At 44.2% G+C, this 57,671-nt stretch carries 40 protein-coding genes (1 of these 40 running past the window's edge); 16 read left to right on the top strand and 24 right to left on the bottom strand.

Annotation, left to right across the window (positions count from 1 at the left end; genetic code table 11):
- The 4 genes from GS399_RS18245 to GS399_RS18230 form a co-directional block, all read left to right on the top strand.
- Window positions 1-565: the 3' portion of a glycosyltransferase gene (locus GS399_RS18245; protein WP_160846100.1), read on the top strand. 560 nt of this gene lie to the left of the window's left edge; the window shows 565 of its 1,125 coding nt (coding positions 561-1,125); its start codon lies beyond the left edge, outside the window; it ends in the stop codon at window positions 563-565.
- 153 nt (window positions 566-718) lie between these two features.
- Complete coding sequence (locus GS399_RS18240) at window positions 719-1,669, top strand: NAD-dependent epimerase/dehydratase family protein (RefSeq protein ID WP_160846099.1); 951 nt, start codon at window positions 719-721, stop codon at window positions 1,667-1,669.
- Complete coding sequence (locus GS399_RS18235; protein WP_160846098.1) at window positions 1,663-2,310, top strand: PIG-L deacetylase family protein; 648 nt, start codon at window positions 1,663-1,665, stop codon at window positions 2,308-2,310. Before GS399_RS18240 ends, GS399_RS18235 begins: the two co-directional genes overlap by 7 nt.
- Window positions 2,311-2,313: 3 nt before the next feature.
- Entirely contained in the window at window positions 2,314-2,907 is a 594-nt protein-coding gene (locus GS399_RS18230; RefSeq protein ID WP_160846097.1) for a sugar transferase, read from the top strand.
- Between the two features lie 19 nt (window positions 2,908-2,926).
- Here the strand turns inward: GS399_RS18230 and GS399_RS18225 are convergent, their stop codons facing one another.
- The 14 genes from GS399_RS18225 to GS399_RS18160 all read right to left on the bottom strand — a co-directional run bounded on the left by GS399_RS18225 (window position 2,927) and on the right by GS399_RS18160 (window position 28,537).
- Window positions 2,927-5,158 carry a GH92 family glycosyl hydrolase gene (locus GS399_RS18225; RefSeq protein WP_160846096.1) on the bottom strand — a complete coding sequence of 744 codons (2,232 nt, stop codon included), beginning with the start codon at window positions 5,156-5,158 and terminating at the stop codon, window positions 2,927-2,929.
- Between the two features lie 19 nt (window positions 5,159-5,177).
- Window positions 5,178-7,664, bottom strand: coding sequence for a glycoside hydrolase family 95 protein (locus tag GS399_RS18220; RefSeq protein ID WP_160846095.1), 2,487 nt, complete (start codon window positions 7,662-7,664; stop codon window positions 5,178-5,180).
- Between the two features lie 37 nt (window positions 7,665-7,701).
- A complete protein-coding gene (locus GS399_RS18215) occupies window positions 7,702-8,967 on the bottom strand; it encodes a glycoside hydrolase family 99 protein (protein WP_202409508.1) in 1,266 nt (421 codons plus the stop codon).
- Between the two features lie 55 nt (window positions 8,968-9,022).
- Window positions 9,023-10,693: a hypothetical protein gene (locus GS399_RS18210; protein ID WP_160846094.1), complete on the bottom strand. Its 1,671-nt coding sequence runs from the start codon at window positions 10,691-10,693 to the stop codon at window positions 9,023-9,025.
- A gap of 33 nt (window positions 10,694-10,726) precedes the next feature.
- Window positions 10,727-12,055, bottom strand: coding sequence for a glycoside hydrolase family 99 protein (locus tag GS399_RS18205; RefSeq protein ID WP_160846093.1), 1,329 nt, complete (start codon window positions 12,053-12,055; stop codon window positions 10,727-10,729).
- Between the two features lie 56 nt (window positions 12,056-12,111).
- On the bottom strand, window positions 12,112-12,825 hold the full coding sequence (locus tag GS399_RS18200) for a DUF3823 domain-containing protein (protein WP_160846092.1): 714 nt from the start codon (window positions 12,823-12,825) through the stop codon (window positions 12,112-12,114).
- 19 nt (window positions 12,826-12,844) lie between these two features.
- The gene (locus tag GS399_RS18195) at window positions 12,845-14,686 is read right to left on the bottom strand and encodes a RagB/SusD family nutrient uptake outer membrane protein (RefSeq protein ID WP_160846091.1); all 1,842 of its coding nucleotides are present in this window, start codon (window positions 14,684-14,686) and stop codon (window positions 12,845-12,847) included.
- A gap of 10 nt (window positions 14,687-14,696) precedes the next feature.
- Window positions 14,697-17,933: a SusC/RagA family TonB-linked outer membrane protein gene (locus GS399_RS18190; RefSeq protein WP_160846090.1), complete on the bottom strand. Its 3,237-nt coding sequence runs from the start codon at window positions 17,931-17,933 to the stop codon at window positions 14,697-14,699.
- Window positions 17,934-18,284: 351 nt separating this feature from the next.
- Window positions 18,285-19,232: a family 43 glycosylhydrolase gene (locus tag GS399_RS18185; RefSeq protein ID WP_160846089.1), complete on the bottom strand. Its 948-nt coding sequence runs from the start codon at window positions 19,230-19,232 to the stop codon at window positions 18,285-18,287.
- A 114-nt stretch (window positions 19,233-19,346) separates the two neighbouring features.
- The gene (locus tag GS399_RS18180) at window positions 19,347-21,608 is read right to left on the bottom strand and encodes a glycoside hydrolase family 3 N-terminal domain-containing protein (RefSeq protein ID WP_160846088.1); all 2,262 of its coding nucleotides are present in this window, start codon (window positions 21,606-21,608) and stop codon (window positions 19,347-19,349) included.
- A gap of 252 nt (window positions 21,609-21,860) precedes the next feature.
- Window positions 21,861-24,449 (bottom strand): AfsR/SARP family transcriptional regulator, encoded by a 2,589-nt coding sequence (locus GS399_RS18175; protein ID WP_160846087.1) that lies wholly within the window; start codon window positions 24,447-24,449, stop codon window positions 21,861-21,863.
- A 212-nt stretch (window positions 24,450-24,661) separates the two neighbouring features.
- Window positions 24,662-26,743 (bottom strand): beta-galactosidase, encoded by a 2,082-nt coding sequence (locus GS399_RS18170; RefSeq protein ID WP_202409507.1) that lies wholly within the window; start codon window positions 26,741-26,743, stop codon window positions 24,662-24,664.
- A gap of 191 nt (window positions 26,744-26,934) precedes the next feature.
- Window positions 26,935-27,909 carry a c-type cytochrome gene (locus GS399_RS18165; protein WP_160846086.1) on the bottom strand — a complete coding sequence of 325 codons (975 nt, stop codon included), beginning with the start codon at window positions 27,907-27,909 and terminating at the stop codon, window positions 26,935-26,937.
- Window positions 27,910-28,240: 331 nt separating this feature from the next.
- Entirely contained in the window at window positions 28,241-28,537 is a 297-nt protein-coding gene (locus GS399_RS18160) for a Bor family protein (RefSeq protein WP_160846085.1), read from the bottom strand.
- A gap of 331 nt (window positions 28,538-28,868) precedes the next feature.
- Between GS399_RS18160 and GS399_RS18155 the strand changes: the two genes are divergently transcribed.
- The 3 genes from GS399_RS18155 to GS399_RS18145 all read left to right on the top strand — a co-directional run bounded on the left by GS399_RS18155 (window position 28,869) and on the right by GS399_RS18145 (window position 31,019).
- A complete protein-coding gene (locus GS399_RS18155; RefSeq protein ID WP_160846084.1) occupies window positions 28,869-29,708 on the top strand; it encodes a TapB family protein in 840 nt (279 codons plus the stop codon).
- 110 nt (window positions 29,709-29,818) lie between these two features.
- The gene (locus GS399_RS18150) at window positions 29,819-30,370 is read left to right on the top strand and encodes a cupin domain-containing protein (RefSeq protein WP_160846083.1); all 552 of its coding nucleotides are present in this window, start codon (window positions 29,819-29,821) and stop codon (window positions 30,368-30,370) included.
- A 22-nt stretch (window positions 30,371-30,392) separates the two neighbouring features.
- Entirely contained in the window at window positions 30,393-31,019 is a 627-nt protein-coding gene (locus GS399_RS18145) for a YceI family protein (protein WP_160846082.1), read from the top strand.
- Between the two features lie 28 nt (window positions 31,020-31,047).
- Here the strand turns inward: GS399_RS18145 and GS399_RS18140 are convergent, their stop codons facing one another.
- Window positions 31,048-31,770, bottom strand: coding sequence for a LytR/AlgR family response regulator transcription factor (locus GS399_RS18140; RefSeq protein WP_160846081.1), 723 nt, complete (start codon window positions 31,768-31,770; stop codon window positions 31,048-31,050).
- 1 nt (window position 31,771) lies between these two features.
- A complete protein-coding gene (locus GS399_RS18135) occupies window positions 31,772-32,863 on the bottom strand; it encodes a sensor histidine kinase (protein ID WP_160846080.1) in 1,092 nt (363 codons plus the stop codon).
- A gap of 219 nt (window positions 32,864-33,082) precedes the next feature.
- On the opposite strand from GS399_RS18135, the gene GS399_RS18130 reads away from it, so the two are divergent.
- Window positions 33,083-33,448, top strand: a complete 366-nt coding sequence (locus GS399_RS18130; RefSeq protein WP_160846079.1) for a hypothetical protein — start codon at window positions 33,083-33,085, stop codon at window positions 33,446-33,448.
- A 5-nt stretch (window positions 33,449-33,453) separates the two neighbouring features.
- On the top strand, window positions 33,454-34,332 hold the full coding sequence (locus GS399_RS18125; RefSeq protein WP_160846078.1) for a helix-turn-helix domain-containing protein: 879 nt from the start codon (window positions 33,454-33,456) through the stop codon (window positions 34,330-34,332).
- Between the two features lie 165 nt (window positions 34,333-34,497).
- Here the strand turns inward: GS399_RS18125 and GS399_RS18120 are convergent, their stop codons facing one another.
- Window positions 34,498-36,348: a tetratricopeptide repeat-containing sensor histidine kinase gene (locus tag GS399_RS18120; protein ID WP_160846077.1), complete on the bottom strand. Its 1,851-nt coding sequence runs from the start codon at window positions 36,346-36,348 to the stop codon at window positions 34,498-34,500.
- A gap of 241 nt (window positions 36,349-36,589) precedes the next feature.
- Here GS399_RS18120 and GS399_RS18115 point away from each other — a divergent pair, with 241 nt between their 5' ends.
- Together GS399_RS18115 and GS399_RS18110 are read left to right on the top strand one after the other, a co-directional pair.
- On the top strand, window positions 36,590-39,886 hold the full coding sequence (locus GS399_RS18115; protein WP_160846076.1) for a SusC/RagA family TonB-linked outer membrane protein: 3,297 nt from the start codon (window positions 36,590-36,592) through the stop codon (window positions 39,884-39,886).
- A 10-nt stretch (window positions 39,887-39,896) separates the two neighbouring features.
- Window positions 39,897-41,342 (top strand): SusD/RagB family nutrient-binding outer membrane lipoprotein, encoded by a 1,446-nt coding sequence (locus GS399_RS18110; protein ID WP_160846075.1) that lies wholly within the window; start codon window positions 39,897-39,899, stop codon window positions 41,340-41,342.
- A gap of 82 nt (window positions 41,343-41,424) precedes the next feature.
- Here GS399_RS18110 and GS399_RS21015 read toward each other — a convergent pair whose 3' ends face one another.
- The 5 genes from GS399_RS21015 to GS399_RS18090 all read right to left on the bottom strand — a co-directional run bounded on the left by GS399_RS21015 (window position 41,425) and on the right by GS399_RS18090 (window position 48,335).
- Window positions 41,425-41,553, bottom strand: coding sequence for a hypothetical protein (locus tag GS399_RS21015; RefSeq protein WP_255491722.1), 129 nt, complete (start codon window positions 41,551-41,553; stop codon window positions 41,425-41,427).
- 152 nt (window positions 41,554-41,705) lie between these two features.
- On the bottom strand, window positions 41,706-42,446 hold the full coding sequence (locus GS399_RS18105) for an NIPSNAP family protein (protein ID WP_160846074.1): 741 nt from the start codon (window positions 42,444-42,446) through the stop codon (window positions 41,706-41,708).
- A gap of 83 nt (window positions 42,447-42,529) precedes the next feature.
- The gene (locus tag GS399_RS18100; RefSeq protein ID WP_160846073.1) at window positions 42,530-43,297 is read right to left on the bottom strand and encodes a GLPGLI family protein; all 768 of its coding nucleotides are present in this window, start codon (window positions 43,295-43,297) and stop codon (window positions 42,530-42,532) included.
- Window position 43,298: 1 nt separating this feature from the next.
- Window positions 43,299-46,085 carry a TonB-dependent receptor family protein gene (locus tag GS399_RS18095; protein ID WP_160846072.1) on the bottom strand — a complete coding sequence of 929 codons (2,787 nt, stop codon included), beginning with the start codon at window positions 46,083-46,085 and terminating at the stop codon, window positions 43,299-43,301.
- Between the two features lie 321 nt (window positions 46,086-46,406).
- A complete protein-coding gene (locus GS399_RS18090) occupies window positions 46,407-48,335 on the bottom strand; it encodes a mucoidy inhibitor MuiA family protein (protein ID WP_160846071.1) in 1,929 nt (642 codons plus the stop codon).
- Window positions 48,336-48,572: 237 nt separating this feature from the next.
- Between GS399_RS18090 and GS399_RS18085 the strand changes: the two genes are divergently transcribed.
- From GS399_RS18085 to GS399_RS18065, 5 genes are all read left to right on the top strand, one after another.
- A complete protein-coding gene (locus tag GS399_RS18085) occupies window positions 48,573-51,362 on the top strand; it encodes a PAS domain-containing protein (RefSeq protein WP_160846070.1) in 2,790 nt (929 codons plus the stop codon).
- Window positions 51,363-51,496: 134 nt separating this feature from the next.
- Window positions 51,497-52,819 carry a MutS-related protein gene (locus GS399_RS18080; protein WP_160846069.1) on the top strand — a complete coding sequence of 441 codons (1,323 nt, stop codon included), beginning with the start codon at window positions 51,497-51,499 and terminating at the stop codon, window positions 52,817-52,819.
- A 219-nt stretch (window positions 52,820-53,038) separates the two neighbouring features.
- Window positions 53,039-53,878 (top strand): hypothetical protein, encoded by an 840-nt coding sequence (locus GS399_RS18075; RefSeq protein ID WP_160846068.1) that lies wholly within the window; start codon window positions 53,039-53,041, stop codon window positions 53,876-53,878.
- A gap of 112 nt (window positions 53,879-53,990) precedes the next feature.
- Window positions 53,991-55,076 carry a PCMD domain-containing protein gene (locus tag GS399_RS18070; RefSeq protein ID WP_160846067.1) on the top strand — a complete coding sequence of 362 codons (1,086 nt, stop codon included), beginning with the start codon at window positions 53,991-53,993 and terminating at the stop codon, window positions 55,074-55,076.
- A 10-nt stretch (window positions 55,077-55,086) separates the two neighbouring features.
- Entirely contained in the window at window positions 55,087-55,854 is a 768-nt protein-coding gene (locus GS399_RS18065; protein ID WP_160846066.1) for a porin family protein, read from the top strand.
- Between the two features lie 51 nt (window positions 55,855-55,905).
- Here GS399_RS18065 and GS399_RS18060 read toward each other — a convergent pair whose 3' ends face one another.
- Entirely contained in the window at window positions 55,906-56,499 is a 594-nt protein-coding gene (locus GS399_RS18060) for an NHL repeat-containing protein (protein WP_237487995.1), read from the bottom strand.
- A 13-nt stretch (window positions 56,500-56,512) separates the two neighbouring features.
- Window positions 56,513-57,226, bottom strand: a complete 714-nt coding sequence (locus GS399_RS18055) for a hypothetical protein (protein WP_237487994.1) — start codon at window positions 57,224-57,226, stop codon at window positions 56,513-56,515.
- Window positions 57,227-57,671 lie beyond the last annotated feature (445 nt).

The raw sequence follows: 57,671 nt of genomic DNA, 5'->3' as shown, positions 1-57,671 counted from the left end.
TTATCCTCCTGTGGATACCGATGTGTTTAAATTGGAAGAGAGTAAAGATGACTACTTCATCTCTGCATCAAGACTAGTGTATCATAAACGTGTTGATATCCTTGTAAAAGCTTTTACAGCTATGCCCAACAAACGCCTGATTGTAGCGGGTGATGGGCCCGAGCTTGCTTATTTAAAAAGCATTGCCGGCGCCAACGTTATTTTTTTAGGTCAGCAACCGCGGTCTTCACTTGTTAGCTATATGCAAAAGGCCAGGGCTTTTGTGTTTGCAGCGCAAGAAGATTTCGGCATTGCTCCCGTCGAGGCGATGGCATGCGGCACACCGGTGTTGGCCTTTGCAAAAGGCGGCATTCTCGAAACAGTTATCGAAAACAAAACAGGGCTTTTTTTTCCTGAGCAAACTCCGGATAGTATTATTGATTGTGTAAATCGATTTGACAGATTAAGCAATTTTTTTGTTTCAGGTGTCATCAGCGCCAGCGTTAACAGGTTCAGCCGGCAGCGGTTTGAGCAGGAATATCGGGACTTTGTAGCGGAAAAGACCGCCATTTTCTTTAAATCCTGAATTAAAATTTCCCGGCTTATACAATATATTATACAATGATAAAGGAACTGCATTTCGTATTAGTTACAACTTTATATTTGATTATACACCTTGCATGACGATACGAGGTAGAGACGAATTTCGCGTATTAACTCTCTTTTTACAGCAAAAAACATGAAATGTATTGTTATAGGAGCCTCGGGTTTCGTAGGAAGTGCCTGTGTTGACGAGCTACTCGGCCGAGGGGATGAAGTTATAGCCTTTGACAGGGGAATTAAGAGAAAAAACCCCGAAGCTGGGCATGAGCTTTCTGATAAATTAAAGTTCGTGCAAGGTAATATCCTAAACAAGGAAACGCTTACACCTTTATTTGAAGGCGCAGATGAAATATATCACCTGGCGGGGCAATTAGGCACTTCGGAACTGGAATCTTCCATGCGGGGTGCGATCGAAACCAATATACTGGGAGCGCTAAACGTTTTCGAAACAGCCATCGCGGTGAGGGTGCCTAAAGTATTTCTAGCTTCAAAACCAAGTGTATGGCTTAATACCTACACCATTACAAAACACACCGCCGAAAAAATTGGAAGCCTATTATCGAGATATCACCCTATTGAGATCAGTGTGCTGCGTTATCTGAACATTTACGGGCCAGGGCAGAAAATATACCCGGTACGAAAGGTGCTGCCGGCAATGGCAATCCAGGCTATGAGGGGACTGCCACTGCATGTATACGGCAACGGCAATCAAACAGTCGATATGATTTATGTGAAAGACGCTGCACGTATAACAGTTGACGTACTCAGAAAAAAATACAATCCTAATGCGATGGATTGCGGAACCGGCACCGAAATGACGGTTATGGAGGTAGCTGAATCTGTAAACGAATACTTTAACAATAAAGCAGGTATAAAGAACATGCCGATGCGAATTGGGGAAACACCTAACACGCGGCTGGTAGCCGATAACACCGCTTTATTTGAACATATCGGCCCAATAGAATTCACCCCATATCAACAAGCGCTTAAAGAATCGTTAGCATATTATGAGCATCTACCACCGCATGATATTGATGCTGCTCTAAACTTCTACGGCTTCAGCCAACCCTTTGATATGGCATGGTAATAAGCAACAAAAACATTCTGGTGATCATTGCGCATCCGGATGACGAAACTATCGGCTGCGGCGGCTTGCTGAGCAAGGCTGCAGCACAAAATGCGCATTGCAAAGTATTGTTACCTCTGCAGCGCGGTGATAAAAGGGGAATAGCTAATTGGGAAAGATTGATAGCACAGCTAAGGTCTGCGTGCGACATCCTTGGTGCAGAACTTATTATAAGCGAGCAAATGGTGCCCGATATAACTGCAGAATTATATGTCCACCAATTGTATGGCCTGATAAACAGCTATGTTGACTGGGCAGAAATTATACTAACCCACTGGCACGGCGATTCTCACCAGGCCCATCGTGCTATTTCGAGGGCCGTAGAGCTAGCCACCAGGCCTTTCAGAACTCATAAGACAGTGCTTTTTTTTGAGATCGCAACATCCACCGACCAGGCGTTCACGAACACGTTTTCACCTAACTGTTTTGTAGAACTATCCCCGTTGGATGTCGAAAACAAGAAGCGCGCAATGTTACAGTACGATACGGAAATGGACGCCGGCCGGACACCTGCAAATCTCGAAAATCAATTGCGGTTACGTGGCGCACAATCCGGCCAGGATTTTGCTGAAGCATATGTGATAGCACGACATTTCTTTTAACTCATGTTTACGAAAATCATAGCCAGCATATTGCTGCTTTGCAGCCTGCCGATTATTATTTTTTTTGCATTGATCATAAAGGCGAAATATCCCGGTCCCATCTTTTACAAACAGGTTAGAGAAGGCAGAAACGGCCAGCATTTTTTGATTTGGAAGCTGCGTACAATGGTATCGGATGCGAATGCCAGGTTAGCGAGTATAATTGAAAAGGATGAGCAGTTGGCGCAGGAGTGGAAGGATTTCGGCTGTTTAAAAAACGATCCACGGATCGCTGGTAAAGCTGGCAAGCTGGCACGCAGATTCAGTATTGACGAATTGCCGCAGCTTATCAACGTATTAACGGGAGATATGGCTTTTATTGGCCCAAGACCGATCGAGCTTGCTTTGGCTGAATCGCTTAGCGAGGGGCAGCGAATGCTCCGGAATAGCGTAAAACCCGGCATAACTGGTTTGTGGCAAGTAGGACCGCGAAGTAATGTAAACCTGGAGCAAATGATGGAGTTCGACATGATTTATATTTCGCGTCGCAACTTGCGTATGGACACATCTATCTTACTTAAAACAGTTGTTGCGGTTTTAAGGCAAACAGGCAACTGAGTTTTACTGCCAGGCACTGTTATTTTCCCCAGGTTTTATTAGGCTTCGGCCCCATTTCAAGTTCCAGCAAACCGCCCTGAATAAGCTCCTCATGTGTAAACCAGGGCTTATTTAATTGCCTGCCATTGAATTTTGCGTTCTGAATATATTTATTGACCGTCGAGCAATTATTGGCGATTAGCTTAAATTGCTTACTGTTTGGCAGATTGATTGTCACTTTTTCAAAAACAGGGCTCCCTATCGTATAAACCGGCAGTCCCGGCGTTACCGGGTAAAAACCCATCGACGAGAAAACAACAAATGCTGTCATACCACCGCCATCCTCATCGCCCGGGATTCCGAAAACGTTATCCTTAAACCAGGTATCCAGTAAAAACCGGATGCGCTTTTGGGTTTTCCAGGGCGCTCCAACATAATTATACAGATAAGGAATATGGAAACTCGGCTCGTTCCCCATCGAATATTGGCCGACTAACCCGGTCGCGTCAGGGAATTTTGCCCAGAATTCATATTTGCTGCGATCAAGGCCCTCACGGAAAAGTTGATCCAGCTTCGCTTCAAACGCATCTTTGCCACCCATCAATCCAATCAGGCCGTTAATATCGTGTTGAACCTGCCAGAGATAGGTCCAACCGTTATTTTCATCGTAATAATCGCGGCCGCCCATTCCACCGTCAAACTTCGGATCGATGCTGATCCAGTTACCTGCCGAGTCTTTTGGCAGGAACATCTTCGCATCATTATTCCAAAGATTTCCGTAGTTCAACGCCCTCGTTTCAAAACGCTTTACGTCGTCATTTTTTCCAAGCTCCTTTGCAAACTGCCCTACGGCCCAGTCATCGTAAGCACCACCTAACGTTACGGCGACAGCCTGGCGTTTCTCAAAGGAATGCACCTCCGGAACATTTTCCTTCTCGCCTTTTTTCAATGCAGGAAAATAACCTTTGCTGTGATAAAAATCATCCAGCGATGTTTTCGGGCCGTTTTCCCAGGGCAGCATCGTCGCCTGGTCGGCGTTTTTCAGCATTCCCTGGTAAGCTTTCTGGGTATCGAAATTCCTGATCCCTTTCCGGTAGTCGTCAAGGAACATGATCGTTGAGTGGAAGCCATTCATGCAGGGGTTATCACCAAACAGTACCGGGAAGGTCGGCATCCAGCCGCTTTGCTCATACATGTTAACATATGAATTCAGCATGTCTTCTTCCATCTTCGGGTTGATGATAGTTCGTAAGGGATGCAAGGCCAGGTAGGTGTCCCAAGTCCAGTCATCCACATAAAACGGCCGGGTGGTTTTATGAACTTTTTTGTCATAGCCGCTGTAATATTGGCCGTCTTCTGTGATATCAACCATTCGCTCATTACAGCGATACAGGGCCGTATAAAACGATCTCTTCTGAGCTGTTGTTCCACCTTCTACCTCGATCTTGCTGAATTCTTTTAACCAGGTTTGCTCTCCGGAAGATTTCAGGTCATCAAAGCTTTTTCCCTCAAGTTCTTTAAAATTTTTCCGTGCTTGTTCTGCGCTGACGTAGGAAATAGCATACCTGAATTCGACGTTCTGAACATCATCCTTAAAGCGAATCCAGGCTTTTACGTTTTTACCCTCAACTTTCTTTTCCGGAGACAATTGATTTTCAGTGCCGGTTCCTGCCAAACCGGTGCTATTAAACTTCCCGTACAAATAGACTTTAATGTCATCATGATACGTCTCCATTCCTTCAATCTCATTAAACGAAGTGAGTGCGAAAGAGCCATTTCCTGAATTGTATAAGCTGAACAACAGCGATTTAGATTTCCTCGTTGATGGGAATTTTATGCGATAGATGGCTGCTTTCCTTCCGGTTGTAAAATCGACGGTAATGTCATCATCGACGAGATAGGTTGAATAATACCAGGGACGGGTCACCTCCAGGTCATGATCGAATGTCTGTGGCTGCTTCCAGGCATCCGGGCCGGCCGTTTTAACAGATGGCTTCATGGCGAACACTTCGCCCAGCCTGTGTGAGACAACATTCAATGGGAAGCTCGAAATCTGATCGTTCATGTAACTGCCTCGTATTGGGAACATCCGGATCATCTGGTTGGGAAGCTGAACCGTAGGGCGTGTTGGTTCGAGCAGCTGACCAACATTTCCAATAGTCGGATCGATATACTGCAGGTTGCCGGTGCCCGCATTGTTTTGACTTAAAGCCACGCTTGTCGTGATACAAAGCGTGGTGGTTAAAATATTTTTTATAAATACCGCGTTCATCAATATTGAATTTTGAGTTTTATTCTGTTTTAAGTTCTGGAGTAATTTTAACCACCTGGCCGGTTTTAGTGGGGTATACCGCTGTCAGGGACCCCGAACGTAGATGCAGCGGTTTTCCAAGTGCAGATACTATTTGAGCTGATACTAATTTCCCGTCCTTCCATTCAACGTCCAAGGTAAATCCACCGCGAGCGCGAAGTCCTTTTACAAAGCCATTCTTCCAGGATGAAGGCAGTGCAGGAAGAAGTTGAATTTCAAAACTTCCGTCCGCAGTGGATAGCTGACTCTGAACGAACATCTCGGCAATTGCCACCGTCGCGCCGAAATTTCCATCAATTTGAAAAGGCGGATGATTATCGAAAAGGTTTGGGAGTGTTTTGGTGGCTAACAAAACCGACAGCAGCCGGTAAGCATGGTCTCCGTCCAGCAGGCGGTTCCACATGTTGATCTTCCAGGCCAGGCTCCACCCGGTGCCGTCATCGCCGCGGGCTTCCAATGTTTTGCGTGCTGCGGCAGCCAGTTCAGGTGTTCCGTACATGGTTATCTGGTTTCCGGGATACAGGCCGAAAAGATGCGAGGTATGCCGGTGATGCGGCTCAGCCTCTTTATAGTCCTCTGCCCATTCCATAATGCGACCGGTAGCCCGGCTGATACGAATTCGGGCCAGCCGGGATAACGTTTTCACACATTCATCCCTAAAATTATCGTCCACATGAAGCACTTTCGCAGCCGCGATGCAGTTGGTCAGCAGGTCATGAATAATTTCCAGGTCCATAGTCGCGCCATATGTAAAAACCGATTGCGTTCCGTCAGGTAAAATAAATGCATTTTCAGGCGAGTAGGAAGGATTGGTAACCAGCTTGCCGGCGTAAGCGGTACCGGCAGGCGCTTCGACGAGAAAGTCCATCATAAATTCAGCAGCACCTTTCATCAAGGGGTAACCGGTTTTTTGCAGGAACGCCTTATCTCCACTGAAATTATAATGTTCCCAGGCATGCTGTACCAGCCATGCCGCTCCCATAGGCCAGATCCCCTGCGGGCCGTCCGCCGGAGCGGTATAACCCCAGGCATCCGTTAAGTGATGAACAACCCATCCTCTTGCACCATATAAAGTTTTTGCCGTGACCGACCCCGGCTTAACTAACGCCTTTTCCAGTTCGAACAATGGCAAATGCATTTCCGGTAAGTTGGTGATCTCCGCCGGCCAATAGTTCATTTGTACATTAATATTTGTATGGAAATCGGCATTCCAGGGCGGGTTCATTTGCCAAGCCCATAAACCCTGCAGATTTGCCGGCATTCCGCCAGGCTGCGACGATGAGATCAGCAGGTATCTGCCAAACTGGAAGTAATCTTCCACCAGCTTAGGACTTGGGGTGCCTGCCCGTGCTGCCTGCGCCAGTTGCTGATCGGTGGGCAGCAAACTGTCGGTATCTGTCGGATCGCTGATCAAAAGATCCACGCGATCGAATAATTTCCGGTAAGCAGAGATATGCCGTGCTTTCAGATCTTGGTAAGAAATTTTGCCGGCTGATGTTATTGCTTTATTACAGAGAACTACCGGGTTGGGACCGGGCTTTTTGCCCCAGTCCGCCGATCCGGAAAAGCCGGGATAATCAGTGGCTGCTGCAATAAGCAAAGTAACCGAATCAGCATTTTTGATGCTCATAATTCCGTTGGAAACAGAAATTGTTCCTCCTTTATTGACGGCCTTCAGCCGGGCTGCAAAATGCAGACCAACCTGCTTTCCCGTCGAATCCCTGGCAGGCAATTGCCCATGGAGAATCAATGACGATTTATCAGCGGAATAATTCTCACAAACTGCATTTTCTTCGCGTTTAAACATCAGGTTCAAGCTTATTAACCCGGGTTTATCAGCTGTCAGATGAATAACAAGAACGCCGTCTGTTAAGGATGAAAATGCTTCTCGCCGGAATCCGGTGTTGCCGGAACGAAACTTTATCCTTGTTACAGCTTGTGAAAGATCGAGCGACCGTACATAATTTTCCGCCCTTGTTTGCGGTGTATCAAACCAAAGTTCGCCCAGCGACTGGTATGGCCTGACACCGGGAGGCCGGCCCAGCATATTCTTTTCAGCGAGTGCAACCGCTTCATTATTCCTATTTTCAAATAACAGTTTCCTTACTACCGGAAGTACTTTAAGCGCATTGGGATTATTGGGATTTAATGGCTGTCCATCCCACAAGGTGCTTTCATTCAGCTGGATCCGCTCGTCAGAAACGCCGCCGAACATCATGGCCCCGATTCTGCCGTTACCCAAAGGCAAGGCTTCTTCCCAGATCTTCGCGGGTTGACGATACCATAACAGGTGGTTTCCGTCAGGTTTCCTACCTGTTCCCGAAAATGTCGCACGGTCATCCCAGGATGCTGTGATCTTGCTATTCCTTTTTGTGGCAGGTTCAATGCGATCGGTGCCGGCCTGCGAAAATGTTTTTAGAGGCAGCGTAAACACGAAAGAAATTAAAAGAAGCAGGTTTTTGGCCATTAAATTCAAACTACGTACCGGAATTTTTCAGTCTATCTTATTTGGGTGATGTCGGCCTTTTATCGGTTAATGCAATTTGTCCTTTTAGCATTTTACCACCGTCGCCTGTTAAACGTAAGTAGTAATCTGACGAGCAAGCAGTTCCATCTTCATCTAAGGTAATAAAAGTTGATCCTGCCGGGATCATCGAAGTATTTTCCGCTGTTTTTGCTATCTGGTTGCCTTCGTTGTATTCGTCGAACATGGAGATATAAATACCCTGGACGCCAAGCCGGACCATATTATAAAACTGCCTCCACATAAAATCACCATGCGCCCGTTGTTTTTCCTGCAAGTCGCCCGGCAAAACACAAGGCTGGTAGTCAATACCGTTTTTCTTACAAAAATCCATATCCGGCTTGTTGGTTTGCACGTAAAATCCGTCTGATTGATTGGCGTTACCGATCCGGCCAACCATCCAGGGGGAAATCATATTCAACGATTTATAGACCTCGATAAAGCCGGAACGGGAATCGCTCGTTTGTGTGCGCCAGTTGGTGGGCACGCCGCCGATCACATAACATCCCTGATCTTTAAACCATTTTATAACGTCGATGCAGGCACTTGCCGACCATGGGTGATTATTATCGTTAAATCCAAATCCCCAGATACATACAACCGGTTTATTATTTTGCCTGGCATAAGCAGAAGACGAGGTATAGGCCTTCATTTTATTTGTCCAGTCGGTTTTTATTTCCGGCTGCATAGCTGTCCAGCCGCTTACGTCGTACATAATGTAAAATTTGCGGCCGTATTTTTCGGATGCGGCTTTAACTTTAGCAGTTATCGCATCACGAACCGGGCCTTCAATTCCGTTGGGATTAAAACGCTGTAAAGCGGCAACATCGATGTCGAACTGTTTCATCCAGGAAAACTGGATGTCAACCGTTTGATCGCTGAATGATGAGAAAAGTTTGGCGGGCTGGCCATTATTCAAATTAGCAAAACCTGTTTGATAGGTATTCGTGTAGTCTCTTACATCCGGCCATGATTTGATGCCGAGGTTATTTGGTGATGGTGTTTTCGACCAGTCCTGGGTCCAATGCCACCAGGCATCGATAGGCGAACCATCCCCTTTAGCGGCGAACCAACCCTGGTAGCCGACCGTGATTTTTCCGACTATATCTCCTGCCGGTGAGGGCCATTCCGGATTATCGTCGGCAGGCTTTGGAGGGTCAGGCTTTTCCTCGTTGCTCTTCTTTGAGCAGCTTGAAAATAAAATGATCAGGATTAATAGCGGTAATTTATTTGTCTTGAATTTCATATCCGGAGGTCGCAAAAAGCAGATGCCAGGATGATTCCCGGCATCTGTGTAAAAATTATTTTGAAAGGAATCGCAGATCGTCAACGCCAACGGCTACGTCATCATGAGCTTTGTCTTTCGTCCAGAAATAGATCCGGAAAAAGTTCAGCGCAGCCAGGTCAGGCTCGCCGTCCGCTGAAACTTCGGCGTCGCTAAAATTAAGCTTAACTTCATTCCATCCGTTTTTAAGCGTTGGGATCAGCTTGGCAACAGACCAGGCATATTCTTTTGAATCCGATTTCCCCGAGCTGGTCAGTTCGATCTGGCCATCTTCCTTCAATGTGCTCACGTCCGAAACATAAAACCAGAAGGCAAACTGACCATTCTCTTTTGTTAAACCGGGATTGATAGCGGCCGGCGCACGTTTGATAAAGTGCATGTAATCCTCGCCTTTCAGAATCGCCGACTTCAAATAACCAGTACCTTCCTTTTTGCCGCTTGTTTCAATACTTTTCGGTCCCACTACTTCCCAGTCTTTGTCAGAATCGGCGCTGTCAAAAGCTACCGAAATTGGCGCAGGCCCACCGCTGGTTACCGACAATTTGATACCATCGACTCCGACAGTTACATCCTCGTGGTTTTTGTCTTTAGTCCAGAAGTAAATGCGGAAAAAGTTAAATCCGGCCGCGAGATCCGGTCCGCCATCGGAAGAAAGCTCGGCATCGGAGAAGTTCAGCTTAATCTCGTTCCAGCCATTTTTCAGGGTTGGGATCAATTTCGCCACCGACCAGGCATATTCTTTTTTATCAGATTCGCCCGAGCTTGTCAGTTCGATCTGACCATCTTCCTTAAGATCCGCCACACTCGAAACATAAAACCAGAATGAAAGCTGTCCGTTCGCTTTTGTCAGCCCGGTAACAAGCGGTGTGGAAGCCTTTTTAATAAAATGCATGTAGTCCTCACCCTTTACAATGGTTGATTTCAGATAACCTGTCCCTTCCTTTTTTCCGGACGTTTCAACGCTTTTCGGGCCTACTATTTCCCATCCGGCATCAGAGTCCGCTCCGTCAAATAACCATTCCTGGGCCGGGCCGCCTGGAGTGCCGCTGGACGCTACAAAGCCCACAGCATCTACACCTACAGTCAGATCCGCGTGGTTCTTGTCGTTTGTCCAGAAGAAAATGCGGAAGAAATTAATTGCCGCAATATCAGCGCCACCGTCAGACGTAGACTCGCCATCCTTGAAGTTTAGTTTAACCTCGTTCCAGCCATTTTTTAGTGAAGGCAACAAAGAGGCGACCGGCCAGGCGAGTTCCTTTTTATCCGATTCGCCCGAGCTGCTGATTTCAACCTGCCCGTCAGCTTTTATATCTGCCACGTTTGATACATAAAACCAAAAGGTGAGCTGGCCATTTTCCTTTGTCAGGTTTGGATTTGTGGCTGAAGCCGGCTTTTTGATGAAATGCATATAATCTTCGCCCTGTTTGATGGTTGATTTCAGATAACCCTTACCTTCCTTCATCCCGGTCGTTTCGACACTTTTCGGCCCGACGATTTCCCAGCCCGTATCAGAATCCGCACTGTCGAACAGCACGAAAGTTGGATCTGGCTGATCAGGGTCATCCGGATCATCCGGCGGTACAAGGCCGGAAGTATCCCGCGAGAGATAGGTTTCTTTTTTGCAGCTGTTAAACAACAGTCCGCTTAAGAAGATGGATAATACCATCATTAGTTTTATAAATTTCATGTCCTTTATCTTTTAAGTTTATAATTGGTTTGTTTAAGGATTTCTGGCCGGTTTGGATAAGTTGAACCCCTGTTCACCATGAAACCATCTGGCTCCCTGGCCTGTGAGCCACAAATAATAATCGGAAGGGAGGTCGTTTTCAATTCCCATAAAACGCAGGCCGCCGGTTCCGTTAAGTGGGGTGTCAGCTTCTCTTGCAGTTTTAAAAATAGCCGTGCCCTCGTCGATTTCGTCAAACATCGCGACGTATAGGGAACCGGCGCCGGCATTTTTTGCGCCGGCAATCTGCTGCCAGAGGAAATCGCCCTTCAGCCTGGGGATCGCATTATAAATTACGGGGTCCTTGTGCATATTTCCCCACGAAAAACCAGGAAACACAAGCGGAACGTAGTCGACCTTATTGGTTTTGCACCATTGTATATCGTCGTAAACATTTTTGGAATTGTAAGCCTTCGAGTCAAACCTGCCGACCGCCCAGGGCATAATGATGTCAGCTTTTTTTATCAGCTCATGCAGTGCCGGCGATTTCTCCGTGTCATTTCCAAGGGTGCGCCAATAGTAAGGAACTCCCAGCATCACCGACACCCCAAAATCGTCGCCTTTAAGCTTGTCAACCAGCTTGTTTACGTCATCAATAGTATATTTCCGATTATCGTTAAACCCTACGCCCCATATTGTAACCAGCGGTTTGCCGTTATGGAACAGGTAGGTGGGATTTTCCTTGCTGTCAAAAAGTTTGAATGTATTAACCAGCTCTTTTAAGTCCTGCTGAATGTAATCAAGATCACTGCTTGTACAACCACTCAAATCGTACATGACGCTGATTGCCCGGCCATATTTTTTTGCCGCCTTAAGTGCGTTCCCAAGAACTTTGTTGAAGTGCCTTTTACCCGAAGGATTAGTCGGTTTTACCTCACCAACGAAACGCTGCATATGAACGCCGTCAATGCCGTAATCTTTCATCCATTTAAAATGAAGATCAACGCTTTCCTCGTTATACGGACTATAAAGGTAAGCGTCATTTCCGTTGGCAAATTTGAATGGCGACTTATACGTTTTGCTGTATTCGGTGATATCAGGCCAAAAATCCACGTTCGTATTTCCGGGATAAAAACCTCCTGGACCCTGGTAATGATACCAGCCGCGATTGGATCCGTCTCCTTCGGCTGCGAACCATCCCTGGTAACCGGCCATAACCAATTTGGAATACGATTTATACCTAAGGCCGGTTGTATCGTATTTGAGACCGGTTTTTTCTCCTGGTGGTTTACCAGGAGAGGGCACACCGGCACTATCTTTTTTTGAACAGGATAATAGTCCCAGCAAAAAGGTAACAGACAACAGTATTTTTAATGTGCTCATAATTATTCTGCTTAAAAGGTTCAGCCGGATGCAAGAACACCCGGCTAAGTCCTGTGTCAGGGAACCTTTACTTCGATGATTTCTGAAAAATTTGAGCTTTTGAAACTGTCGTTTAATCGAACGCCAACGCGTACATAAAACGTCCTGCCGGGCAACAGTCCGGGTATTTTCAGCGTCATGTTCTTATCAGCATCAGTCAGAGCAGCCCAATCTTTATTCAGAGTAACCTTCATCAAATCCGAATAATCATAAATAGAAGCTCCGGCGCCAACCAGTTCAGTCGTGTTAACGTAGGGCTGTACATCAATCACTCCCGGCATCCCGGCTGTAACCGGCGCATCGATATTAAAATTGAGTGTGAGCTCGTTGCCGTTCAGTGTCGAAGTAAGATTTTTTATAACGACGTAGGGCGTCAACTCGAAATCGTGCGAGCTTTTTCCGTTGATGTCCATTTCGACCGGTTCGTAAATCGGCCAGAAAGCACCACCGATTGGTGTGATCCGGTATTTCCCTTTAAATAACTTACTGTCTTTAAAGGTCCCGTCAAACTTGCTCGGAATATCCTGCGGCGACGGCGTATCGCTCCAACTGATCTGCTCAAGCCTTACGCGCACACTTCCGGTCGATGTTTGAAAATTACCCCCCGTTGTGGCGTCGACCAATTTTCCTTCAAATGAAGCGTTTGGGCCGTCGTAATTATCTATTTTGGTACAAGCTGATCCCGCCAGTAATGTTATTCCTAACAGGATTTTGCTAACTAATCTTTTCATTTCATTCAATTTTTACTGCTTAGTAATTTGGGTTGTTCGGGTACAGATTGGGATTTTTACCCAATTCGCCGCCTGGAATCGGTTCGTAATAAAACTTCTTGTCGAAGAAATAATTCCGTTCGAAAACCTCCGGCTCGTTAAGAAAGATGTACTTCTTTTCGTTGAGCACATAGTAAGGCATCAGGCCCCTGAACCGCGCATTATCAAGCAGCTGATCGGCTATACGCCATCTGCGGATATCCCACCAGTAATGATTCTCGAAAGCAAGCTCTTTACAGCGTTCATTACGTACATTATCAATCGTAACATCTGCCATACTCATCACTGTAGCACCAGCTCTACTTCGTAGTTGGTTAAGGCAAAACAGCGCATCATCGGCTTTCCCAAGCTCTGTAGCTGCTTCAGCCCTGTTAAGCAAAATTTCAGCGTAACGGAACTCGATCCAGCTTTGTGTACTTTGAAATAAGCCGCACTCATTCTGAGGTTTTTTATAATCAATATATTTCCTTACGTAAAATCCTGTACGCGACACTTCGTCAGAACTTCCTGGAGGACGAATACCCGTTTGCCCGATCACAGGCAATCCCTGGTATAAGGTATTGGGATCGGACGCTACGATGCGATTACGCTGATCCGGTTGCTTGGCAACTTCAGCAGCGGCTGTTCCTGAAAAGGTTGGGTAAATGCCGCGCTGCATATCAAACTGCCGGCCCCGCAGTGTCGCGCCGGGGAAATAAACAGTTGCCAATAGTCGAGGCTCAAGTCCTTGTTTCAGATCGGCCAGATTATCAAACCGCCGCGGTGTTCCATCGGCATTAGTTACCGGGAGCTGTACAAAACGCTGAACAAACTCCAGTGTCGGATATGCCCTTGACAACGCATCGGCAGTCATAAACCTTGGAGAAAACGTCGCATCCCAGCTATGCGCCGTGTTGCTTGTTATCGAATAATCCCTTACCAGGATATTTTCCGGGCTGTCGTGATCCAGGAACAAATCAGCGTAGTTCAGTTCCTTGTCCGGATTTTTCTGGTACAGGGAATAATGGCCATCGAGCAGTTTCGCGGCATCCCATGCCTGCTGGAAATAAGCGGCGGCCTTATCTGCCGGAATGCCCACATATCCCTGTGCCTTCGCGTCGCCATCGACAAAGTTTACCGATCCGTATTTTGCAATAGATCCGGCGTATAACATGGCTCTCGACTTAAGGGCTGCAGCGACGTATTTATTAGCCCGCGCCCTCAGACTTGTTTCGGGCATCATGGAATAGGCCTGATCCAGATCTTTGCCGATAAACTCCCAAACCTCATCCTCTTTGCTGCGATGAACCTGCAGTTCTTCTATACTTTGCTCCGGGTAATTTTGAACCGAGGTAATGATCGGAACGCCGCCATAGCGCTTCGCTAAAGCGAAATAGTAATAAGCACGAAGAAAATAGGCTTCGCCCAGAATTTCATTGACGCGGTTTCCAGTGAAATTTGCCGAATATTTAGGCAGGGTTTCAATTAAATAATTTACCGCGCGGATGTCGCTGTACGGCCAGTATGCACAGCCGCCGCCAATATCCATACCTCCGTAAGGGCCTACCATTTCGCCGGTTGCTGAACCTGCATTCCAGAAATGCTCCCACTCGTGGTGAAGGTTAAAGCCCCATCTGCCATCCCGCCCGGTTGGCCGGTAAGTGAAATCTTCTATCGGCAATTTCCGGTAAACATCCGCCAGATAAGAGTTCACGCCTCCTTCTCCGCCAAATATTACATCATCGGTAAGTATATTAGTTGGCTTTATATCGAGTTTCTGGCAGGAAGTTAACAAGCTCACTCCCACGCCAATTGCTATAATCAGTTTTCTGATACTTTTCATCTTCAATAGTTTAAAAGGAAATATTGGCGCCCAGGTTAAAGGTTCTGTTGAGCGGGTATTTATAACCCCCTAACGACTGGTCGAAGCCGGTGTCGGGAACATCGCCAGGGTGTTCAGGATCGTAATTCTTAAGTCCCGTAAACGTAGCCAGATTATAGCTGTTGACGTAAACCCGCAACCTTTTCACTCCAACATGCTTCAGTAAAGTTTGCGGAAGCGAATAACCCAACTCAAGCGTTTTGATGCGGAGATAAGTAGCATCCTGAACAGCTTTCGTGCCTTGTGCGTACTGTGAACCCATTGCCGGATAATAGCCCGGAACCCACTGCGTATTTGGGTCGAAAACATTATCATTCGGATTGACGGTATGCCAGCTATCCAAAAAGCGGGTTAACGAGCTGCGGTTATACATCAGGGGTTCCGCATATTGCTCAGCATACTGAACATAGAAACCTGTTGCTCCCTGGAAAAGTACGTTCAGGTCGAAGCCTTTAAAGTTTAGTCCGAGGTTTAAGCCGAAGTTTACCAGCGGAATATCCTTTGTAGCGATCGGCTGATCATCCTTGCCGTCAATAACGCCATCTTCATTCCAGTCCTGGTAATAATAATCGCCTGGAATTGTATTGTTATTGCCGCCGCCGGTATTTACAGGATATTTATAGATCTGGTCGTAGTTTGTAAACTGCCCCTCATAAACTTTGCCCCACCAAATACTGGTATAGCGATTTTGCTGTGAATTTCTCCAGTTATCATATTGATTGCCGGCCATGGTTTGAATAACATCGCGGTTTTCAGAGCGAGTGGTACCAATGTTGCCGCTAACGCTGTAACCGAACTTTCCGAGTTTATTGCGGTGTGTCAGTATCAGATCGATACCTTGTGTCCGGTCGCTGTTCAGGTTTTCCTGCGGAAGATCTGCGCCGACAGTTCCGGGAACGGCAACATCTCTTCTCGCCAAAAGGCCGTCGCGGTCTCTTCTGAATACATCGATCGACCCGTCGAGCTTGCCTTTGAACAGCCCGAAATCTAGTCCGATATTTTTCGTGGTAGCTGTAAACCAGGTAAGATCCGGGTTTACCACCCCGCTCGAGGCCGCGCCGTTGGTAAAATTGCCGCCAAAAATATAGCCGTAGATGGAGTTATCATTCGGATTAATGGTTGGATACTTGAATCCGGAAATATATTGAAATGCTGTGGCGCTATCATCACCGGTTTTACCATAAGATAGGCGCAGTTTCAAATTTGTAATGGTACCGCTTGTTGTCAGGTTGTGCATGAACTTCTCCTCACTAATTCGCCATCCTGCAGAAACAGCCGGGAAAAAGCCCCATTGGCTCGGCCCGGGTTTAAATTTATTTGATCCGTCTTCCCTGAAAAGGAATTCAAATAAATATTTCCCCTTGTAATCGTAGTTAAAGCGTCCCAAAACAGCTTCCGTCGCCACTTCAAATAAGCCGCCTGTATTCATGCTGCCCAACTGGTTGGCATCCTCTCCACCAAACAAATAATCGATCGGCAAATTGATGTTCCGTTGCGCAAAGAAGTTATCACCTTTAGAATGGCTGTATTCGTAAAGCAATAAGCCGGAGACGTTATGAGCACCCCAAAACGAATGGGTATAGTTCAATGATAACTGCGCGAGATTTGACGTGGTATTTCCAAAATAGCGAAGTATCCGCGTCGGACCGTTTACATTTGAAGGCATGTAAATGTCGGTTCCGGCATCATAGGTGTACAGATCGTAATCCTTCCTGTGTTCGGTGTTATCGCCGGAAGTATAGCCGTAGTTGTACATCGCGCGCGCTTTTAAACCTTTCGTTCCTGGAATTTCATAATCCAGGCTTGCCTGCCCCTGGAAGTTTTTGTTGTTAAACTGCTTGGTACCGACAAAGTCTCCGTCGGTGATCATTACCGGGTTAGCATTATCCGGCATTACGTTAGGATACAGCGGATTGTTGTTTGCGTAGATCTGGTTACGCGGAATCTGATTCCATGTATATTTAAAAATCGTCCATAAATCCTGGTAAGGCTGGTTCTTTTGATCCTGGAATCCGGAAAGCAACATGTCTGCCTTTAGGCCTTTAACAATTGTTGCTGACGCGTTAGCCCGGAAATTCCACCTGTTATAATTCAGGTCGCCGCTTTTCATCAAACCATCCTGGTTCATATAACCAAGATTTAAAAAAAGGTTTGCCTTGTCGGTACCGCCATTCACATTGAGATTATGCTGAATCTGTGGCGAAGTGTTTCTAAACGCCGCACCAATCCAGTCGGCTGAGGGAAACGTTCCGTTCAGCCATGGTTCAATATCTCCATAAGAGAAAGTCGGCTCAGAGTTACCCAGGAAGTTATTTGCGAACGAACGTTTGTTTTTTTCGTTGGTCAGCAGCATATAGTCAACAGCGTTCACGCCATCAGGCATTCCCAAAAACTGCTGCCATCCCTGATTCACGGAATAGTTTATATCATATTTGCCGGTTTTATTGCCTTTTTTCGTCGTGATCAGGATAACGCCATTAGCTGCGCGTACACCATAAATCGCTGCCGAGGCATCTTTGAGGATTGTAACGTTTTCGATTTCGTTCGGGTCCATTCTTGAAAAGTCACCGCCATCACGCGGCACGTTGTCAATCACGATCAGCGGTTTTCCGAAGCCACGGATATCAAAGGCATTCTCGTAGCCTCCCGGCTCTGATGTGCGCTGCATTACGCGTAACCCCGGCATTTTTCCGGTAAGCATATTTACCGTGTTTTCATTTTTGGTTATCACGATATCCTCGCTTTTAAGCGTCGCGACAGAACCGGTAACAGTAAACTTTCTTTGTGTACCATAACCTACTACGACAACTTCGTTCAGGCCCTTGGTATCACTGGCCAGTTTAATGCGAAAAGTTTTGTTATTGCCGACAATTATTTCCTGTGTGGCAAAGCCGATAAAGGAAACCTGAAGTATGGCATCGTTACCCGGCACCGCGATGGAAAATTTACCAGCGGCATCGGTTGCGGCAGTTGTGCTTGTACCTTTAACACGGATACTTACACCCGGCATTACCTCGTCCTTGTCATCAACAACGGTACCGGTTACCGTTATCGGCTGTTTCTGGAATGTGCTTTCTATTGCAGCATTGCGGGGTGAAGCTGCATAAGCGTTAGCAGAAACAATAAAGAGGGAACTTAGGAAAAAGCTATTGCAAAGCGTTCTCTTAAGCAGGTATCTCCCATTTCTTTGTAAAAATTTAATCTTCATTTTGTAGTTTGATTTGGTTAGTCATTTATAGATTTAATCTTTAAAATGAGATTTTAAAAAAGACAGGCTGCGTCTCTTTTAAGAAAGAAATTAATTAGGTTTCATGAGTTTGTATTTGGGTTAATTGGTTAAAATTGGTACTGCTAAATACGTGCTGAGCATTAATGAAATCCTAAAAAAGCATTAATAAAGACCTTTAAACACGTTTTTTTATCTAATTTTTTTGATCTTTTATGGTTTCGCCTATCGGGGCGAAGAACTTGCTTTCTTCGCCCGTTTAAGCTTCAAACCAATTATTAAAAATCAACCACTGGGGTTCTCTTTCGCCGCCGCTTCCACAAGGGATGCGGCTCATTTACTCAGGCCGTTTGTTTGTACTACTTTTTGTATCGTTCCGTCTTCGTTGAAGTATAATTTATCCACGCAGATCGAGCGCAGCCAGTCGTTTCCCGACAAGGAACTATTATGATAAAAGGAATACCACTGCCCTTTATATTCCACGATCGATCCATGATTGGTATAGCTGTCGGTAGGATCCATGTAAATTCCCTGGTATTTCCAGGGGCCTAACGGATTATTGCTCGTAGCATAGCGCATGCGGTTATGTTTGTCGCCCTCATCGTGATTATCTGAATATGACAGATAGTAAATTCCCTTTCTTTTATGTACCCAGGTTGCTTCGTGGAAATCTTCCAACCCTTCCATTTTTTTCATATCGCCATCGATCTCGGTCATATTATCTTTCAGCTTACCGCCTTTGCAGGTTCCGCCGCCACCATAGTAGAAATATGCCTGGCCGTCATCGTCAATAAAAACTGTAGGATCGATCATTGATTCGAGTCCTTTTATGTAGCCCTGTACTTTAAAATCACTAGCCGGTTTTTTGCTGGTAGCTACTCCGATTTTCCAGGTATCGTTCCATTTGGTATCGCTTGGATGTGGAAAATAGTAATAGTAAGTACCGTTTTTGTAAGCGCAATCCGGCGCCCACATAAAGCCACCTTCTTTTCTGCCCCAGGGAACCTGGCCTGAATTGAGTATTTCACCGTGATCTTTCCAGTGAATCATGTCGTCGGTAGAAAAAACATGGTAACGATCCATCAGGTCGCAGCCACGAGGCGGAGCAACATCATGCGATGCATAGACATATAAGCGGCCGTCGGCCCAAACATGCGCCGAAGGATCGGCTGTATACATTGATGTTATAAAAGGATTTTTTTGAGAATACGAATTCCCGGTTATCAGCAAAGCAGCCATTAAAGCGGCACAACTAAAAGTGATGCGTTTAAAAAATTTCATGTTTCTGAACTTGGTTTCTGATTGGTTTTGTTAGTGCTAATTACCGTCTGAGCATTAATGAGAGCCTAACAAAACATTAATTAATGCGCATAAAGCACTTTTTTAAAAAATCTTTTATTTTATTACCTGGAAACTTCCATTGAGCCGGATATCATCGGAAGCGCTTCCAACCATTATCTTAAATTCTCCCGGCTCGACTACCCGTTTCATTGATTTATTCCATAACGATAAATGCTCAGGCCCCAGCTTAAATCTGATTACTGACGTTTCGCCCGGCTTGAGCATAACCTTATGAAACCCTTTCAATGCCATCACGGGTGTTGTGACACTGGAAACCACGTCTCTGACGTAAACCTGCACTACCTCGGCACCGGCGACGGGACCAGTATTTTTAACATTCAAACTCACTTCGATAGTTTCATCTGCTGCAATCTTTGGTTTATCGAATGACAAGTCGCTATATTCAAACTTCGTATAGCTCAGACCATGCCCGAACGCATATAACGGCGTACTTTGCTCATCAACATAACGGTGATAGGAAGTTGGTTTATGATTGTAGTAAAATGGGACCTGGCCAAGGGATCGCGGGAAGGTCATTGGAAGTTTGCCTGAAGGATTAACATTTCCCAATAGCACGTCGGCAATTGCCAGCCCGTTTTTCTCGCCACCAAACCAGCTTTCAACAATAGCGGGAATATTTTTCGCAATCCAGTTGATTGTCAATGGCCGGCCGTTTTCAAGCACCACAACAACCGGTTTTGCTGTCGCTTTTACCGCGCGAACAAGTTCCATCTGATTTTCGTCGAGATCCAGGTGAGCACGATCTTTCCCTTCACCAACTATTGAAAGATCTTCGCCTAAAACAACGATGGCGACATCTGATGCCTTCGCCAGGTTGACTGCTTTTTGCAGTAAATCACCCTGATCTTTCTCCATCGAATAGCCGGGTTCAAAACTGATCTTTGCAGAACTGCCTGCACGTTGCTGCAAACCCTCAAGTACTGATATGGCTTTATCTTCCGTATTTGAATAGCCCCCCAGGTAGGTACTTTTAGCCAAAGGTCCCAAAACGGCGATCGATTGATTGGCCTTAAGCGGCAACACATCGTCGTTTTTGAGCAGACAAATACTCTCCTGAGCAATTTTTAGGGCCAGATCCTGGCTTTCAGACGAGTGAAACACTTTTGAAACCCGGTCATTCAGTATATAGGGATTATCAAAAAGGCCCAGTAAAAATTTGACCCGAAGCACTTCGCCAACTGTTTTATTGAGCTGGGCTTCCGACAGTTTTTTGTCTTTTATTGCCTGCTCGACCGATGTCATGAATAACTTATGATCGAAATCATAAAACTGCATATTCAGTCCGGCATTAAAAGTTTGAGCAAGAGCGTCGCTCACGCTGCTGGCTATAGCGTGGCTTTCCAGCGACATTTTTATTGCTCCTAAATCAGACAATACAAACCCATCAAAACCCCATTCTTTGCGTAACACATCGGTCAGCAACCATTTGTTATCCACACAGGGGATGCCATCAATTTCGCTGTAAGCTGCCATGATCCCTTTGGCCCCGCCTTCCTTCACAGCTCTTTCAAACACGTAGAGATAAGTAGAACGTTCCTCCCGTTCGCCGATATTTACCGGGGCAGTATTACTTCCGGCCTCGGGAATACCATGCACAGAAAAATGCTTAGGTTCTGCAACCACGGCGTCGTTGTCGCTCAGCCGTTTTCCCTGCAAACCCTTAACCATCGCCACGCCGTTCAAAGCATCGAGGTAAGGATCTTCCCCAAAAGTTTCTTCCACCCGGCCCCATCGCGGATCGTGCGGTAAACAAAGCACCGGACCTAATATCATGTTCACGCCATGAGCACGCGTTTCGGTAGCGATAACACGGCCAGCTTTATAAACCAAAGCTGTATCCCACGCGGCAGACATTTGCAATGGGATTGGAAATGACGTGCTTCCTTTACTACTGTATCCATGCAGCCCCTCTTCAATAAATAAGACGGGAATACCTAGACGGGTATTTTCCAGTGCATATTTCTGAATCTTGTTAGTGATATCGGCTGTTAGAGGATAAAGGTCATGAACCGATCCGATGCCTGTATCACCTAAAATTGCGGCGGTTTTTTTTGCTGAATATTCCTTCGTTTCGTGTCCCGTAGAATCAGCGACCTCTTTTCCCCAGAACATATCGAGCTGCAGGATTTTCTCCTTTAATGTCATTCTGGAGAGTAAATCCTTCACCCGCTCGTCGACTGAAAGTTTTGGATTTTTATATGGATAAGGAGAAGTTCTCTCTTCATTTTTAAATGCGAAAAGCAAAACACAGGAAATAGTAATGAGGCTCAGGTACCTGCCTTTAAAGAGGATCATAAATTTTGCAGAAGATGGTTTAAAGCTTGGTTAAATACTTCAGCAAATAAATTATTCCGCTTAACAAAGAATTAATGAGGCATTAATGACATTGAAAATTTAAAATCGATTTATTAAACCACTGATTTTCAGGCGTTGTTTTTTTTAAATGCATAAATAGTTCTTCTGCTATTTGCAGAAATGACCTTATAAAATGGTTCTGTAATAGTAAGGAGGAGGTATTTTATCTTAAAATAACGTGAGCGTTATAAATTAATACTCGAGCACTGCGTGGAAATCTTTCATAAAGTTTTCACCATAGATCAAGCGGTATTCCTTGTTGAAGTTTTCAAAAGTGCTTTTTGCCAGTGAATGTTTGCCGAGAAATACGAGTGCCTTACATTTTAACCTCATCGCCTCTTCATTAACCGGGTCGACATAAAAAATATGATTGGCAAGCCTAATCAGAAATTCAGGATCAGAGGCAATGGTTGTTAAACTTGCAGCTTCCAGGTAGTAGTCAATTACTTCATTTGAAACCTCAGATTTGAAAATATCCAGCCACTCGAATTCCATATTTGCAAGGAAATTACCCCGCTGTGTTATCTGAGTGAGCTGTGTGACATTTTCCTTACTGATCTTATTTTTTGAAGAAATAATATTCAAAAAGCTATGATAATCAACAAAAACTTCGCTGTAGTCAACTTCAATTTTATAGTTCCCCGAATTTTTAACAAGGTTACATTTACCGTTAAACTGGTCCAAAAGCGATTTTAGCTTGGCAATGTTCACCGATCGATTATTACGTGCACTTTGCTCCGATTTATCAAACCATAAAATTTCATTTAGCTTTTCGGAACTGACACCCCTTCCCCACTTAACCGAATAAATCAGGATAACCGCGAAGAGCTCCTTTAAAAGCGGTGTAAAGCTCCCGGTGATGTCTGTTCCATTAGCAGTGAAGAGCTGCACATCGCCAAAAAGAAATACCGAGCTTTTTACCGGCTGCGTTTCAGCTGATTCCTCGTCATTCGACTCAAATTTTACGCGATTTTCCGAATGTGTATAGGAACTTGGCTTATTTAACACTTCTAATATTTCGGCAGAAAGCGGCTTTTCAGGTATAAAATTCTTTCTAACTCGCTTCCGTTTAAAATAAAAAAACAACAGAATACCCGCTAGCAGGATTGCTGTCCCTGCTATTACCCAGCTAATGGAAATTTTATTTTCAATCGATGTAACGACAAACGGCTCGGGCGGCGCCAGTAGCGAAAATATCTTAACCTGAGTTTGGTTCTTCACTTTTAGCAAGGTGACAGCAAAAAACTTTTTCGTTTGCGCGCAGTAAAAAAAATCGACGTACGATTCCACATCATGGAAAAGAAATGGAATATTATCTCCAAGCAGTTCGTAATCAGGTGACATGAGCGAGCCCTTGATTAACTGCAGCGAGGTTTTATACTTGTTTTGAGGAAATATTAATCCGTAATAGGTTTTGTGTTTTGAATCAATAATCAGGGAATTGGCGAATACGAAATCTTCATTTTGTGTCTTTATTTCCGCTAGCTTCTTAAAAGATCTATCCTTAACTGTGAAGCGCATAATATCATATAGATTGCGCGGATTAGCTATTTGCCTGCCGGTCGCGCTGCCGTAACCACCAATGATATAAGCTGTATCGCCATTAGCAGTTGTACCGAGCCCGGCGAGATAACGTGGCGTAAAAACATCTCCTTTTACAGGGACATTTTGCCAGTATTGTTTTGTTATGTCATATTTCAGAACACTGTCTTTATAGATGAACTGGCCATAACCTCCAATCATGTAAACCGAATTGTCAGCGGCCGAATAAAACTTGTTAATGTGGCCATAATTCGTGGCATCGACCACAGTTTTATAATACTGGTTCCAATCCCGGCTTTGAAAGTTGTACGGAACAACCGTCTTCATGTCCGTATAAATACTGTAAAGCTGGCCATCACCGTATAGCGACTGAGAACCTGGTATAAATTTCTGGGTTCCTGATCTATAAGCAACAGATGTTAAAAAACGCCCGTCTCTGGCAGAGTAAATTTTCAACGAATCAGGCGAAATAAAGTAAATTTCCTCTTTTGCGGCGTTGAACGCAGTACTTACAACGCCATTTATTGTTGCTTCTTTTTCAAGAAACCATTTTTGATGACCAGCCTTTACCCAAAGCGGATTAGAGACAGATGCTTTCGACTGGTTTATTTTGTCCGTCAAAAAATTGCCGTTACTTTCTGAAAGCGGAAAATCATAAACAAGCTTACCGCCTGAACTGATACGAATATCTTTCAGCTTCATCGGCGGAACATCGGTCGTTTGATACCGTTTATAATTATTAGCACCGAATAAAAGCTTATAAGTATTACTTTTTTGTAAATGAAGTCCTGATTGTGAAAGATTGATCTTACCTGAGCTTAAAGAAATTCTATCGTGATCAACATCAAGACTGATAATTAACCTGTTCCATTCAGAAAACAGACAGGTGACAGGAATATCAAAAGAAATGTTACTTACCTTTTCGCCTACAACTAATTTAAAATGATGATTGCTAAATTGATTGTCGTACACGAGATCGATATTTTGCTGTTCATTACCGATCAAACGGAATACATAACCGAAATAATTTGAGTGATTAGGCAGAAAAGAAAGATCGAATGCAAGTTCGATCTGGCCCGCCCGGTTTAGTTTGTCCAGATCTATATCAAGTGAGGTCCGCTTATCCTGTACTACATCATAACTGTTAAAAGCAAGGCCATAAGACTGCGCATTCGAGTTTCCAGCGAACAGAAATATTAGTATAGCAGTTATAAACAACTTAAGATCAGGAAGGCGCATTATTTCAGAACTTACCCATTAAGCCTTGTACTTAATTCAGTATTAAGTTAAAATTCAGGTTTAAAATAAAATGGTTATATGCTCTAAAAATAAACAAAAAAACCAATATCGCAGATAACACTGAAGTCTGCTTTTTTTGCTTTCAATATTGGTATCGACGCTCTCTTTGTTTAATGAAGATTGTCTGCAGGCAACTTTGCAGCTGCCGCCCACTACCATTGTTCCTCGATGATACGAAAACCCCAGGCGGGCAAGGTTAATTTACTTTGAGCGCTTATGGCTCCTCCTGAGATCAGTTCGATTCCCTTTTGATACGTATAATTTATTGTCCTTGGCTCAGCTGAATAGTTGAAGTAGTAATGAACTGCCTTTCCCTGCTGGTTGATTCCGGATTTAACAATCAACGGAAACCTTAGACTTTGATCTTTTCCCCATAGTCCCGCGCTCTTAATTGCTGTTTCCAGTATCTTTTCTGTTATAGCCGTACTGGTACCGCATCCAATATAAATTGCCACGCCCTTGCCGTAATTATTTCGGGTAACGGCCGCGTACTTTCCCCAAGCCGGATGATCGTAATATGCCAGTACTTTAGCCGTTGTGGGCTCAATCAGTTCCATCCATTTTTCGGTATAATTATCCGCTTTACCAACCAGGAAAGGATCATTCTTGAGCCCGATCTTCCCCGGATCAGTAAACTCACTGTAGCGAATACCACAGGCTTCGCCGATAATGCCTGGCTGAATAGTTGTTCTTACTTTGTTGTGCTCATCTGAAAACCCGCTCTTGAAAGTATAAACGATATGGCCACCATTTTTCACAAAGCGATTTAAGCGCTGCAACAGGCTGTCGGGTGCAGCATACAATGCTGGCACAATAGCGAGTTTATATTTTTCAATCTCCTTACTGGAAGGATCGACGAAATCGACGCCGACGTTCATATTATAAAGCAAATCATACATCGGCCGCAGAACATTGTTGTAAGTACCTGGTCCGAACGAGTTGTAAGCGGTAAGTGCTTCGTTACTGAAGAGTATCGCTACCTGGTTTTGCTTCTTCAAATTCGCCAGATGCGGACTAAGTTTCTGGAAATCAGCTCCAATAGTTTTGGCCTCCTGGTAAGTAGGATTTGGCTGAAAATCATGGCTCAACAAACCTTTCCAATAAGTCTCCGCCGAGTTGTGTATTGAATGCCAGTGCCAGTATGAAACCATGTCGGCCCCCGATGCCAGATGACTGAATGCCTGCAACCTTAACTGTCCCGGATAAGGAACCCATTGCGGAAACCCCTGTGCCTCCGTTTCAATCACCAGGTAGTTTTGTCCGCCCTTCATAGATCTGGCCATATCACCGCCGAAAGAAATTTCTGCACCTGTAAGTTTATCCTGTGATGGGTGATAAATATCCACTCCTGCGATATCAAGGACCTTGGCAGCTGCAAAATGATCCACCTCCGGCTGTATTCCGTAAGAGTACCCTTTCCAGTCGAAGTCGAAATTTTGTGTCACAAACTGCTCCGGCTTTTTATATTCTCTCACAATTTTGGCCTGCCAGCCAAGATATTCTGTTACCAGCGAGCGTTGAAATTTGGCAAACTCTGCATTCAAACTAGCATTTATACTTCCGTTGACTGATGGGAAATCATTCCAGTTATTGATCCGGTTACTCCAGTAATCCAGGCCGAATATTTTATTCAGGCTATCCAGCGAAGGATATCGCTCTTTCATATAAGCGACAAACTGCGATTGTACATTTGGTCCGCTTGTACCATATGACTTAGTTTCATTGTCGATTTGATAACCGATTATCGCCGGATGATTTTTAACGTGCTCCAGCATTTTGCGGATTGCCCTTTCCGCATATTCGCGGAAATGAATGTTTGAGATATCCATATTCTGACGAGGCCCATATTGGTTTGGGCCTTTCGGCGTAATGGCCAACACATCAGGATACTTTTTTACCAGCCAGGTCGGCACGGCATAAGTAGGTGTGCCGATAATTACGCTTATACCCGCTTTGTTCATCGCGTTAAGCACTCTGTCTATATGACTGAAATCAAAAACACCGTCCTGGGGCTCCATGGTACTCCAAGTGGATTCGGCGATGCGCACGACATTGATACCCGCTTCTTTCATCATTGAAACGTCACTATCGAGCCGGTCATATGGCATATACTCATCGTAATAAGCAACACCAAAAAGCAGTTTATCTTTTTTTATTTGCGCAAAACTTGTCCCGTTAACAGCAATAGCTGAAAGAAGGACAAGGATTAGAATGCGTAAGTTTATTTGGATCATTGTTATTAGTTTCTGCTCACTAAGCTAGGTAACAGAACTGCGAGGACCAAACGAGTTTTTGAAATCACTAACAGGAAGTCGGGTAAAAAAAGAAGCCGCTCATTAAGGCGGCCTCTTCTGTCAGGCAATTTTCCTGATTGTATCTGCCTTTTTGGCTATTTCGAGTATAACTGACTTTATTGAAAATGTTATTAACGGGATTTCTCAATTCTAACCACTGCATTTTTCATTGGTGTCAACGTTTTCAAATACACGTAAATAGCTTGCAAATCAGAGGCTTTCATACCCCCATACATTTTCCAGGGCATCGGTGTGTTTACATCCGAAAGTTTCAGTCTAGTGGGATGATAATTGCTGTCGGCGTAAGCCCTAAACCTGCTTACGAAATTTTCGGCCGACCAACCGCCTATTCCGGTACCTTTATCAAACGTAATATTGGGGGAGCGCATAACGCCTCCGGGCTGTTTGAATTCCATCCCTCCGCCAAATTCTGTTCCCGGGATAATGTTACCCTTATCCGTTTTACTATGACAATCGACACAACCGGCTGCGTTAACCAGGTAACCACCATAACTAACAGTATCAAATTCACTTGGAATTTTTTGAAAATCGGCTTTTTGGGGAAAGGTATTTATCAGCACGCTTACCGGAAAATCGGCTTTTGACACTGGCACATTATTACTTACAGGCTGCAGGGTACGGATGTAGGCAATGATACTGTAAACGTCTTCCTGATCCATGCGGCCAAAGCGGTGGTATCCCATCACCGGAAACAAAGCTTTTCCATTTTTACTCACGCCAGTTGTTATTGCGCGCAACACTTCTCCGTCAGTCCACTTTCCCAGCGCGAAAGGTGTGATGTTGGAAGCGTAAAAATTGCCGGGAAACCCTTTAAGCGCATCGAACACTTCGCCGCCGCCACCAAAATTGCCTTCTTTCATGGGGCCGCCATATAAGCTCCAGTCGCGGCTGCTATGGCAATCCATACAAACTGTTACATGATTCGCCAGATATTTACCACGTTCAATCCTTTGACTAGTGGCTTCAATCGTTACATCAGCCGGTTTGCCGGTATTGGGCAGCGCATAATAGACATATCCGCCTGCCGCGAAAGCCAGTAATACTACAAAGGCTAAAACACAAGCCAGTACTTTTAAAATTTTCATTTGTGAATTATTTATATTGATTAGTTCGTTGCGCCAGGATATGCTGATTATCAGCCCACTGAATTAATATTTTCCCTCTTTGCGGATTTTGCCGGCCAAAAAACAACAAAATCCCATCCAAAAAACAACCAGCATGATATTGCCAGATATATAGCCGTACCCGTAACTGTTAAGGCTGTCATTATAGCGGCATACATTGACCACTTCGCGAACGCTGATAAGTGATAAAATAAGGGCAAGTGATATTAGTAGTTTCTTAAACCGCATAATTAAAATTGACTGATCGCGTATGACTAAGTAAATAATCATACGCGAATGTGAGAAAGCGTTACTACTTGGTAACTGTGGTAGTTGTAGGGGTGTAAATTCCTAGTGTCAAAGCAGCAACTAATCCGTTAACGAACGAGTGCTGAACATTGATAGTGTAATCTTTGGCATCACCTATCAGCTCCTTTGAATCTGACACACCAACGGGAGCCAGTCCGTACACGACATAATGGTTCCACTTTTTCACAGCCTGATTGGTTTGAGGCCCTTTTCCTACAACAGCGGTGTAAGAATAGCAGGATGTTAAGAGCATGGCAGCTGCTAACATCGATAAGGTAATTTGAGTTGCTTTTTTAATCATTTTAGCGTTAATAATTTTGATCAAAGCTATCCACGGCATTTACGATGTTAAAGCCATAGCGACAGAGGGATGTATTTCGTCGACAAACCGTTAAAACGAGAGTGAAAACCGTAGCGTTAAGAAGTCTGCCATTCCTGGTTTAAAATCGCCGCACGAAATAGGAAATTCTTATTATCGACGAACTGCAAAAAAACCCCAATCAACAGCAAATTAGGTTTATTAATCGCGTTAAGCGTCAATAACAACGTGCTTAATTACAGCAGCATGCTGTATGTCGTGCTGGCATTAATTAAAAAAACGCAGCCATTAACCTTGCAGAAAAATTAAGGAAATGAATGTGTTTAAGATCAACAACAAACAAAGACATCAACGAAGGCTATTCTACGCGGGCCTATTTGCCGCGCTTTTACTTAGCATAGCGTCATGTAAAAAAACCGATGATTCTCCCGGCGACAATGGTGGAAACGGCGACGACGCCGAAGCAAGTTTTATTCCGGAGTCCGGGCGCAAATACCAGTATGCTGTCGAGATGGAAGATGGCAGCAAGGGAACGGAAACAAGATGGATAACCGGGGCAAAAGACTCAGCCGGCCTGCGCGTTTACAATCTTCGCACACACCTGGTTTATGATGACGAACAAATGGATTTCAATAACGGCATGTATACGGCCGACGGGAAAACATTTACACGGCTCGTTTTACCTGAAAAATGGAATGAAGTGATCGACATTTTCAAAGCAATGGAGGGCGTTACCGTTTTGGAAGCGGCACCCATAGGCTTCCCGGTAAGCCAGGTAATGGAAAATGCTGTAAAACAAGGCAGCAAGCTAACTTTTGCCGGGCCCGAAACGCAGGGCATGTACTTAAAGTATGAATTGAAAAGCTCGGACACAGATGTAGACCTGTATGAAATGACTCAGTCAATTAAGCAACATCCGGGAACGGTTACAAAGGTGGAAACCATCACAGTTCCGGCGGGAACGTTTACCTGCAGCAAGTTTGAAAGCGGCAATGACATTTCCTCATCAACAAAGATCAACGGAAACAACGTGGGTGGCTTCGACATTCACGAGAGTTTGGAAGTTTGGGTAGCGCACGGAGTTGGCGTGGTTAAATCAATCAGCTCAACCAGCACCGGCATGTCTACAACGGTACTCCAAAAAATAGAATAAATACCCCTTCTCTAAACGCCTGCTCAGGCGAGTGTGCTCAATGCAATTTAGTTAATTGTGATTCAGCGGGGGGACGTTTGTTCCCCCGCTTTCCCCCGAACATTAAAATTATGGCATATAAGAATAAGATTATCACCAATGCTAAAACCGGGCAGGTTATTCAATATATAAACAGTTCGTCCGACACTTCAGGTGAAATGCTGGAAATGGAGGCTACATATCCGCCGTTTTCGAGGGAGCCGCCCTCGCATTACCATCCGTCCCAGGAAGAATTTTTTACGGTTCTTTCGGGTGAGCTGACTGTTCGGATTGATCATCATATTCAGAAATATCAGCCGGGCAGTTTGATACATATTTTGCCCGGTAAAACGCATTCAATGTGGAACAACTCGAACAAACCTGCAGTCGTCAACTGGAAGGTTTACCCGGCACTGGACACGGAATATTTTCTGGAGACTGCAACCGGCCTTGCGAATGATGACCGTACCGACGATGACGGTGTTCCGCCATTGCTGCAGCTATTTTATTTGTTAAAAACATATAATAAATCGTTCAGGCTTGCAAAACCATCGTTGGTTGTCCAACGCATCCTTTTCACCATCGCATCGCCGCTATTCATCCTGGCGGGATATAAAAAGAGGATGCGCAAATACCTCAATTAAATTCTAATACAAATTTTATACAATGAAACACTTAAAACTACTTGCTCTAATTCTAATCACTGTTGTTTCAGGGACTTCCTGCAAAAAGCATCAAAACACAAAAAAAGCAGTTTATCAGCTGGCCGACAGTTCCGTTGCAGGCTGGAAAGGCTTTTTGAAAACAGGATATTTTAATGAAGGAACGATAAAGGTTTCGGGCAGCGATATAGAAACTGATGAAAGAGGGCATATCCGGTCGGGCAGCTTTCGCATGCCCCTAAGCTCTTTACAAAATAACAATCTGCCTACCGACGAGCTGAAACATATGCTGATCCATCATTTACAATCCGCGGATTTTTTCAATATGGCGCTGCATCCCGAGATATCTTTCGTTATTACCTCAGCCAGCTTTGTAACCTCTGCACCAACACAAGACCAATATGTGATAAACGGTAATCTGACTATCCTTGGCAAAACAAAACCGGTTACATTTCCGGCTAAAATAAATTTGGCTGATAACAAGATCACGATAGAGGCGCAGTTCGAAATTAACCGGCTGGATTGGGGGATTACTTATGCTTCAGACGATACGCTTCCCGATGATCAGTTTATTAATCCTAAAATTGCTATAAGCTTAAACCTGAACGGGATTAAAAGCATGCAATTTTAAAATATGGGCAACTGCCGGATGTCTCCTGCTAATAAACCATTTTAAAGCGGCGATGGCATTCGGCTTTATAATTTCTTCCGATAGGCAGTTCTTTACCACCGATCTCCACAGAATAAGAATGATAGCTATCCACTTTATCCATTGAAACGATGAACGAACGATGGATCCGTACGAATTTTTCTTCCGGCAGCAGCTCTTCCAATAAGCTGATCTTCTGCTTTGAAATAAGCACTTTGTCTTTCAAAACCACTTTAATATAGTCTTTCAGACTTTCCATCCAGTAGATATCATTGACATTTACCTTTACCATTTTACGCTCCACCTTTAAGTAAAGAAACACATCCTTATTGGAGAGTGCCGGTTTTTCCTCGATACTTATCTGTTTGTTTGCTACACTGAATGTGGCAAATACTTTGTCCATTGCTTTTAAAAAGCGATCGAAAGCGATAGGCTTCATCAGGTAATCCAGGGCATTCAAATCGAACCCCTCAACCGCGTAATCGTGATAAGCAGTTGTAAAGATTACCTTTGGCGGATGCTTCAGGCTTCGCATCAAATCGGTGCCCGATAAGCCAGGCATTTTGATGTCTAAAAACATCAGGTCGACACGCGTTTGCTGCAATACCTGGAATGCCTGTATCGCATTGCTACATTTTGTGACGATTTCAAGTTCACTGAAATTCTGGAGGTAGTTTTCGATCACTTCCAGCGCGTGTGGTTCGTCGTCAACCAATAACGTTTTGATTTTCATATTAAACAGCGATACGTTTATTAAGATCGAGTTCTAAAATTGCTACAAACATCTCATCAGCCCGAAAAACGCGAAATCCATGCGATTGGGGATACAAAATATCAAGCCTTTTTTTAAGATTTAACAGCCCGATCTTTCCCTTTGTATTAGCCGGTTCTGTCAACTGTTCGGGCAGGCTGTTCGATATCTTAAATTTAAGCTGGTTGTTTTTAACATACAAATCCATATTTATCCAGGCTTCCTCCAGCTCTTCACTGGCGCCATGCTTAAAGGCATTTTCCACTAGGGGCATCAGCAGCAGCGGAGCGATCTGGTTGTTACGTAAATCGCCCGTTATGCTGAACGTTATATCAATGCGATCCTCATACCTTATCTTTTCAAGTGCGATATAACTCTCCAGGATTTGTACATCTTTAGACAGCGCGATAGTTTCTGAGTTACATTCATACAGCATATACCGCAAAATCTCCGATAAACCTAGCACAACCCCCGGCGATTGCGGCGATTGCTGCAGCGTGAGCGAATAAAGATTGTTAAGCGTGTTGAACAAAAAATGCGGATGGACCTGCGATTTTAAGAAATTTAGTTCCGCTTCCATTGCGGCCTGCCTTCTCTCGAACCACATTTTGATAAACTTAAAAGCGAGCGCCACCCAAACTACCAGGTTACTTTGTTCGATGCAATTAACAATATAAGTCGGGTTTAAAAATTGCTGCCAGAAATCCCCGTCTAATTTGTGCCATACAAAATCATTTTTTATCTTTTTTATCGCCCTGTAAATTATCGGATCAGCGAAAAATATTTCTCCGAGCCGGAACAGCACCGCCGAAACTGTGATCATGAGAACCAGGAACACGACAAACTGTACATATTTCTTTTTGTACAAATATCTTGGGGTGGCGAAATAAGCAATTGTATAGAAACTGAACATGTGGATGGGCAGGAACATCAGGATGATGAGTGCGGCCAGCCCATATCCCGGAATGCCAATTGCATAAACCAGCGTCATCAAAAGCCATACGATCAGCCAAAAAAGCACATGATAAATAATTCGCTGATTTTTACTCCGATAGCCGGTTAAGCTTAGTTGCATTTCCAAAAATAAGAAAGGAACGCCGATAGATACTCATTCCGGCAGTAACATCGACAGACGGTATTTTTCCGTCGATTAACGGCATGCAAAAACATCTGTGATACACTACTTACCGTTTGTATTTGCTCATTTTAAGTCCGTCTTCAATCCCATGGCATATATAATGGCAACTTTTCCCAAGACGCTAATTATCCCAGTTTTAAGATAAGACATAATGCCATGAATCTAATAAAAAGCCCCCAGATGATAGTTGTTCGGGGATCGCTCAGTAAACTTGATTTTCTGCTCGATCTAGGACTCTCTATTTCGGATGAAAAACCTGCCTCCATGAATGGTGCGATCGCGCTGGTTTCGTTCGATCGTAAATCACAGATAATCCTGAAAAAGAACCAACAACCGAATCCGGATTCCGGACTTGTTTTGCGAACGAATGATTGCCTTGAAACCTATTTCCTGCTGCGCCGAAGAAATGTGAAGTTTATTTCGGAACCATATTATACTGCGAGGGGTCTGGCAGCGAGGTTTATCGACCAGCAGGGCGATGTCTATTGGCTGCTTGAGGAACGGAACTACGCAGAAAATTAATCGGCATGTACTTTTTTAAAGAACTTAGCAATAACAATAAGCTGATAATCGGCAGCACGCGTATAAATGGTAATTACCAACATAAAACAGATTATCAACTGAAAATTACACTCACCGGAAAGGAAGACTGCCTGCTGAATAAAAGGAAGCTAAGTATTCACTCCGGCAGTTTCCTGGCGGTAAATCAGGGAAGCGAATTTCAAAACCTGGGTGCTGCCGTTTATCCAACTTATACATTCTCTATTTGCTACTCAGAAAGCTTTCTGAGCGATTTTTACCGGTCGTCAGTTAGCGGAGACGACAGACTGTTGGATGAGCCGTTTAATGATTTTCAAACTCCTCAATTTGTTGAATCGCTTTACCCGCTCAAGGGCGACTTATGGTATACGGTAATGCATCTGAAGAATAAGATCGTCAACGGATCGCCGGATGAGCTGCTGATAAACGATTATCTGCATCACTGCCTTATCAATCAACACAAAATATGCAATAAAGAGATTTTCAAATGCCGGCAAGGATTAACATGCGTTAAACGGCAAACCCGGGATGAAATATTCAAACGTTTAATGCTCGCCAAGGAGTTTATGCGGACCAACTATAACAAGCAACTTTCGGTTGAAGAAATCGCCCGAAACTCCTGCCTGTCTGTTAATCATTTTTTACGGACTTTTAAGGAAGCCTATCAGCTGTCGCCACACCAGTTTCTAACCCAGGTACGGCTGGACCAGGCGAAGTATTTTTTACGTCAAACCAAACTTCCTATTTCAGAAATTGTCGCTGAGATTGGCTTCGAATGCAGCAGTGCATTCATCCGTTTGTTTAAAAGCCGGTTTGCTGTAACACCCCTTAAATACAGGATGGCCCGCTTGTATGCCGCCCTTTGAATTTGTTAATTGGTGATCACCGCACATTTATTCACCGGGAAGCAACGTAAATTTGATTCATCAGCAGTAAACTTCATACGCTAATTCTGTTGTTAATGATTAAAAAGGAATAGCAAGTACCGCGAGGGTTACTTGCTATTTTTTTTTATAGTGCTGGCAGATCCCTTACAAGCTGATCTTCATAATAACCATAAACAGCTCATCCTCGTCAATAATTCTCAATTGATGCCGCCCGCGGTAAAGAATTTTCAGCCGTCGCTTGATGTTCAATAAACCGATATTGCCAAAACGCGATTGTTTCTCTTTAAATTCAGCTTCCGCCAGTTTGTTGTTAGAGATCTTAAAAATGAGTTTGCTCTGTTTTAATTGCGTTTCAATTTTTATCCAGCCGTTATCAACCAGTTTACTGATGCCATGTTTAAACGCGTTTTCAACCAGCGGCAGAATAAGCAGGGGTGTAATTTGCTGACTTTCCAGGTCGCCGTTAATATCCATGTTCACTTCCAGGCGATTGTGATACCTGATCTTTTCCAGTGAAATATATTGTTCGATAATATCAATTTCCTTTTGCAGGCTTACTTTCGGCGCGTTACACTCATAGAGCATATAACGCAGAATTTTACTTAAGCCCATGATCACCGCTGGCGATTCATCCGATTTACTGAGACTTAAGGCATACAGGTTATTCAGGGTATTAAACAAAAAATGCGGATGTATCTGGGCTTTCAGCAAACTGAGCTGAACAACCTGGTTTTTATTTTTATAGATCAGGAAGATGATCACTGAAATACTCAGTAGCAATACAATGATCATAATTGAAACCAGGATATATTGATCTTTCTTTTGAATTTCCAGGTTCTTGTTACTTATCAGGAGTTTCTGCTGGGCAATCGCTTTTTCCTTGACATTGGTTTGATACCGGATCTCCGCTTCGTGTATTGCCTTTTGCGTATTTGCACTGATGATCGAATCGTTGAGGTCATTATATTTTTTCCATAGTGCAAGTCCCTTTTCCGGGTCATTTAACTTTTCGTGTATTTCGGCAGCCAAACGGTACAGGTTTTTCAGATCGATCTTAGGCATATACATTTTAGCCTGTTCAAACATCCTGTCAAGATGTGCTTTTGCCAGCCGGTAGTTGCCGAGATGATAATAAGCTGAAGCGAATCCGTTATGAATATACATTTTGTAGTCTTCGTCCGGATTTTTCTGAAGTACTTTTTCAGCTTCAGCAAACTGAGCAAGAGCCTTTGGATATTCTTTTTTGCGGATATAGGTTTCACCCAGGTTAACGCTGGCATCCATAACCAGGTCGTAGTAGCCTTTTCGTTTGGCAATGTCGAGCTGAAGTTGCTGGTAGCTGATAGCCCGGTCATAACGTCCGCTGATAACTTCGCTTAACGCGAGATTGGTTAAACTGCGCGCCAATTGCATGGTATCCTTTAGCTTTCTGGCCAGCTCGTAACTTTTGCTGGCGTAAAACAGGCTATTTTTTTGATCGTTCAGATCCAGGAAAATAGTTGCGAGGTTATTATAAAACTTCCGCTGATTAAGCAGGTCGTGCGTCTGTTCGGAAATTTTCAAAGCCTGGATTAAACATTTCGAAGCAGTTTCCAGCTGCCCCAGCGAGCCATATTGGATGGCCATATTATTATAAGCATTGGCGGCACTTTTCAAATCGTTTACCTGCCTGCTCACTTTCAATTGTTCCTTACTAACATCCAGCGCTTCCTGGTATCGTAGCCGGTCAAATAAGAAATTCGCGTAGTAGGCAAAGTACTTTATCTGTGACTTTGGCGACTTGATTCCGGCGGCGAGTTTCCCTGCCTTACGGATATAATATTCTGCCGAATCAGTTTCCCCGATACCGGTTTTTTTTCCGGCAATTCCCAAAAGCCGTGTTACCTGCGCTGTGTCCGATAGCCAACGGGGGCTTTGCGTTTCGGCGCGAACAACAGTAACACAGCAGCCCGACACGATCGCCAGGCAAAAAATACAGCGTATAAACAGGCTCATGACAAGTTAAGGGCTAACAATGATTCAGTTAACAAATATAACCGGCAGCTCTTTTCGCACCTTATTCATCGACATAAGGCATTTTTTTGCAGACTAACGACATCTACAGCCAAAATCTAACTAACTGACACATAGCAATAAATGGTGGCTTTCGCACATTTTGAACTATGCCTGCAGGGCTAATTTGCGGGTTGAACGACTCTCAAAATGGTGGAGATGATTATCACTAAAATTTAAACTCATGAAAAAAAAACTACTACCAGGCTTAGTGGTGCTGTACTTGTTCGTAAACACGGTTATTGCCCAAACACGATCAGTTACAGGTGTCATTACGGCATCCGATGATGGTGCGCCGGTACCCGGGGCGAGCGTTAAGATCAAAGGCAGCTCAATCGGAACCCTTTCTGATTCGAACGGAAAATTTTCCATCCCTGTACCCGATAACGGCACACTTGTCATCTCGTTTATCGGTTATGCCAGCCAGGAAATTCTCGTCGCCGGCAAAAGCGCCTTAACTATCCGACTCGATCCCGATTCTAAGCAATTAGGTGAAGTTGTTGTAACAGCGCTGGGTGTTTCGCGGGAGAAGAAATCCATTGGCTACGCAGTTCAGGAAGTGAAAGGCGACAACCTGACGTTTGCAAAATCTGTGGATATTAATGCGTCGCTGGCAGGTAAGGTAGCCGGTGTTCAACTTGTAGGATCGCCAAGTTCCAGTTTTGACAACGCCAACATTGTGATTCGTGGCGTAGGATCATTGAGTGCCACACCGGGCGGCGGCAATGGAACGGTCGCCTCCCTGGGCGCAAATACCCGCGCCGCTACATCGAGTGGTATCACCTCTTTCGCCAGCAGCGACAATCCCTTGTATATAGTGGATGGCACCCCGACAAATCCTGCCAATGTCATTATGGAAAATGTGGAATCTGTGTCTGTGCTTAAAGGCGCTTCGGCTACCGCGCTTTACGGTAACCGCGCCCAGTACGGCGTGGTCGTTATAACGTCCAAAAAAGGCGCGATGTCAGGCCCGCCTGCTGTTGAATTTAATCTTGGTGCAACTTTCGAAAACATCTCGCTGATGCCGAAATATCAAAATGAGTATGCCGGAGGTTTCAAATCGGCCTATACCAGTACAGCGCAGGCAGCATCCAGCGGCAACCCATTGGATAACGAAGGCTTTCCGCTTTTCCATTACGATCCGTCCATTCACCCGGCTGAGTGGGCAACATTTGATGGCCAGCGCATGCTTCAGTACGATTACGATGAGAGCTGGGGACCAAAAATGAACGGGCAGCAATATCGTCCGTATTATTCCTGGTATGAGGGAGATGGGTTTGGAAAGACTACTGCGCTGGTTGCTAACCCGGATAACGTGAAGAATTTCTTTCAGTCAGGCACAAATCTTAATAACAGCGTGGCAATACGGGGAGGCGGCGATAAGTACCGGTACAGGCTCGCTTATTCAAATCAATACCGAAACCTTGTACAGCCGGGCGCCAACCGCAAACAAAATCAGATCGCTGTAAATGGTAATTACGACATATCTAAAAACTTTACGGTAAGCACCGACCTGGCTTTTACAAACAACAACCTGAAGGGCCAGCCTTTTGAGGGATATCGTAATGACGGTTTGAATGTAACTCAGAATTTTAATCAGTGGTTTCAGCGGCAGCTCGATCTTGACCTGCTCAAAAATTATCGTACACCATCCGGCGGTGTTACTTCCTGGAATATTAATTCACCCAACACTTCCGGCGATCTGAACGAAATTACGCATCCCGCCTATTGGGATAGCCCATGGTTTGTTGTTGACGAAAATTATCAGACGGCAAAAACTAATCTCTTAACGGGGAACCTGGGACTGAATTATAAACTAAACGATATTTTCAATATCACCGCTTATGCGAGACTAAACTCAAATACCGGTAACGGCGATTTCCGCATGGCAACCGGCGGTTTACAGCTCGATGCCTATTCTTATCATCAGTATTTTGATACGGAAACAAACTACGAGGCGAACCTGAATTTTAAAAAATCGTTTGGTGAACTCAGCCTCAATGGCTTCATTGGCGGAAACTTGCGCAGAAGCCGTTTCGAGCTGCTTGAAAACAGCACCGCCGGGGGGTTATCGGCGCCAAACTATTTTGATATTAGCGCTTCCATCGCCCGGCCGAATACTATTAAAACGGTGGATAACCGAAACGTAAGAAGCGTTTACGGCCGTGTGTCTTTCGGGTACAAAAACTTCCTGTACCTTGACGGGACGCTACGTAACGACTGGTCGTCTACCCTGCCAAAGGATAACAATTCCTATCTCTACCCTTCAGTTTCATCCAGCTTCGTGTTTTCTGAATTGCTGGGAGCAAACGTTCGCAGGGTATTATCCTTTGCAAAAATCAGAGGATCTTATGCGCAGGTAGGTTCTGATTTGGGCTTTAACCAGGTACGCATCGCCATTAATAACGGATCAACCTATGGAAGTGACGCCTCTTTTGAAATTGGTAACCAATACCGCTCCGGCAAAGTAAAACCAGCTCTAACCAAATCATGGGAAGTTGGATCCGAGTTGCGTTTCTTTAATCGCTTTGGCCTGGATTTCGCTTATTATGTCGACAACAATATCAACCAGATTATCAGTCTCGATATCCCGTCGACAACCGGTTATTCTTCAGCGCAGGTAAATGCCGGCAACATCCAACGCAAAGGGTGGGAACTTAGTCTTAACGCAACGCCGCTTAAATCCAAAAATTTCAACTGGGATGTTACGCTCAATTTCGCGAAAAATACATCTGTTGTAAAAGAATTGGCTAACGGCAAAGATTCATACCTATATGGAAACAGCTGGAATGACACGTATTTGTACCATTTTGTCGGTGAGCAATGGGGTACTATTGTTGGCCGCGAATGGAAGCGCGACGACCAGGGGCGCCTTGTATTTTCTTCCGCCAGCGGAAATGCAGCCTATACCACCAACAACAAAATCGCACAGGTATTGCCCGACTGGACCGGGGGATTCGTTAACGCATTCAGGTACAAAAACCTGGATCTGGCATTTTCACTCGATTTCCAGAAAGGCGGAAACTTCTTTTCGTCCACCAAGCAGTTCAATCTTGGTTCGGGTCTGTCGGCATATACCGTCGGCGTGAACGACAAGGGAAACGACATTCGCGAATTTCCTGATAATGGCGGCGGTGTTAGGGTGGATGGCGTTAATACGGCCGGCGAGCCAACTACCATCTACGTTTCGGCAAGAAGATATTACAGCAATATTATGCAGGCCGACGCTCATAATTTCATCGTAGACGCCTCATACCTGAAACTGCGCGACGTCCGCATTGGCTACAATCTTCCTAAAGCCCTGTTCGGCAATGCCGTTAAAAATGCCAACCTGGGCGTCTTCGTTGGAAATGCCTGGCTGATTGCCGCACCCGGAAAAAAATGGGGTGTTGATCCATCCGAACTGGAGAACGTTTGGACGGAAGGAGGACAGTTGCCATCGACACGACAATACGGATTAAACCTGAAGGTTACATTCTAAAATCAAGAAAATGAAACATACATTAAAATATCTTTTAATAGCGATATCACTGCTCGCTGCCTGTAAGGCAGACTTTGGCAACTTAAATGATGATCCTACCAAAGTGAGCAGTGCACCGACGAAAAATTTGCTTACCAACGCAATACAGCGCGTTCCTTTTACCACGCTTGGTTATATCGATACCCTTACCTATGAACAAAACGGCAACTATTACGTGCAATATGTGTCGGAAGGTCCTTATCCGGGTGCCGCAAACTATACTACGCTTAATCAGCCATGGGATGCTTTTTACTATCGCCCATTGGCAAACCTGCAGGCGATCATAGATTATAATACAGCAGACAATCCATTAGCCGATCCAAGCGTGAACGGATCGAAGAACAACCAGCTTGCTGTAGCCCGTATCCTGAGAGCATTCTATTTCTGGACACTAACAGACAAGTACGGCGACATTCCGTATTCTGAAGCACTGAAAGGCATTGAGAACATATCCCCAAAATACGATAAGCAGCAGGATATCTATTACGACTTGTTCAAGGAACTTAAGGAAGCCAGCCAGCAGATAAGCGAAACGGAGGCTGGTGTTTCCGGCGATATTCTTTTGCATGGCAACATGACTGAATGGAAGAAATTCGCCAACACAACCCGCCTGTTTATGGCTCTGCGGCTTGTTAAAAACGACTATGACAAAGGCAAAGCAGAATTTACCGATGCAGTCAGTTCAGGCATACTCTCAGGGAATCTTGAAAATGTCATTTATCATTTTCTGAATGATCCGAAAAATTACAATCCCTGGTACAACAATTATAGCGTGAATCAGCGGAATGACTACGCCATCAGTGCAACATTGACTGATTATATGGGCCAGCTAAACGATCCGCGTTTGCCTTTATATGGCGAAGTATTGGCCGACGGAACAGTCAAAGGTTTGCCTTACGGACAAGCAGCACAAAGTATTACCGGTGCTTTCAGTCGTCTGGGAGATGATTTCAGAGCTGCAAACTCGCCGGCTTACATTTACACTTACGCCCAGGTTTTATTCGCACTGGCCGAAGGAGCTAAAGTTGGCTATTTGCCAGGCGGTGACGCAACTGCCGAAGAACATTACAGGAACGCCATTAAATCGTCATTCGAAATGTATGGAGTTTTTGACGAGGCCGCTTACCAAACTTATATCTCATTACCGGAAATAGCTTATTCACCTGCGGAAGGGATTAAAAAAATCATTTACCAAAAGTGGATACACCAGTATCTGAACGGATTTGAAGCATGGTCGGATTGGAGACGAACTGGCTTCCCGGTATTGAAACCTGCAGAAGAAGGCGTGGTGGACTACATTCCGAGGCGTATGGGTTACCCGACCGACGAAGCGACGATCAATACTAAAAATTACCAGGAAGCTGTAGCCAGGCAAGGCCCTGATGAGCTGGGGACAAGGATGTGGTGGGATAAATAGTTGCTACGAATGTCACTCTAAGCGGAGTCGAAGAGTCTTTAATACTTTAGTCCCTTCGATTCCGCTACCCATGACATCTCCATTAAAACCCGATAGTTGAAAAATTACTGGCATCGCCAAACGCGATCATGAAGCCAAAACAAGACAGTAAAAATGCGGCGCCGGCAATTAAAATAACACGTTGCTGTTTATCTGTTAAACTGATTTCCATAAACATTCCATTAAATAATCATGATTTCTCATGATATACTTATTGACTGCAACAGATCAGCAGGGATTAATTGTCATAAAATGGTTACTTGAAGCGACCGGTCAACGCTGTACAGCGATAAGCTGAAATTAAGCAGACAATTCCCACTGCGGCTAATACACATCCGAATAGCTCGATGCATGCATCAATATAATATCCGCCTTGTTTACGTTTTTTTGGTACTCCTGTAACGCCGAAAGCTTTTTCCATTGCGAATCATTACCGAAGGCTTTCCAGTGCTCGTCATGTGCCGCCTGGTTATCGAAGCTTGTCATATACATTAAATTAGGCATGCGGCTGCCGGCAAGTACATGCGCATAGAAAACAGCATTAAAACCTAAACGTGCAAATAACCCAACTTCATCGCCTGCATTAAACATTTTCACTTTAGAGATATAACGTTCCTCTGTCGGGCTTTCGTAACTGCGGAGTTCAAAAATATGTTCTTCCCTTGAACCATTTAACCGCGGTAATTTATATTTCGGAGCTTTCTCGAATGCCGTCAGAATGATAGTTTCTAATCTGGCATAACTCGGAGCATCCCGCCCAGGATTAATCTTCACCAGTTGATCGAGTGACTGCAATGGTGTCCATAACACTAACTGTTTATCCGAACTGGTATCATTCGCAATCGGGAAAAACACACCAATATCTTTAAAACCTGCCTGATGTAGTTTCGGCAAATACTTTTGCTGGATATAATCGCTAAGCGAATCAAGCTGCGATTTCCTCTGCGTATGATAAAAACTCAGCTGATAGTAATCACCATAAGCCTTTGCGGGTGTTTGAGCTTGTGCAAACATGCCCGCGAAAAGAAACAGTTTGATTAAAAGAAGCAGGCGGACTTTCTTCATTGATTTACGATTAATGGAAAATCTAAAATAGGGATGATATGATAAATTAAGACGTTGGGGATGAAATAAATTGCATCGCCTCTTCAAAGAAGATAAGCTTTCAACGCCGTTTGTGCATACGAACCCCAATTTTTCAAGGCCGACTGAAGCGTGTTTATGAAGTCTTTACGATTGCTTGCCTTGCCTTTAACCGGCGGCTTCATTTCGTTAGCTGTTATCGATCGGTCGGTAACCGCTGTAGCGAACCAGCTCACATTTTCATGCGGCAAAGCAACGCCCAAAATCATCCCTGGCAAGCCGTTAAACGATTCGGGGCCACCGGAAAGGGGAATCAAGTCGGTATAAAAAGCAACCACATACACCGAATCCATAATAACAGCGTTAGCCCGCCTGCAGGAGTAACCAGCTATCTCACGCGTTTCACTGGTTATTTTCCAGTTGATTTTACGAATGCTGTCCTTTACAAGGAACAACTCTTCGTAAACCTTTTTTTGGCTGGTACTGCTTTGGGCGTTCATATCTGAGTAGATGACATTGGGTTGTGTCGCCGCGGGATCTCCAATGAAAAAACCGCCTGTTTCCGTAGTTGTTTCAGGTGTGAAAAGTGTCTGGTCTCCAGAAAAGTTCAGCGTACTCTTCATCGTTTTAAACTGAGGTTGATTCTTTTTATAGTCATCAATGATCTGTTGCATCCAGGAACCATTCTCATTATTGGCCCGCTTGTTAAGCAAAGCATACATGTTCACCTTTTTCTCGTACGTGATTTGCCCTGAGGTGACAAAATGTATATTTTGAGCAAACGCGCGGGCCAACATTAAAAGAGCTGCTATCGTTAAAATCGTCGCTTTCATACTATTTCGCTGATGCGCCCCCCATTTTATTAAAATCCCAGGTTACTGAAAACATAAAGTATCGTCGAATAGTGGTGTAATTGGTTTGTGAAATCTGGTTATTAAAAGCATAGCGGTTGAAGCCGACGTTTTGATTCAACAAGTCATTCCCTTTCACCGTAACAGCCAGGTTATCCTGTTTTAAGAATTTTCGGGAGATCCAGGCATTCCATATCATGCGGTCGAAATTTTCGTTAAACGACTGTGTCTTTTGACGAAATTCATAATTCGCGTCTGAACCGATTTGAAGTTTACCCGGCAGATAAATATTAAAAGATGCATCCGAGTTAAATGTCCAGCCATTATTATTAACCTGTTGCTGCAGCGAAGACTCGCCAAACGAATATCCAGGGCGGAAATTGACCGAAAATTCGTACTTCTTCTGTTTATATTTTGACAGCTGAATATTACCCGAATAATTATTAGACACTGTTCGGTTCACGACGTTATTCGTCAGATTATAATAAGTGTTACCATCTGTGTTAAAAGAGATACCGTAGTTCAACTCGGGCTTTTTGATCTTGCTATAGTAACCAAAACCTCCATAATAGTTGACCGGTGTTTTCCCGCTTAGGTTTGATGACTGGTAAACAGTTTTACCCGTTTGATCCGTCACATTATTGCTTACGATCGGGTTCGAGACTAACGACACGCTTCCATAAACGTAAATATTCTGGTTGGTAAGCACCTTATATGAATTGTAGTTGATGTTAAACCTGTTTCGGAAAGCGGGTTTCAACGCGGGGTTTCCGATCACGATATTGAGCGGGTCGTCGTTCACCAGCACGGGCTGCAATTGATTAATAGTTGGTTGTTCCGTACTTCCATTGTAGTTAAACCGAAATGAGCGTTGCTGCGAAAACCGGTACTGGAACATCGCCTGAGGCATCCAGTTAAAGAAATTCCTTTCGTAAACCCTGCTCGTGTAACCATTCAATTGTTTGAAATTTAAGGTCTGTGCCTTGGTACCAAAGTTGAGCGTTGTCTTCCCCTTCTTATAGTTAAAGTTCAATCCACCGGCATGCGAGAACTGGTCGAACGTGAATTTATTGCTGTAAAGACTGTCCAGCTCATTGTAAATGCCAGGCAGGGTCTGGTTGTACGAGCGCAGGTCTGAAATAGCGTGATTATAGTTCAGCCCGTAGTTCAGAATGGTCGAAAAGGTTTTAGACAGCGGCTCGGTATAGGTTAAATTGGAATTGAAAAGGGAGCTTTTACTGGTATTTGTTTTTTGTTGATTGATATTTGAAACACTGTCCTGCTGCCCAAGCTCATCGTAAAAATCGATTTCTGAATTCAAAAAACCATCGCTGTTATCGTCGTTAAGTGATTCCTTCAGATTCAGAGAGATGGTACGGCCTGCCTTTTTAAATTTCTTATTCCAGAAAGCCGTCATATTCATATTCCTTTGATCGCCTTCACTCGTCAGGGATCTGGCATTGTGGTTCAACAATGTATCAAAACCGCGCTGCACACTTGATTGATAAGCGCTCGATGAACGCGAGTTTCTCAAGGTGCCATCCACGGATATTTTCAGATTGGAAGTGGTATCGAGCTTAACCTGGTAAGTAAAATCCAGCTTTTGCCGAAACAGGTAGTTGTCAAAGTTTTCGTCTGAACTGGTGGTATTGACACCCGAGGGCAGCGTATTGTTAATCAACGAATTCCGGTTACCGCTGACATCCAGTGAGCCGATCTTATAATTGGCGTTCAGCGATTGCTTGTCGTTCTTCCACTTATTTTCGAAGTGAGCGCCGCCATTTCTGGCAACAGGAATTCCTTCTCCGTTATAGTTACCATTCCAGGAACTGAACTCATCGTTGTTCCCGTTAATAAAGATCATTCCATCTTCAAACTGCATGTCATCTCCGCTAGTACCGTATTTATTGTTGTCCTCCCAGCCAAGGCTTACTTTTCCGTTGTTTGCTGCCGTACCGTACGCTGCCAGCTTCTTCTTTCCTTTAAAGGCGTTGATCATGGCCTGTCCCTGGTAATAACCGTCTGTGCCTGCGCCAGCGTCAACCTTACCGAACATTCCGTTCTTCTTATCTTCTTTGAGTTTGATATTGATCGTTTTGGTCTTCTCCCCGTCGTCGATACCGGTAAAGGTCGCCTGATCGCTTTTTTTATCGTATAGCTGCACTTTATCAACCATGTCCGCCCGTATGTTTTTGGTAACCAAAGTCGGGTCATCTCCAAAAAATTCTTCGCCGTCTACTAATACTTTGCTTACTGCTTGTCCCTGCGCGGTGATCTTGCCGTTTTGGTCGACCTGTATACCCGGCAATTGCTTTAGCAGATCTTCCACTTTCGCATTGGGTTGAACTTTAAAATTACCGGCATTAAACTCGGTAGTATCGCCCTTGATTTTAATTGCAGAAACCTGGCCTTTGATAATCACTTCCTGAAGCAACCGTGACTTTAGAAACAAGTTTAACTTGCCAAAGTCACGGCTTTGATGCGCTGAATCAAGTGTAAAGCGTTCCACGTAATCAGCGTACTTTGGGTAGGTTATCATAAGAATGTAACTGCCCTTTTTTGGAAGGGTGAGATTAAAGGCGCCGTCCAGTTTAGTTCTTGTAAATGACACAAGCATTGAGTCTTTTGCCTGCAATACGCTTACTGACGCATTTTGAAGATTTGTGTTTGATGCCGTATCAGTTACAGCCCCTTTTACAAGATAGCCAGTTTGTGCATACAGACGGGCCGACAAACACATAACGGAAAGTAGCAGGTAAAAAATTTTCATTGAGGTATCAACAAACTGTATAACTAAAAATTTAGTAGTATAAAATTATACTTATTTTTTATTTAGTTGCCTCGGTAAAAAATTTTTAACATTTATTAACATAATTATTACATAGTGTGTAAACATTACGAATCAAAATCAGATAGTATGGGATTAGGTTATAACTAACTTTCATTATTACTCAGATTCCGTCTTGGTAACACGATATACAATGATGGATTTTATCCCCATTTATTGGAGCGATTAAGGCCGCAACGAGTTTGATAGGAGCGGCATTGCATCGAGCTTACTCGTAATTAACCGCACCGTTTAAATGGTTGTTCACTCCAGTATCACAGGCTTATTCCGGGGATATTTAACCTGATATCTCAATGTTTCCGTTTTCCTTTCATTAGGCTTCAAATCCAGGTTCCAGGTTAGCCTGCCGCTTTGCTCTTCCAGGCTTGCGCCGGAAATTTCCTGCTTTTCAACGGTTACCTCACTGCTGTTTGAAACAGGCAACTGGTCTTCCAGCGTCAGCTGAATTGCCTGTGACTTATGATTATACACCTCCAGCAGGTAGGCACGCTCAGCCCTTGCATTAGATCCGGCAAAGGTTCTGCTGTTTTTATCTAATTGTTGAGTTCGCTTTACGGTGACACCCTTGTCTGCGCCAAGCGAAACATTTAATGTATCACCGGTATTGCTCATGTCAATTAATGTTTTACCCAGAAATGCACCCTCGAAGAAAATCGTTGCTTCTCCGCTTAAAAGGTTAAGATCGTTTACGCCGGTAATCGCTGCAGTTAAATATGCCTGCTGACTCAACTTGGGAACCGCGTAATAACGGAAGCTGGCCGGCAGTTCACTTTTCGCTACTTCCACCGAAAGTTGTTTACCGTCGCTCGAAATTGTATAAGGCTGTTTCACCTCAAACTGCACAGTTGTTTGACTTTGTTGCACCTGCACTTCAACGGCCGACGCCTGCGGAACAGATGATACTCCCCTGATTTTTACACCTGAGACTACCCTTTGAACAGAACCAGTTATATCGCTTTTTTGACTATAGCCCACCGCAACTACCTCATTAAGCGCCTGAGTATTTTGCTGCATGCGTACGTCAACCCGTGTTGAAACAGCCGGTCGTTCGATCTTTTCATAACCTACATAATTGTACTCCAGCACGCTGGCAGGTGACGGAATCTGGATAGTATAATTTCCTGAAGCATCTGAAGCAGCACCGATTGACGTTCCCTTAATCCGCACTGATACTCCCGGCAATGCGCTTCCATCGCTTGCATCGCTAATATGTCCATACACATTGGTGATCGTTTCAGACGGTTTATAATTGAAAACATTGTAGCCGATCTTGTAAGGGTTAAGAACCGGCCGGTTACCGCCCTGCGATGGGTCGCCGGACGACAGCGCCAGGTTTACGTTATTCCATTCTTCCCCGCACTGCTGCGAAACATTCGCCCGGTAAACCAGCTCAATAGGCTTACTGATGTCGGTGGCGCGAATATCATAAGTAGGAAACCATGTTGCGTTTTTCACCAGGTAACTAACCTGAAAATTAGCAGAACCGGCTGCTTTGGAACTAATTGTTATCGCAATATCACTTGTATTACTTTTGCCCTTCCCTTTCAGGTCCGCTAACTGCTTATTCACGTCAGCCAGCTCATCATTGAGCTTATTCAACTCCTTCCTGATCTGCAGCTGTTTCAACTTATTATCCGCCAGCCGGGCTTTCTGAAAATCCAGGGCCTGTTTAAGCTTATTCAAATCCAGTCCGGCAGCATCGCTGCCTACACGCTGATTCTGTGCCAGCATATCCTCTTCTTTTTTCAGGATAGCCAGGTCGTTTTGCCTGATCTCAATTTTATCGCGGATCGCATCCGCTGCATCTTCCTGCTTCTTCGTTTCGGCATCTTCTTTTTGCTCGTTTAAAAAATTCGCCTGTTTGTTAACCGACAAAATCACGAAATTTCCCATGCCTTTTACCTGGATGCTCTGCTCTTCAATTTCTGGAGACAAGCCTTTCAACAGGATCACCGAGTTGCCTGCAGAAATGCTTGCCTGCGCAATCCGCTCTACCTGCGCTCCTTTCAGAAAAACAATTACCCGGCTTATCTTACTTTGCAAGGATATCTTTTCCTGCGCACTAACACCGGATACCACGAAAATCAGTATTAAAGCACTTAATAATTTGGCATTGAAATTTAAAATCTTATGGCTGAAACTAGCTTGTAAAAGGTTCGAAAGTTTTTCCAAGGGATTGAGTTTTTAAGTTAAATTCGGAGTTTTTTAACTCAAATATAAATTTTTACCGGGAAGTCACAAACGCTATAAATTATTGTATTGCCTTCTGCTTCGACTGGCTTAAGCGACCAAAAGTGCAGGGTCTTTAGCTTTTGATCCTAAAAATCTGTTTCGATAAACCGGCCGACTGCTTAAACAAATACAAAATTTTTAGTTGCTTTGCTTGTGTATTAAACAACCTGCCTTGTTATGGAATTAACTGACGGAGAAGAGTTAGAACAAATTATACTTGACGCGCCTATCGCGATATGCATACTCAATTCGGAAACTCTTGTCGCCGAGATGGTTAATGATAAATTCCTGGAAGTGTCCGGCAAGCCATATGACACAATTTTCGGCCGATTCTATTGGGATGCCTTTGCGGAGGTAAGGTCTGATTATGAAACAGCGTTAACCAGTGTTGTCGAAACCGGGAAACCTTATCATGCCAATGAGGTAGAAATGATGCTGGTCCGCCACGGCATTGAGGAGACGATCGTTGTCACCTTTGTTTATGCACCCATCAGAAATAAAGCTGGCGAAATCACTAAGGTGGCCATTTGGGTACTGGAAAACACAAATCAGGTTGCAGAACGCCAAAAGTCGGAAGTTGCAAAACTTGCATTCCGGGAGGAGCGTGACCGTCTCCAAAGTTTTTTCATGCAGGCCAAGGTTGGTATCTGTATCCTGAGCGGTCCGGAACTGGCTTATGAATTGATAAACCCCGCATACCAACAATTATTACCCGGGCGGAATTTATCGGGGCGACCGATCTTCGAGGCACTTCCAGAACTTGCGGAGACGCCATTGCGGGAGGTGATGCTGAATGTTTACCGCACAGGTGAATCCTATGAGATAAATGAATTGCTGATTCCTGTTTCGACACATGAAGGCGGGCCAACAAAGGACCGCTATTTCAGCTTTAGCTTTCAGGCACGGCGGGACGACAATAACATCATCGACGGTATCTTGAACATCGTTTATGAGGTAACGGAAATGATCAGTGTACAACAGGAACTGAGGAAAGCAAGGGAACAGGCGGAGCAGCAAAAAAGGGTTTATGAAACGATCACTTCCGGTACACCCGACCTAATGTATGTGTGGGACCTGGAATATCGTTTTACCTATGCGAACAGCGCCCTGCTTACGATGTGGGGAAAAACCTGGGAGACGGCGATTGGTGTGGGCCTGAGGGAAAATGGCTACGAAGAATGGCATGCAGCGATGCACGAGCGGGAAATAGACTATGTAATAGCAACCAAACAATCGGTACGGGGTGAAGTCGCTTTTCCTCACGCTACGTTAGGAAGACGGATCTACGATTATATCCTGATACCTGTGCTCAATGAACGTGGCGACGTCGAAGCAGTAGCAGGCACTACCAGGGATGTTACCGAACGAAAACAAATGGAACAAGCGTTGGCGCAAAGTTCGGAGGAATTACAAGCGATCAACGAAGAGATGGCTGCAACGAACGAGGAGCAGGCTGCATCTAATGAGGAATTGTCAGCCGCAAACAATGAGCTGGCCTTCCTGAATCAGGAGTTGGTGGAAGCCCGCCAGAAAATAGAAGAGAGTGAAGTAGCTCTGCGGCTGGCAATCAGCGCCGCCAATTTTGGCACTTGGTTCATTCACTCGGTAACGCGAGAGTTCATTACCGACGCACGCTTAAAAGAGTTATTCGGCTATTATCCTGACGAGGATCTTTCTATTGAACAGGCACTGGCGCAGATTACTGACGAATACCGTGGATATGTGTCCAACAAACTGGAAAATGCTATCTATCACAATGGTGATTATGACGTCACTTATCCTGTTGTCGGCTTACATGACAATAAGCTGCGCTGGTTGCGGAGTATCGGAAACCTGAAAGCAGATCCGTCCGGAGCATTCTCTGCCTTCACCGGCGTAGTGATGGATATTACGGAACAATATCTCGCAAACAAAAATGTGCAACGTGCAGAAGAGAGTTTGAGAATGGCGATCGAAGCTGCCGATTCAGGCACCTTTTCTATCAATACACGCACCTTCGATTTTTTTGCATCGCCGCGGCTAAAAGAGCTTTTCGGCTTCAGGCGGGATGAAGAGATGTCTTACGAAGCCTGCATGGGACAAATCAGGGAAGATTACCGGCAGCTTGCTTTCCAAATGATAGAAACCACCGTAAACAAGGGCGAACGATTTGAACTCGAATATCCGGCTATCGGCTTCCATGACGGGAAACAACGATGGCTCAGAGGCATTGGAACGTTACAGCATGACAGTGACAGCACGGATGTTTTTTTTACCGGTATCATTAATGATATCACAGAACAAAAAGAAGATGAGCAGCGGAAAAATGATTTTATCGGAATGGTAAGCCATGAATTGAAAACACCACTCACTTCGCTGACTGCCATTATACAAGTTGCCGGTGCCAAACTTAAAAACAGTGAAGATACATTTCTGGCTGGGGCCATGGAAAATGCAAAGCTTCAGACCCGGCGAATGGCTAATATGATTAATGGCTTTTTGAATGTGTCACGGCTCGAATCTGCCAAATTGCTGATAGATAAAAAAGACTTCAATTTAAATGAGCTGATTGAAGAGGTAATTAAGGAAACTACACTGACCGTGTCTTCGCATACCATCACCTTCAATACCGAAGATCGGGTTATCATCAATGCGGATCAGGATAAGATTGGGTCTGTTATTACAAATTTGGTCGGCAATGCAGTCAAATACTCCCCTAAAGGAACGGCTGTTGACATTCGTTGTGAAATTATTGGAAAAAAGGCACAGGTCAGCGTGAAAGACGGAGGCATAGGCTTAAAACCAGAAGATATGAATAAAGTATTTGACCGGTATTTCAGGGTGGAAAGCAGCCATAACCGGCATATTTCAGGGTTTGGTATTGGACTATATTTAAGCGCCGAAATCATCCACAGGCACGATGGAGAAATTTGGGTAGAGAGCGAAATCGGCAAAGGTTCAACCTTTTATTTTAGTCTGCCGGTTTGATCAGTTGCTTTTAGTACCCGGTGTTGCCCGGAGAGACTTATCAGGTCTTGATGTTGCCGGTGTCAAACTGAATAGCCGCATTTAGTCGCATTAGCCTGGCTTTTTGTATTTTGTCAGACACTCAGTTTGCTTCTATGAGATTTGATATCGACCGGAATTCCTTAAATGATCTGGAAATATTTAACACCCAATACAATTCAAAATGCATTTTCGACTTTCTAAATAACACCCAAACTGACGGTGGAAAGAAATTATTACTTGAAATAATGACTTCCCCATCCTGCGATACCGCTTTATTAAACCAGCGAACCAGCATAATCGCTGCATTGAGTAAAATGGAGTTCCCGTTTGATATAAAAAAAGGCGAAGCAGATGATATTGAACATTATTTCATCATAGGACGAAATATTCTGCACACTAATCCCGTTGATTCGCTCAAAGATTATGGGAACTATAAATTGCGGGGAACAAAGGAGTACTATTTTATAGTTGCCGGACTCAAAGCACTCATCAAGCTGTTAAAATTGTTTGAACGCATTATCTCCCGACTGGAAGATTTCAGTTTACCAGAATCTTTTAAAGAACATCTGGCCGACGTTAAAAGACTGCTGAATCATCAATTAATAAGAAAAGCTTTTGCTGCTAAAAAACTAAATCCGTTTCTCGTGTCCCGACTGGATCAGTTCTCGAGAAAAACGCACAAGCAACAGTTACGGTCATTCTTAGATTTTATTTATCAAATAGATGTCTATCACTCTGTCGCGTTGTTACTTACAAAAAACCGCTGGTCGTTACCAGAATATAGCACAGAGTCGCATTCCGGCCTTGTAATTAATGACTTGTTTCACCCGCTAATCCCGCAGGCGGTTCCAAACTCTACAGCATTGGATGAAAACACCACAGTGATTTTTCTGACGGGACCTAATATGGCAGGAAAGTCGTCCTTTCTAAAAGCCGTCGGGATCTCCATTTATTTATCGCACTTGGGCTTTCCGGTTCCGGCATCAAAAATGAAGACCCAAATTTTCGACGGTTTGATCACAACCATCAATTTACCGGACAACATCAATGAAGGATTAAGCCATTACTATAATGAAATCAAACGCCTTAAGAGTATTGTAAACCTGCTTTCTGAAAACAAAAGCCTGTTTTTGATATTCGACGAAATGTTTAAAGGGACGAATCTGAAAGATGCGCTCGAAGCCTCAAAGATTGTCATCTCATCATTTTCTGCTATTAAAAATTCAAAATTTTTAGTTTCCAGCCATTTTGTGGAATTATTTGATGACCTGAAGGTCAATAAAACTCTGCGTTTCTTTAGCTTCGGAAGTTCCGATGAAAATCCCGGCAATTATAATTATAAACTCAGGGAAGGGCTTAACGGCGAAAGAATGGGATTGCATATTTTACGAAATGAAGGAATAATTGCCGCCCTGCAAAAACTTGGCGAAGGTTAATTTTTACCTAAAACTCTCTCCTTCTTTTACCTGGCGGTAAAAACTTGTTTCATTTTATAAGTTGAAACATACCAGCTGCGGTAATCATAAATCCACCATGCCTTTAAGGCTAACTTTGCTATCATCGCCACCGCTGGATAGGCAGCATCAAACCATTCACAAGCTTACCTCCGCAAATTTTAATAATTGATAAGTATATTTAATTAATGAAACTACCGTATGAAAAAAGCTTACTTGCTGTTAATTGCCGCCTTATTAGCGTTTAATGTATCGGCACAAACAACTGCATCTGCCGGGGCAGATATCATCTTAAAAACAAATGGCGATGAGATTAAGGGTAAACTTATTAGGATAACCGACGACGATGTGACCTACGTATATTCCGGTGAGACAGTTGAGTATACCGTTAAAAAAGCTGACGTTTTAAAAATCACCCATTCCAGCGGGAGAGTTGAAACATTTAATCAAACAGCGCCTGCCGCCCAGTCCCGTCAGAGTGATCCGGTTGCCATGGCGGCCAGCCCTGCCGATCATCACAACAAAATCGCTATCCTGCCCTTTGCCTTCCTTAAAGACAACCAGCCGGGAGCCGACGAGATCGGGCTTAAAGCACAGGGCGATACCTATTCTTACCTTACCAAACATTCCGCCGGTTACACGATCCTTGACCCGCGGACAACCAACGCGATGCTGATAAAGGCCGGAGCCACCCGGGATAAGCTGGCGGGTTTTACGATGAAAGAGCTTGGCGACATTCTGGGTGCAGAATATATTATCGACGGATCGGTGATGCAGAATAAGTCCATGCAAACCAGCACAACTAGTTCATACGGAACTGTTAAAGCTAATGACAATAAAAAGAAAGTGGACGGCTACGGATCAAGCAGCAGTTATACACAGCAAAATTATGACGTTTCTGTCAGCTTACATATCTATATGGATAATAACGCCAGCATCTACAACCAATCTCACCAGGCATTTTTCTCAAATACAGACGGATCATACGGCAGCCCGCTTGAATACCTCCTTAAAAGAAGTCCGCTGAGCTTAAGTAAATAAAAGCAGCGTTGTGGTTCATAATGCCTGTCATTTAAGAACCAACAACTTTTATTGAATTTATACCGAAGCAGTTAAGGCTACCAAGGCTGTAAAATGAAAAACACCAATCAGTATGGGCAATCGAAATAAAACACTTAATCATTTAATAAAGCGTCTTCTGTTATTCGTTACAATATTCTTTGCAGTGTCCTGTATTAAAGATGCACCTTTAAACCCCGAGGCGGATATTGAGGTTTTCACTATAGATCCGGCTTTAACAACCAGTAAAACGGTGATAGACCAGGTCAATAATGTAATCAAACTTTATATCACCAGCGAAGCGTATGATCAGGGAGTCGCACCTTCAATAACCGTTTCCAAAGGTGCAGGTATCGCCCCGGCATCAGGCGACTCTATTCATCCAAAAGACAAACAGGTACAGTACACGGTTACATCTGAAAATGGAGTTAATAAAAAAATCTACACCGTCGAAGTGGTCAATGTAGGCGACTGGAGCTTTGATTTCGAAGTATGGCAACAAAACGCTGACGATAAATACGAATTTCCTGTTGAAAGCGGGAACGTGGAACTTTGGACCTCAGGAAATCCCGGTGTTGCCCTGGCAGGCGTTGAACAACGGCGCGATGCGTACCCTACACGTTTTACCAGCGATGCTTATAGCGGTAAGGGCGCTGCAGAAATGGTAACAATAAAAGGAACCTTTCTGTCAGATTTTGTTGGTGCTTACATCTTTGCCGGTTCACTTTTCCTTGGCGACTTCAATCCTGAATTTGCCCTAGCGAATCCCTTACAAGCAACTGAATTCGGTGAACCTTATGTAGGACTACCCAAAAGTTTCACCGGCTACTATAAATATACGCCTGGCCCGGTTTTCCAGGACGAAAATCAAAACCCCGTATCCGGTAAAACAGATCAGTGTGCGATTTACGCCGTGCTTTATGAAGGTCCTGACAAGTTAAATGCGACCAACATCCATACCTCTGATCGCATTATCGCAACCGCTACGCTGCCCGACGGATCTGCAAAGTCCTCGTTTACGAGATTTGACATTCCCTTCACCTACATACAGGGTCGAGATCCTGCCGGGAAAAATCTGCTGATGGCGATCGTTGCTTCTTCCTCCGTTGAAGGAGACCATTACCGGGGTGCGATAGGAAGTAAATTAGTTGTTGATAGCCTCGCCATTGTTCCAAAATAATTCTGCCAGCATGCTTAAAAAGTTCCTGTTTCTCATACTGACTATACCGGGGGGCCAATCCCTTTTCGCGCAAATTGATAGCTCTTCGGCAAGTGTTTCCTCCAACTCAAAGCGTTTAAAACACTATGTGCACGTCGGGTATAATTTCGGAGGTTTAGCCCCAATACCCCTGCCAAACACCATCAGAAAAATTGATAGTTATTCGCCCGGGTTTTCGCCTTCACTGAGCTATGAAGTCGTTTACCCGCTAAGCAAAACGCTTGGTATCGGTGCCGCACTCCGGTTTGATATTAAGGGCATGAACATAACAGACAGTGTTCAATATTTTCATACGCTTGTAACGATGGATAATTCGGAATTCGAAGGCGACTTTACCGGGACCAATAAAACTGTCGACAAAAACATGTACCTGTCCCTGCCGATAAACGTCGTGTACAGCGCCCGGGGTAATTGGCGTTTTAAGCTGGGCTTTTATACGGCTTACCTGATCCGCCCTTCTTTCAGCGGGCAGGTTTCGAACGGTTATATCCGCAAAGGAAACTCCTTAGGTGAGAAAGTAGCTATTGATACAGCTACCTTTAATTTTGACGATGTACAACGAAAATTCGACTGGGGCTTGCAAGCAGGGGCAGAAAAACGGTTTTTAAAGCGTTATGCCGTCACAGGCGATTTGCAGTGGGGTTTACGCCCTGTCTTTCCACCATCGTTCAAAGGCATAGGCTATAAGATGACCAATATATTTTTTACGTTGGGTGTGAGGATGCAACTGTTTGAATAAGGTGCTAAACCATGCAAAGACCTTATTCCTATGATCGATCTCGTTCAATTCTTACCTTGCTGCACGAATAGTTCGGATTGCATCGTTACCATTATCGGCAACATAAATTGTGTTTTGCCAGACAGTTAAACTTAACGGAGAGCCATAGCCAAAGTTGGTGTTAAACTGAGCTTCATACCCGTACCCATTTTTAAAGCCATTTGCATTTAGCGCGGTAATAGGAGTTTCTTCGCCGGTATCGCTCAAATGCCTGATCTGGTAGTTGCTTGAGTAATCGTCCGCGAAACTTTCGATGGCCAAAATATAATTTTCATAGCGTGAGGCTTTAAAGTCTTTATCCCTTTTCGCAATCGCAACATCATCAATATATTCATTTTCTTTTGCCTTGTAAAACGTGCGAACGGTGCCACCCAGGTAAATTTTTCTAAGCGTTTTGTCAACATCCCACCATGCTTTGCCGCTGCCATCGGTTACAACCAAATAACCTTCGGCCGCCAGCCGTATTGCAGTAGGGCCGCTAAACCGCGCATCGCCACCTTTTCCGTCTACTAATGCCGATACTTTCTTTTTTCCCGCGAGTAAGGATGCGGTACCGTCCGGCTGCACTTTTAAGACGGTACATTCCGCAAAATCTGTTATATACATAATGCCCTGGTTATCAACGGCAATTGTTATACCAATGATATGCGATGATATCGAATTTGACGCCATAGGTTTCGAGGTATTTTAAATAGCCATAACGAAGCCAGGAAGCATCAACCATCGTTTTAGCGCCCGGATCTGTTGCTTTTATTCCTTCATCCATCCCCTTCAAATAAGCCGCGACCGCTTTTATTTTAGCCGGATCAAAATGTGACTGACTTTGTCCTGTTTTCCCGGGAAGAACAAGCTTTATCCCCAGCTCATTACCCAACTCGTAATGTGTAAAATACTGACCGTTTTGCTTTGCAAAATTGGTTGCAAGCAGCTTGCCTGCCTGGTAAGCAACCGCTTCGGTGGAATTAAGGTTAAGTGTTCGTGGATAAACTACCGGAAGTATGTTTACACCGCTTGCAACAGCGGCATCGTGAATTGGCCTAAATAAATATGGTACTGTAACTATACCGCTCGATTGAGCAACAATATCAAAACGGTACCAATTCATACCCATGCTGGTTACCAGGTTAATCTGCGTATAAGGGCCGATCCCACGATAAGACGGAGATAGGTCAAGGGGATGCCCGTTGATGCCGAAAATTAAGTTTTGATTAACTGCAGCAGTATTGACAGTCGCTAAACTATTCTTAGAAAAACTCCCGTTTACGTTTTCATCAACTACTCCAAAATCTGAATCCTTCTTACACGACGACAGACTTCCTGTTGCGATAAACATAATTAGCAACAGCTTGTAGCGATTAAACATCATCATAATAGTATGTTTAACTAAAATTAAATACAAAAGCTGATATAAGTAAATGAAATAACCTAATTGTAGAGTTTAACAATTTTTTTGCACAGGTTTTGTGAAAAAAAACTAATTAGCTTAAAAAACTTCACAGTTATCATTTCCTGATAGCCGTTTCTCAGAATAGATATGAATTTAAAAACTTGATTTATTAAACAAGGCTTAAGTTATCGAAGTGCAGGCCAGAAACTGAAACCTCTAGCCGTATGAGACCCAATTAACCGCTTAAAGATCAGCCACCTAACCGCCCTCAAGGGTGGATTATTTCGCTATTGGAGGAGTTTTGCTGGATTTTTAAAGACAATGCTGCTTGCAAACAACCTTGAATCAGCTGCGCGATTGACTAATCGAAACCATGCCGCTGTCAATACAG

The sequence above is a fragment of the Hufsiella arboris genome (assembly GCF_009834875.1).
In the GTDB taxonomy this organism is placed as follows: domain Bacteria; phylum Bacteroidota; class Bacteroidia; order Sphingobacteriales; family Sphingobacteriaceae; genus Hufsiella_A; species Hufsiella_A arboris.
The sequence above is the reverse complement of the archived record's forward strand: the minus strand, read 5'-3'. Positions and strand labels throughout refer to the sequence as shown.

Bases quoted from the DNA above. Each gene is read 5' to 3' on its own strand.
- GS399_RS18240 (WP_160846099.1), top strand. From the start codon at position 719: ATGAAATGTATTGTTATAGGAGCCTCGGGTTTCGTAGGAAGTGCCTGT.
- GS399_RS18235 (WP_160846098.1), top strand. From the start codon at position 1,663: ATGGTAATAAGCAACAAAAACATTCTGGTGATCATTGCGCATCCGGAT.
- GS399_RS18230 (WP_160846097.1), top strand. From the start codon at position 2,314: ATGTTTACGAAAATCATAGCCAGCATATTGCTGCTTTGCAGCCTGCCG.
- GS399_RS18225 (WP_160846096.1), bottom strand. From the start codon at position 5,158: ATGAACGCGGTATTTATAAAAAATATTTTAACCACCACGCTTTGTATC.
- GS399_RS18220 (WP_160846095.1), bottom strand. From the start codon at position 7,664: ATGGCCAAAAACCTGCTTCTTTTAATTTCTTTCGTGTTTACGCTGCCT.
- GS399_RS18215 (WP_202409508.1), bottom strand. From the start codon at position 8,967: ATGAAATTCAAGACAAATAAATTACCGCTATTAATCCTGATCATTTTA.
- GS399_RS18210 (WP_160846094.1), bottom strand. From the start codon at position 10,693: ATGAAATTTATAAAACTAATGATGGTATTATCCATCTTCTTAAGCGGA.
- GS399_RS18205 (WP_160846093.1), bottom strand. From the start codon at position 12,055: ATGAGCACATTAAAAATACTGTTGTCTGTTACCTTTTTGCTGGGACTA.
- GS399_RS18200 (WP_160846092.1), bottom strand. From the start codon at position 12,825: ATGAAAAGATTAGTTAGCAAAATCCTGTTAGGAATAACATTACTGGCG.
- GS399_RS18195 (WP_160846091.1), bottom strand. From the start codon at position 14,686: ATGAAAAGTATCAGAAAACTGATTATAGCAATTGGCGTGGGAGTGAGC.
- GS399_RS18190 (WP_160846090.1), bottom strand. From the start codon at position 17,933: ATGAAGATTAAATTTTTACAAAGAAATGGGAGATACCTGCTTAAGAGA.
- GS399_RS18185 (WP_160846089.1), bottom strand. From the start codon at position 19,232: ATGAAATTTTTTAAACGCATCACTTTTAGTTGTGCCGCTTTAATGGCT.
- GS399_RS18180 (WP_160846088.1), bottom strand. From the start codon at position 21,608: ATGATCCTCTTTAAAGGCAGGTACCTGAGCCTCATTACTATTTCCTGT.
- GS399_RS18175 (WP_160846087.1), bottom strand. From the start codon at position 24,449: ATGCGCCTTCCTGATCTTAAGTTGTTTATAACTGCTATACTAATATTT.
- GS399_RS18170 (WP_202409507.1), bottom strand. From the start codon at position 26,743: ATGATCCAAATAAACTTACGCATTCTAATCCTTGTCCTTCTTTCAGCT.
- GS399_RS18165 (WP_160846086.1), bottom strand. From the start codon at position 27,909: ATGAAAATTTTAAAAGTACTGGCTTGTGTTTTAGCCTTTGTAGTATTA.
- GS399_RS18160 (WP_160846085.1), bottom strand. From the start codon at position 28,537: ATGATTAAAAAAGCAACTCAAATTACCTTATCGATGTTAGCAGCTGCC.
- GS399_RS18155 (WP_160846084.1), top strand. From the start codon at position 28,869: ATGAATGTGTTTAAGATCAACAACAAACAAAGACATCAACGAAGGCTA.
- GS399_RS18150 (WP_160846083.1), top strand. From the start codon at position 29,819: ATGGCATATAAGAATAAGATTATCACCAATGCTAAAACCGGGCAGGTT.
- GS399_RS18145 (WP_160846082.1), top strand. From the start codon at position 30,393: ATGAAACACTTAAAACTACTTGCTCTAATTCTAATCACTGTTGTTTCA.
- GS399_RS18140 (WP_160846081.1), bottom strand. From the start codon at position 31,770: ATGAAAATCAAAACGTTATTGGTTGACGACGAACCACACGCGCTGGAA.
- GS399_RS18135 (WP_160846080.1), bottom strand. From the start codon at position 32,863: ATGCAACTAAGCTTAACCGGCTATCGGAGTAAAAATCAGCGAATTATT.
- GS399_RS18130 (WP_160846079.1), top strand. From the start codon at position 33,083: ATGAATCTAATAAAAAGCCCCCAGATGATAGTTGTTCGGGGATCGCTC.
- GS399_RS18125 (WP_160846078.1), top strand. From the start codon at position 33,454: ATGTACTTTTTTAAAGAACTTAGCAATAACAATAAGCTGATAATCGGC.
- GS399_RS18120 (WP_160846077.1), bottom strand. From the start codon at position 36,348: ATGAGCCTGTTTATACGCTGTATTTTTTGCCTGGCGATCGTGTCGGGC.
- GS399_RS18115 (WP_160846076.1), top strand. From the start codon at position 36,590: ATGAAAAAAAAACTACTACCAGGCTTAGTGGTGCTGTACTTGTTCGTA.
- GS399_RS18110 (WP_160846075.1), top strand. From the start codon at position 39,897: ATGAAACATACATTAAAATATCTTTTAATAGCGATATCACTGCTCGCT.
- GS399_RS21015 (WP_255491722.1), bottom strand. From the start codon at position 41,553: ATGGAAATCAGTTTAACAGATAAACAGCAACGTGTTATTTTAATTGCC.
- GS399_RS18105 (WP_160846074.1), bottom strand. From the start codon at position 42,446: ATGAAGAAAGTCCGCCTGCTTCTTTTAATCAAACTGTTTCTTTTCGCG.
- GS399_RS18100 (WP_160846073.1), bottom strand. From the start codon at position 43,297: ATGAAAGCGACGATTTTAACGATAGCAGCTCTTTTAATGTTGGCCCGC.
- GS399_RS18095 (WP_160846072.1), bottom strand. From the start codon at position 46,085: ATGAAAATTTTTTACCTGCTACTTTCCGTTATGTGTTTGTCGGCCCGT.
- GS399_RS18085 (WP_160846070.1), top strand. From the start codon at position 48,573: ATGGAATTAACTGACGGAGAAGAGTTAGAACAAATTATACTTGACGCG.
- GS399_RS18080 (WP_160846069.1), top strand. From the start codon at position 51,497: ATGAGATTTGATATCGACCGGAATTCCTTAAATGATCTGGAAATATTT.
- GS399_RS18075 (WP_160846068.1), top strand. From the start codon at position 53,039: ATGAAAAAAGCTTACTTGCTGTTAATTGCCGCCTTATTAGCGTTTAAT.
- GS399_RS18070 (WP_160846067.1), top strand. From the start codon at position 53,991: ATGGGCAATCGAAATAAAACACTTAATCATTTAATAAAGCGTCTTCTG.
- GS399_RS18065 (WP_160846066.1), top strand. From the start codon at position 55,087: ATGCTTAAAAAGTTCCTGTTTCTCATACTGACTATACCGGGGGGCCAA.
- GS399_RS18060 (WP_237487995.1), bottom strand. From the start codon at position 56,499: ATGTATATAACAGATTTTGCGGAATGTACCGTCTTAAAAGTGCAGCCG.
- GS399_RS18055 (WP_237487994.1), bottom strand. From the start codon at position 57,226: ATGTTTATCGCAACAGGAAGTCTGTCGTCGTGTAAGAAGGATTCAGAT.